This is a genomic window from Pseudomonas sp. PSPC2-3, from assembly GCF_049898265.1.
In the GTDB taxonomy this organism is placed as follows: domain Bacteria; phylum Pseudomonadota; class Gammaproteobacteria; order Pseudomonadales; family Pseudomonadaceae; genus Aquipseudomonas; species Aquipseudomonas veronii.
Genome location: NZ_JAFCXJ010000001.1, coordinates 227672 through 268107, shown reverse-complemented (window position 1 = coordinate 268107; position 40436 = coordinate 227672). Strand labels below are relative to the sequence as shown.

45 protein-coding genes (1 of these 45 cut by a window edge) are annotated in these 40436 nt (G+C 62.5%); 16 read left to right on the top strand and 29 right to left on the bottom strand.

The annotated features are described in order from the left end of the window. Nucleotides 1–230: 230 nt before the first annotated feature. The gene (locus tag ACP7E3_RS01240; protein ID WP_057004027.1) at nucleotides 231–1409 is read left to right on the top strand and encodes a GDSL-type esterase/lipase family protein; all 1179 of its coding nucleotides are present in this window, start codon (nucleotides 231–233) and stop codon (nucleotides 1407–1409) included. Nucleotides 1410–1465: 56 nt separating this feature from the next. On the opposite strand, the gene ilvD is transcribed toward ACP7E3_RS01240, so the two are convergent. After that, nucleotides 1466–3307, bottom strand: coding sequence for a dihydroxy-acid dehydratase (gene ilvD, locus ACP7E3_RS01235; protein ID WP_057003962.1), 1842 nt, complete (start codon nucleotides 3305–3307; stop codon nucleotides 1466–1468). A gap of 451 nt (nucleotides 3308–3758) precedes the next feature. On the opposite strand from ilvD, the gene ACP7E3_RS01230 reads away from it, so the two are divergent. Continuing rightward, nucleotides 3759–4217, top strand: a complete 459-nt coding sequence (locus ACP7E3_RS01230; RefSeq protein WP_046381744.1) for an REP-associated tyrosine transposase — start codon at nucleotides 3759–3761, stop codon at nucleotides 4215–4217. A gap of 131 nt (nucleotides 4218–4348) precedes the next feature. On the opposite strand, the gene ACP7E3_RS01225 is transcribed toward ACP7E3_RS01230, so the two are convergent. Beyond that, nucleotides 4349–5545 carry a class I SAM-dependent rRNA methyltransferase gene (locus ACP7E3_RS01225; protein WP_426122121.1) on the bottom strand — a complete coding sequence of 399 codons (1197 nt, stop codon included), beginning with the start codon at nucleotides 5543–5545 and terminating at the stop codon, nucleotides 4349–4351. Between the two features lie 240 nt (nucleotides 5546–5785). Between ACP7E3_RS01225 and ACP7E3_RS01220 the strand changes: the two genes are divergently transcribed. Together ACP7E3_RS01220 and mutM are read left to right on the top strand one after the other, a co-directional pair. Further along, nucleotides 5786–6598 carry an HDOD domain-containing protein gene (locus ACP7E3_RS01220; protein WP_169850532.1) on the top strand — a complete coding sequence of 271 codons (813 nt, stop codon included), beginning with the start codon at nucleotides 5786–5788 and terminating at the stop codon, nucleotides 6596–6598. 21 nt (nucleotides 6599–6619) lie between these two features. Next, a complete protein-coding gene (gene mutM, locus ACP7E3_RS01215; protein WP_017845033.1) occupies nucleotides 6620–7432 on the top strand; it encodes a bifunctional DNA-formamidopyrimidine glycosylase/DNA-(apurinic or apyrimidinic site) lyase in 813 nt (270 codons plus the stop codon). Between the two features lie 122 nt (nucleotides 7433–7554). Here the strand turns inward: mutM and ACP7E3_RS01210 are convergent, their stop codons facing one another. The 5 genes from ACP7E3_RS01210 to ACP7E3_RS01190 all read right to left on the bottom strand — a co-directional run bounded on the left by ACP7E3_RS01210 (nucleotide 7555) and on the right by ACP7E3_RS01190 (nucleotide 12126). Further along, on the bottom strand, nucleotides 7555–7806 hold the full coding sequence (locus tag ACP7E3_RS01210) for a YfhL family 4Fe-4S dicluster ferredoxin (protein ID WP_003195146.1): 252 nt from the start codon (nucleotides 7804–7806) through the stop codon (nucleotides 7555–7557). A gap of 103 nt (nucleotides 7807–7909) precedes the next feature. Beyond that, the gene (gene coaD / locus ACP7E3_RS01205) at nucleotides 7910–8389 is read right to left on the bottom strand and encodes a pantetheine-phosphate adenylyltransferase (protein ID WP_003176711.1); all 480 of its coding nucleotides are present in this window, start codon (nucleotides 8387–8389) and stop codon (nucleotides 7910–7912) included. Nucleotides 8390–8492: 103 nt separating this feature from the next. After that, nucleotides 8493–10088, bottom strand: coding sequence for a GMC family oxidoreductase (locus tag ACP7E3_RS01200; RefSeq protein WP_046381747.1), 1596 nt, complete (start codon nucleotides 10086–10088; stop codon nucleotides 8493–8495). Nucleotides 10089–10124: 36 nt separating this feature from the next. Further along, complete coding sequence (locus tag ACP7E3_RS01195; RefSeq protein ID WP_017845031.1) at nucleotides 10125–10670, bottom strand: hypothetical protein; 546 nt, start codon at nucleotides 10668–10670, stop codon at nucleotides 10125–10127. Between the two features lie 28 nt (nucleotides 10671–10698). Next, entirely contained in the window at nucleotides 10699–12126 is a 1428-nt protein-coding gene (locus tag ACP7E3_RS01190) for a coniferyl aldehyde dehydrogenase (protein WP_057003959.1), read from the bottom strand. Between the two features lie 146 nt (nucleotides 12127–12272). Here ACP7E3_RS01190 and ACP7E3_RS01185 point away from each other — a divergent pair, with 146 nt between their 5' ends. Next, complete coding sequence (locus ACP7E3_RS01185) at nucleotides 12273–12944, top strand: TetR/AcrR family transcriptional regulator (RefSeq protein ID WP_017845029.1); 672 nt, start codon at nucleotides 12273–12275, stop codon at nucleotides 12942–12944. Between the two features lie 33 nt (nucleotides 12945–12977). Then, nucleotides 12978–13832, top strand: coding sequence for a sulfurtransferase (locus tag ACP7E3_RS01180; protein ID WP_017845028.1), 855 nt, complete (start codon nucleotides 12978–12980; stop codon nucleotides 13830–13832). Between the two features lie 27 nt (nucleotides 13833–13859). Here the strand turns inward: ACP7E3_RS01180 and ACP7E3_RS01175 are convergent, their stop codons facing one another. The 4 genes from ACP7E3_RS01175 to ACP7E3_RS01160 form a co-directional block, all read right to left on the bottom strand. Then, entirely contained in the window at nucleotides 13860–14855 is a 996-nt protein-coding gene (locus ACP7E3_RS01175) for a hydrolase (RefSeq protein WP_177031837.1), read from the bottom strand. Between the two features lie 62 nt (nucleotides 14856–14917). Next, nucleotides 14918–15535, bottom strand: a complete 618-nt coding sequence (gene rsmD, locus ACP7E3_RS01170; RefSeq protein ID WP_017845026.1) for a 16S rRNA (guanine(966)-N(2))-methyltransferase RsmD — start codon at nucleotides 15533–15535, stop codon at nucleotides 14918–14920. Next, entirely contained in the window at nucleotides 15535–17025 is a 1491-nt protein-coding gene (locus ACP7E3_RS01165) for a M16 family metallopeptidase (protein ID WP_046381751.1), read from the bottom strand. Before ACP7E3_RS01165 ends, rsmD begins: the two co-directional genes overlap by 1 nt. Continuing rightward, complete coding sequence (locus ACP7E3_RS01160) at nucleotides 17018–18373, bottom strand: M16 family metallopeptidase (RefSeq protein WP_169863664.1); 1356 nt, start codon at nucleotides 18371–18373, stop codon at nucleotides 17018–17020. The genes ACP7E3_RS01165 and ACP7E3_RS01160 overlap by 8 nt, the downstream gene beginning before the upstream one ends. A gap of 341 nt (nucleotides 18374–18714) precedes the next feature. Here ACP7E3_RS01160 and ftsY point away from each other — a divergent pair, with 341 nt between their 5' ends. From ftsY to rpoH, 4 genes are all read left to right on the top strand, one after another. After that, nucleotides 18715–20019: a signal recognition particle-docking protein FtsY gene (ftsY, locus tag ACP7E3_RS01155; RefSeq protein WP_017845022.1), complete on the top strand. Its 1305-nt coding sequence runs from the start codon at nucleotides 18715–18717 to the stop codon at nucleotides 20017–20019. Next, nucleotides 20016–20687 (top strand): cell division ATP-binding protein FtsE, encoded by a 672-nt coding sequence (ftsE, locus tag ACP7E3_RS01150; RefSeq protein WP_017476533.1) that lies wholly within the window; start codon nucleotides 20016–20018, stop codon nucleotides 20685–20687. The genes ftsY and ftsE overlap by 4 nt, the downstream gene beginning before the upstream one ends. Further along, the gene (gene ftsX / locus ACP7E3_RS01145) at nucleotides 20684–21706 is read left to right on the top strand and encodes a permease-like cell division protein FtsX (RefSeq protein ID WP_017845021.1); all 1023 of its coding nucleotides are present in this window, start codon (nucleotides 20684–20686) and stop codon (nucleotides 21704–21706) included. Before ftsE ends, ftsX begins: the two co-directional genes overlap by 4 nt. 129 nt (nucleotides 21707–21835) lie before the next feature. Further along, nucleotides 21836–22690: an RNA polymerase sigma factor RpoH gene (rpoH, locus tag ACP7E3_RS01140; RefSeq protein WP_017845020.1), complete on the top strand. Its 855-nt coding sequence runs from the start codon at nucleotides 21836–21838 to the stop codon at nucleotides 22688–22690. A gap of 48 nt (nucleotides 22691–22738) precedes the next feature. Here the strand turns inward: rpoH and mtgA are convergent, their stop codons facing one another. After that, nucleotides 22739–23461 carry a monofunctional biosynthetic peptidoglycan transglycosylase gene (mtgA, locus tag ACP7E3_RS01135; protein WP_046487827.1) on the bottom strand — a complete coding sequence of 241 codons (723 nt, stop codon included), beginning with the start codon at nucleotides 23459–23461 and terminating at the stop codon, nucleotides 22739–22741. Between the two features lie 74 nt (nucleotides 23462–23535). Between mtgA and ACP7E3_RS01130 the strand changes: the two genes are divergently transcribed. The 4 genes from ACP7E3_RS01130 to trmB all read left to right on the top strand — a co-directional run bounded on the left by ACP7E3_RS01130 (nucleotide 23536) and on the right by trmB (nucleotide 25797). Then, entirely contained in the window at nucleotides 23536–23916 is a 381-nt protein-coding gene (locus tag ACP7E3_RS01130) for a DUF423 domain-containing protein (RefSeq protein ID WP_017845018.1), read from the top strand. Nucleotides 23917–24001: 85 nt separating this feature from the next. Further along, nucleotides 24002–24202: a sulfur carrier protein ThiS gene (gene thiS, locus ACP7E3_RS01125; RefSeq protein ID WP_046381754.1), complete on the top strand. Its 201-nt coding sequence runs from the start codon at nucleotides 24002–24004 to the stop codon at nucleotides 24200–24202. Nucleotides 24203–24267: 65 nt separating this feature from the next. Beyond that, the gene (locus tag ACP7E3_RS01120) at nucleotides 24268–25062 is read left to right on the top strand and encodes a thiazole synthase (protein WP_017845016.1); all 795 of its coding nucleotides are present in this window, start codon (nucleotides 24268–24270) and stop codon (nucleotides 25060–25062) included. A 9-nt stretch (nucleotides 25063–25071) separates the two neighbouring features. Then, nucleotides 25072–25797 (top strand): tRNA (guanosine(46)-N7)-methyltransferase TrmB, encoded by a 726-nt coding sequence (gene trmB, locus ACP7E3_RS01115; protein ID WP_017845015.1) that lies wholly within the window; start codon nucleotides 25072–25074, stop codon nucleotides 25795–25797. Between the two features lie 143 nt (nucleotides 25798–25940). On the opposite strand, the gene ACP7E3_RS01110 is transcribed toward trmB, so the two are convergent. From ACP7E3_RS01110 to ACP7E3_RS01070, 9 genes are all read right to left on the bottom strand, one after another. Further along, on the bottom strand, nucleotides 25941–26264 hold the full coding sequence (locus ACP7E3_RS01110; protein ID WP_003176691.1) for a DUF3392 domain-containing protein: 324 nt from the start codon (nucleotides 26262–26264) through the stop codon (nucleotides 25941–25943). 19 nt (nucleotides 26265–26283) lie between these two features. Next, nucleotides 26284–27486: a radical SAM family heme chaperone HemW gene (hemW, locus tag ACP7E3_RS01105; RefSeq protein WP_046381755.1), complete on the bottom strand. Its 1203-nt coding sequence runs from the start codon at nucleotides 27484–27486 to the stop codon at nucleotides 26284–26286. Beyond that, entirely contained in the window at nucleotides 27483–28079 is a 597-nt protein-coding gene (rdgB, locus tag ACP7E3_RS01100; RefSeq protein ID WP_026139793.1) for an RdgB/HAM1 family non-canonical purine NTP pyrophosphatase, read from the bottom strand. The genes hemW and rdgB overlap by 4 nt, the downstream gene beginning before the upstream one ends. Then, nucleotides 28076–28510, bottom strand: coding sequence for a DUF4426 domain-containing protein (locus ACP7E3_RS01095; RefSeq protein WP_046381756.1), 435 nt, complete (start codon nucleotides 28508–28510; stop codon nucleotides 28076–28078). Before ACP7E3_RS01095 ends, rdgB begins: the two co-directional genes overlap by 4 nt. Nucleotides 28511–28531: 21 nt before the next feature. Continuing rightward, complete coding sequence (metW, locus tag ACP7E3_RS01090) at nucleotides 28532–29152, bottom strand: methionine biosynthesis protein MetW (RefSeq protein ID WP_017845011.1); 621 nt, start codon at nucleotides 29150–29152, stop codon at nucleotides 28532–28534. A 7-nt stretch (nucleotides 29153–29159) separates the two neighbouring features. Further along, entirely contained in the window at nucleotides 29160–30299 is a 1140-nt protein-coding gene (gene metX, locus ACP7E3_RS01085) for a homoserine O-succinyltransferase MetX (RefSeq protein WP_046381757.1), read from the bottom strand. A 104-nt stretch (nucleotides 30300–30403) separates the two neighbouring features. After that, the gene (locus ACP7E3_RS01080) at nucleotides 30404–30991 is read right to left on the bottom strand and encodes a YggT family protein (RefSeq protein ID WP_046381758.1); all 588 of its coding nucleotides are present in this window, start codon (nucleotides 30989–30991) and stop codon (nucleotides 30404–30406) included. Nucleotides 30992–31030: 39 nt separating this feature from the next. Further along, on the bottom strand, nucleotides 31031–31849 hold the full coding sequence (gene proC / locus ACP7E3_RS01075) for a pyrroline-5-carboxylate reductase (protein ID WP_017845008.1): 819 nt from the start codon (nucleotides 31847–31849) through the stop codon (nucleotides 31031–31033). A 33-nt stretch (nucleotides 31850–31882) separates the two neighbouring features. Then, nucleotides 31883–32569 carry a YggS family pyridoxal phosphate-dependent enzyme gene (locus ACP7E3_RS01070; RefSeq protein WP_017845007.1) on the bottom strand — a complete coding sequence of 229 codons (687 nt, stop codon included), beginning with the start codon at nucleotides 32567–32569 and terminating at the stop codon, nucleotides 31883–31885. A gap of 57 nt (nucleotides 32570–32626) precedes the next feature. Between ACP7E3_RS01070 and ACP7E3_RS01065 the strand changes: the two genes are divergently transcribed. Next, a complete protein-coding gene (locus ACP7E3_RS01065; RefSeq protein WP_046381759.1) occupies nucleotides 32627–33661 on the top strand; it encodes a type IV pilus twitching motility protein PilT in 1035 nt (344 codons plus the stop codon). A 53-nt stretch (nucleotides 33662–33714) separates the two neighbouring features. On the opposite strand, the gene ACP7E3_RS01060 is transcribed toward ACP7E3_RS01065, so the two are convergent. Then, nucleotides 33715–34350, bottom strand: a complete 636-nt coding sequence (locus ACP7E3_RS01060) for a C40 family peptidase (protein WP_046381760.1) — start codon at nucleotides 34348–34350, stop codon at nucleotides 33715–33717. A 250-nt stretch (nucleotides 34351–34600) separates the two neighbouring features. Between ACP7E3_RS01060 and ACP7E3_RS01055 the strand changes: the two genes are divergently transcribed. Further along, nucleotides 34601–35029: a TM2 domain-containing protein gene (locus ACP7E3_RS01055; RefSeq protein ID WP_017845004.1), complete on the top strand. Its 429-nt coding sequence runs from the start codon at nucleotides 34601–34603 to the stop codon at nucleotides 35027–35029. Nucleotides 35030–35162: 133 nt separating this feature from the next. Here the strand turns inward: ACP7E3_RS01055 and ACP7E3_RS01050 are convergent, their stop codons facing one another. From ACP7E3_RS01050 to gshB, 7 genes are all read right to left on the bottom strand, one after another. Then, the gene (locus tag ACP7E3_RS01050) at nucleotides 35163–36434 is read right to left on the bottom strand and encodes a dihydroorotase (RefSeq protein WP_046381762.1); all 1272 of its coding nucleotides are present in this window, start codon (nucleotides 36432–36434) and stop codon (nucleotides 35163–35165) included. Further along, entirely contained in the window at nucleotides 36431–37435 is a 1005-nt protein-coding gene (locus ACP7E3_RS01045; protein WP_017845002.1) for an aspartate carbamoyltransferase catalytic subunit, read from the bottom strand. Before ACP7E3_RS01045 ends, ACP7E3_RS01050 begins: the two co-directional genes overlap by 4 nt. Nucleotides 37436–37459: 24 nt before the next feature. Beyond that, a complete protein-coding gene (gene pyrR, locus ACP7E3_RS01040; RefSeq protein WP_017845001.1) occupies nucleotides 37460–37966 on the bottom strand; it encodes a bifunctional pyr operon transcriptional regulator/uracil phosphoribosyltransferase PyrR in 507 nt (168 codons plus the stop codon). A gap of 84 nt (nucleotides 37967–38050) precedes the next feature. Next, nucleotides 38051–38488: a Holliday junction resolvase RuvX gene (gene ruvX / locus ACP7E3_RS01035; protein WP_005792259.1), complete on the bottom strand. Its 438-nt coding sequence runs from the start codon at nucleotides 38486–38488 to the stop codon at nucleotides 38051–38053. Continuing rightward, nucleotides 38488–39057 carry a YqgE/AlgH family protein gene (locus tag ACP7E3_RS01030; RefSeq protein ID WP_017845000.1) on the bottom strand — a complete coding sequence of 190 codons (570 nt, stop codon included), beginning with the start codon at nucleotides 39055–39057 and terminating at the stop codon, nucleotides 38488–38490. Before ACP7E3_RS01030 ends, ruvX begins: the two co-directional genes overlap by 1 nt. A 197-nt stretch (nucleotides 39058–39254) precedes the next feature. Further along, on the bottom strand, nucleotides 39255–40160 hold the full coding sequence (locus ACP7E3_RS01025; RefSeq protein WP_017844999.1) for an energy transducer TonB: 906 nt from the start codon (nucleotides 40158–40160) through the stop codon (nucleotides 39255–39257). A gap of 77 nt (nucleotides 40161–40237) precedes the next feature. After that, nucleotides 40238–40436, bottom strand: partial view of a glutathione synthase gene (gene gshB / locus ACP7E3_RS01020; protein WP_426122120.1) — the 3' portion only. Its footprint extends 755 nt past the window's final position; only the last 199 of its 954 coding nucleotides appear in the window; the start codon falls outside the window, past its right edge; it ends in the stop codon at nucleotides 40238–40240.

Here is a 40436-nt window from a genome sequence, read left to right as displayed (position 1 = left end):
ACATTACCCGTGGGTTTTCGGGGTTTTTTGGGGGGGGGGGCGTTCCCCTTTTTTGTTTTTTTCCCCCCCCCCCCTTTTGGGGCCCACCCCCCCCTCCCACCTGTTGATCCCCCGTGTGTTGGAGGTTTTCTCCAGGCAAAAAAATGCCCCGCACGGCGCGGATTTTTATCGGGCCTGTGCCGCTGAGCGACGGCTATAGTCAACTATCGGGATGGTCAGGGGACTGCAACATGTGGCTATGGCTATGTCGCTCGATGGTGTTGCTGGCGGTGTCAGGCGGATGCAGTGCGCTGTTCTCGATTCGGGCCTTGGCGGCAGAACCGCAAGCAGTGCCTGTTTCTGGTTTAGTGACGTTGGCCGACAAGCTCAAGGTTTCGCACGGTAGTTCCGTCAATATCGTGCAGTTGGGCGACTCCCATACGGCGGCTGATTGGTTTTCCGGTGAAATGCGCCGTTTGTTCCAACTGCAATATGGTGAGGGCGGAATAGGTTTCGTCGCGGCTACACCGGTCCCAGGCACCCGTTACGATCAAGTGGTACTGGCGGCTGATAGTGACCAATGGCGCCTGATTTCAAGCCGTTATCAGCACAGCGATGAATTCCCGCTCGGTGGTTATCTGGCGTTGCCCGTGGCGCCCAACGCCCACGTCAGGATTGGTGTGCGAGAACCCCATGAAATGCGCTACCGGGTTTCTGCGCTGTACCGAGCTGATGTTGACAGCGGTTTGGTGGCGGATGACGGCATTCGTCACATGGCGGTGCCATTGTTGTCGACTTCCGGGCAATGGCGGTTCAGTCGGGCGCTCGAAAATCTGGCCCTGCCATTGGACCTGGCGATCATCAGTGAACGGGGGGTTGCGCTCGGCGGCTGGAATATCGAGTCACAGCAACAGACTGGAGTGACTTACTCGGCACTGGGTATCAACGGTGCAACCCTGAATTCGGTCGATTCGTGGCAGGCCGGATGGGAGCATACGTTGAACGCGCTGCATCCCGACCTGCTGGTGCTGGCGTATGGCGGTAACGAAGCGTTCGATGACGATCTGGATCCGAGGCGTTATCACGATGAGTTGCTTGAAAAGCTCGCGTTCTTGCGCCGCACATTACCCGCCACCGTGCTTTTGTTGGTCGGGCCGGCAGACTCGATAAAGCAGCGGTCCGGCATGGCGTGCGAAGAGCGTCAGCCGAAAAATCTGTCTCGGGTCATCCAGATCCAACGGCAGGCCGCCTTACGCGCGGGGGCTCTGTTCTGGGACTGGCAAGCGTATATGGGAGGCCCCTGTTCGATTGAGGCTTGGCAGGCCGACCACCTTGCTCAGAACGATCTGGTTCACCTGAACGAGCAAGGCTATCGAAAGAGTGCGGCCGGGCTTTATCGTTATTTGCAAACCCGCTTGGCTGGGCAGTAAACCTTTAACAAAAAGCCCCGCACTGGGCGGGGCTTTTTTATGCGCAGGATTAGGCCTTACAGCCCGTCCAGCATTGCCTTGTTACGCACGGCACCCTTGTCGGCACTGGTCGCCAGCAACGCATAAGCCTTCAACGCAGTAGTCACCTTGCGTGGACGCTTCTCCACCGGCTTCCAGCCCTTCTTGTCCTGCTCGACCCGGCGCGCGGCCAGTTCTTCGTCGCTGATCAACAGGTTGATCGAGCGGTTCGGAATGTCGATCAGTACCTTGTCGCCGTCCTGTACCAGGCCAATCGCGCCGCCGGCAGCGGCTTCAGGCGAAGCATGGCCGATGGACAGGCCCGAGGTGCCGCCGGAGAAACGGCCGTCGGTCAACAGCGCGCAGGCTTTGCCCAGGCCTTTGGATTTCAGGTACGAAGTTGGGTAGAGCATCTCCTGCATACCCGGGCCGCCTTTCGGGCCTTCGTAGCGGATGATCACGATGTCGCCTTCTTTGACTTCGTCGGCGAGGATGCCGCGTACCGAGCTGTCCTGGCTTTCGTAGATCTTGGCGCGACCTTCGAACACGTGGATCGACTCATCCACACCGGCGGTTTTCACCACGCAGCCGTCGAGGGCGATGTTGCCGTACAGCACGGCCAGGCCGCCTTCTTTCGAATAGGCGTGCTCGACACTGCGGATGCAGCCGTTTTCACGGTCGGCGTCGAGGGTGTCCCAACGGGTCGACTGGCTGAACGCGGTCTGGGTCGGGATGCCCGCCGGGCCGGCCTTGAAGAAGGTGTGTACGGCTTCGTCGTCAGTCTGGGTGATGTCCCACTTGGCGATGCCTTCGGCGAGGGACTTGCTGTGTACGGTCGGCAGGTCGGTGTGCAGCAGGCCGCCGCGCGCCAGGGAACCTAAGATCGAGAAGATCCCGCCGGCGCGGTGCACGTCTTCCATGTGGTACTTCTGGATGTTCGGCGCGACTTTGCACAGTTGCGGCACGTGGCGGGACAGGCGGTCGATGTCGCGCAGGTCGAAATCGATCTCGGCTTCCTGGGCCGCGGCCAGCAAGTGCAGGATGGTGTTGGTGGAACCGCCCATGGCGATGTCCAGGGTCATGGCGTTTTCGAACGCCTTGAAGTTGGCGATGTTGCGCGGCAACACCGACTCATCGTTCTCGCCGTAGTAGCGCTTGCACAGCTCGACGATGGTGCGGCCGGCCTGCAGGAACAGTTGCTCGCGGTCGCTGTGGGTGGCCAGCGTGGAACCGTTGCCCGGCAAGGCCAGGCCCAGGGCTTCCACCAGGCAGTTCATCGAGTTGGCGGTGAACATGCCGGAGCACGAACCGCAGGTCGGGCAGGCGCTGCGCTCGTATTCCGCGACCTTCTCGTCAGAAGCGCTGGAATCGGCGGCGATGACCATGGCATCGACCAGGTCGAGGCCGTGGGAGGCGAGTTTGGTCTTGCCGGCTTCCATCGGGCCGCCGGAGACGAAGATCACCGGGACGTTCAGGCGCAGGGCGGCCATCAGCATGCCGGGGGTGATCTTGTCGCAGTTCGAGATGCACACGATGGCGTCGGCGCAGTGGGCGTTGACCATGTACTCCACGGAGTCGGCGATGATCTCGCGGCTCGGCAGGGAATACAGCATGCCGTCATGGCCCATGGCGATGCCGTCGTCCACGGCGATGGTGTTGAATTCCTTGGCGACACCGCCGGCGCGTTCGATCTCGCGGGCGACCAGTTGGCCCAGGTCCTTGAGGTGGACGTGGCCGGGGACGAACTGGGTGAACGAGTTGGCAATCGCGATGATCGGCTTCTTGAAGTCGTCATCTTTCATCCCCGTGGCACGCCACAGTGCGCGGGCGCCGGCCATGTTGCGGCCATGGGTGGATGTTTTCGAGCGGTAATCTGGCATTTGAGCCCTCCGGGCGGCTAATCAAAACTAATCAGGTGCTAAGGGGAGTGAGCTTCTATGGACGTCTGGAACACCCGAAAAATGGCACTGGTGTCCGGACGTTGCCGCAAACGTTACGGGATCGCCGTGCGTTTTGGCCTCGAGCTCATAAACCCGCCGGGGGATGACTGGCGATGAATAGGCCGATTCTACACCGCTGGCGGCTGGAGGGAATGGCGAAAAGCGCCGTGGCGACGCACGCCCGGATCAACCAATCTGATGTAGGAGCGAGCTTGCTCGCGAAAAACGAACAGGCGACACGGGCCTCCTGAGAGTACGGCGTTATCGTTGACGCTTTTCGCGAGCAAGCTCGCTCCTACAGGGGAGGGACATATTCAGAACCACTGTTTAGAGGCCGGTTGACGTCGCTGCGCCTACCGTTTCTCTTTCACTCACAGAAGAGGACGAAGGAATGTCCACCCAGCAACGTGCACATCGGCTGCGCATCGGGCGCTGTTCGGAGTCGGGCCGTATTTACCTGATCACTGCGGTTACCCATCAACGACAATCGGTCTTTCAGGACTGGCGCATCGGCCGCCTGCTTGTCAGTGAGTTCAGGCAGGCTCAGGACGAGGGTGAGGCGACTTCGCTGGCCTGGGTGGTCATGCCTGACCATTTCCATTGGCTGGTCGAGTTGCATAACGGCGACTTGCCAAGGCTGATGCGAATCACCAAGTCGCGAAGTGCCCGTGCCATCAACCAGGCCAGGTGTTCGTTCGGGACCCTATGGCAAAAAGGTTACTTCGACCGCGCACTGCGTCGGGAGGAAGATTTAAAAGCAATGGCCCGCTATATCGTGGCCAATCCCTTGCGTGCAGGGCTGGTCAAGCATATCGGCCAGTACCCGCTATGGGACGCCATCTGGTTGTGACCTCTTCCCCCTTGTAGGAGCGAGCTTGCTCGCGAAGCACGTCAACGATAACGCAGCGCTATCAGGTAGCCCGCGTCGTCTATGCGTTTTTCGCGAGCAAGCTCGCTCCTACAGGGGGACGGTTTTGGTCTTTAGCTATTTGGCAGCAACCGGCAGGTGATGCTCTTGATGTAGCGCGTCTCAACAATCGCCGGATGCACCGGGTGATCCGGGCCCTGGCCGCCGCGTTCGAGCATCTGGATGTTGCGGTCCAGGTGGCGGGCGCTGGTCAGCAGGATGTTCTGCAGGTCGTCTTCCGGCAGGTGCATCGAGCACGAGGCGCTGACCAGGATGCCGTCCTTGCTGAGCAGGCGCATGGCTTGCTCGTTGAGGCGGCGGTAGGCGCCTTCGCCGTTCTTCATGTCTTTTTTGCGTTTGATGAAGGCCGGTGGGTCGGCGACGATCACGTCGAAGCGTTCTTCGCTGGCTTTCAGCTCTTTGAGGGCTTCGAAGACGTCGCCTTCGATGCAGGTCATTTTCTCGGCGACGCCGTTCAGCGCGGCGTTGCGCTCGACGCCGTCGAGGGCGAAGGCCGAGGCGTCGACGCAGAACACTTCAGTGGCGCCGAAGGTCGCGGCTTGCACGCCCCAGCCGCCGATGTAGCTGTACAGGTCGAGGACGCGCTTGCCTTTGGCATACGGGGCCAGGCGTGCGCGGTTCATGCGGTGGTCGTAGAACCAGCCGGTTTTCTGGCCCTGGATCACCGGGGCTTCGAATTTCACGCCGTTTTCTTCCAGCGCGACCCACTCCGGCACCAGGCCGAACACGGTTTCGACGTAACGGTTGAGGCCTTCGGCGTCGCGCGCGGCGGAGTCGTTCTTGAACAGGATGCCGCTCGGCTTGAGCACTTGGGTCAGGGCGGCGATCACGTCTTCTTTATGCGCTTCCATGGTCGCCGAGGCGATCTGTACCACCAGGATGTCGCCGAAACGGTCGACCACCAGGCCCGGCAGCAGGTCGGAATCGCCGTAGACCAGGCGGTAGAACGGCTTGTCGAACAGGCGGTCGCGCAGGGACAGGGCGACGTTCAGGCGGTGTACCAGCAGCGACTTGTCCAAAGGCAACTTGATGTCACGCGACAGCAGGCGCGCGCAGATCAGGTTGTTCGGGCTCATGGCCACGATGCCCAGGGTCTTGCCGCCGGCCGCTTCGAGGATGGCCTGGTCGCCCGCCTGGAAGCCGTGAAGTGGGGTGGCGGCCACGTCGATTTCGTTGCTGTAGACCCACAGGTGGCCGTTGCGCAAACGACGATCGGCGTTGGCTTTGAGACGCAGGCTTGGCAGGGACATGACGTCGCTCCGGAAAAAAGAGCGGGAGTATACCGTGTTGCATTACATTTCGTGGCTTGGCCTGATGGGTTGCAGGGGGGGCGCGTGCTGTGGCGTCCATTTGATAGGAGTGCCATTTGGTTTTTTGAGGTGTCGGTCAGCTTCCCATCGGGGTTAGAATCCCCCTCTCGCCCAGAGTGTGTACTTATGTCCCAAGAGCTTTCCGCCGAACAGATCCAGCAGGCCCTGCAAGGCATCAGTGTGCCGCCTCAGCCGCAAATCATGGTGGATTTGCAGATGGAACAGTACATGCCCGACCCGGACCTGGAAGTGATCGCGCGGTTGATTTCCCAGGACCCGGGCCTGTCCGGCGCGCTGCTGAAGATCGTCAACTCGTCGTATTACGGCCTGAGCAACAAGATCGCCTCGATCCAGCGCGCCGTTAACCTGCTGGGTAGCCGTTCGATCATCAACCTGATCAACGCCCTGTCGATCAAGGGCGAGATGAGCGACGACACCATCGTCACCCTCAACCGTTTCTGGGACACCGCCCAGGACGTGGCCATGACCTGCCTCACCCTGGCCAAGCGCACTGGCGCCCAGGCGGTGGACGAAGCCTATGCCCTGGGGCTGTTCCACGATTGCGGCGTGCCGCTGATGCTCAAGCGCTTCCCCAATTACATGGTGGTGCTCGAAGAGTCCTACGCCAATGCCGGTGCCGACTGCCGAGTGGTCGACACCGAAAACAATGCGTTCAACACCAACCATGCGGTGGTCGGCTATTACACCGCCAAGTCCTGGCGCCTGCCGGAGCATGTGACCGACGCCATTGCCAACCATCACAACGCCCTGGCGATCTTCAGCGATGAGTCGCCGCGCAATCCGCAGCTCAAGAACCTGCTGGCGATCCTGAAAATGGCCGAGCACATCTGCGCGTCGTACCGGGTGTTGGGCAACCAGCCGGTCGACTATGAGTGGGACGCGATTGGCCATCTGGTGCTGGACTACGTGGGCCTGTCGGACTACGACTTCGAAAGCATGAAGTTGTCGATCCGCGAACTGGGCGCGCACTGACCCTTACCTCACGAGGCACACATGCCCGAGTTACCAGAAGTCGAAACCACTCGGCGCGGGATTGCGCCGCACCTGGAAGGCCAGCGGGTCAGCCGCGTCGTGGTGCGCGAGCGACGCCTGCGCTGGCCGATCCCGGAAGACCTCGATGTACGCCTGTCCGGGCAGCGCATCGTGCTGGTGGAGCGGCGGGCCAAGTACCTGTTGATCAACGCCGAAGTGGGCACCCTGATCAGCCACCTGGGCATGTCGGGCAACCTGCGCCTGGTGGAAGTCGGCCTGCCGGCGGCCAAGCATGAGCATGTGGACATCGAGCTGGAGTCGGGCCTGGCCCTGCGCTACACCGACCCTCGGCGTTTTGGCGCGATGCTCTGGAGCCAGGACCCGCATAACCACGAACTGCTGATTCGCCTGGGGCCGGAGCCGTTGACCGACCTGTTCGATGGCGAACGCCTGTTCAAACTGTCCCGTGGGCGTTCGATGGCGGTCAAACCGTTCATCATGGACAACGCGGTGGTGGTGGGCGTGGGCAATATCTACGCGACCGAAGCGCTGTTCGCGGCGGGGATCGATCCGCGCCGCGAGGCCGGTGGCATTTCACGCGGGCGCTATTTGAAGCTGGCGATCGAGATCAAGCGCATTCTGGCGGCCGCCATCGAGCGCGGCGGCACCACCTTGCGCGACTTTATCGGCGGCGATGGGCAGCCGGGGTATTTCCAGCAGGAACTGTTCGTCTACGGCCGGGGCGGCGAGGCGTGCAAGGTCTGCGGGAGCGAGTTGCGCAATGTGGTGCTGGGGCAGCGGGCGAGTGTGTTTTGCCCTAAGTGCCAGAGCTGACTGTTGTGTGAAGGCTGATATCGCCATCGGGGGCAAGCCCCCTCCCACATTTTGATGTGTGAATACATTCAAGTGTGGGAGGGGGCTTGCCCCCGATGAGGCCTTCACAGACGCCACCAGGCTCAAGCCTTACCGGTAATCTTCCGGTACTTCTCCATCAACTGTTCTTCAGTCTCCGGATGGGCTTCATCCAGTGGAATGCAATCCACCGGGCACACCTGCTGGCACTGCGGTTCGTCGTAGTGGCCGACGCACTGGGTGCAGAGGTTGGGGTCGATCACGTAGATCTCTTCGCCTTGGGAAATCGCGGCGTTCGGGCACTCGGGTTCGCAGACGTCGCAGTTGATGCAATCGTCGGTGATGATCAAGGACATGGAAACTCCTGCCAGGGCAGTCAGCCAAGGCATCTGGAAAACTAATGCGCGCAATTGTGCCGCATTGGCGCCCGCAGTGCGAGCGGGCGCCGAGTGAGCGGTCTTACTTCTTGAAGCGCAGGGTCAGCGCATCAGCCACGGCCGGATGCACGAACTTGGTGATATCCCCGCCCAGGGCCGCGATTTCACGGACCAACGTCGAGGAAATGAACGAATAACGTTCCGACGGCGTGAGGAACAGGCTTTCCACGTCCGGCGCCAGTTGGCGGTTCATGTTGGCCAACTGGAATTCGTATTCGAAGTCCGATACCGCGCGCAGGCCGCGCAGGAACACATTGGCGTTCTGCTCTTTGGCGAAATGTGCCAGCAGCGTCGAGAAACCCACCACTTCGACGTTGGGCAGGTGCTTGGTGACCTCGCGCGCCAGCTCCACGCGCTGTTCCAGGGGAAACAGCGGGTTTTTCTTGGGGCTGGCAGCGACCGCGATGATCACATGGTCGAACAAGCGCGAGGCGCGTTCGACCAGATCGCCATGGCCTTTGGTAATCGGGTCGAAGGTACCTGGGTACAACACTCGGTTCATCGCGTCGTCCTGGCGGAGTCCGTTGGGGAACCGGATGGTATCGCAGCCGTCCCGGTCGGCCAAGTCGACTTATGCAGATAGACCCGCGAAATACCCTGTTTTTTCATGCCGTTTTCAGACGTTCGGCCAATGCGCTCGCCAGTTGCGCGGTCAATCCGTACACCGACAACTGCGGGTTGGCGCCAATGCTGGTGGGGAACAGCGAACCATCGTGGATCGACAGGTTGCGCAGTTGGTGATGGCGACCGAGGCTGTCGGCCACCGCATTTTTCGGCTCTTCGCCCATGGCGCAGCCGCCCATCACGTGGGCGCTGCCCAGGCAGGTGCGGTGCAATTCCAGGTTGAGGCCGTCGATCAGGCTGCGTGCTTCGGCCAGGGTCTTCACGTAGCGCGCATCGTGATGCAGCGGCTTGACCGACTTGGCGCCCGCCGCGAACTGGATCTCGGCCATGCTGTGGAACGCGCGGCGCAGGCCGTCCCAGGCGTAAGGCGACACCTGGTAATCGAGCACCGGTGTGCCGTCGCCGCGCAGTTCCACGCTGCCGCCGGGGCTGTCGGGGTGGAAGCCGTCGCGCAGCAAGGCGAGCATTGCGTGGGTATGTGGCAATTGGCTCATGTCCAGGGCGTTCTGGGTGCCGTAGCCGCCGAGCAGCGTACTGGCCAGCGCCGGGTGCAGCGGCGGCGCTTCGAGCTTGTACGACATTCTGCCGGTGGTGCCGTCCAGCCATTGGAAGTGATCGGAATAGATCGACTGCGGCGCGCCATAGAACGGGTTGATCACCTCGTCGAACAGCGCCGCGGAGAAGTTCACCAAATGCAAAAAGGTGCGCTTGCCCAGCCGCGAATGCGGGTCGGGGGCGGCCGAGCGCATCAGCAGCGCCGGGCTGTTGATGCCGCCGCCGGCCAGCACGTAATGCCTGGCCTTGACCGTGATCTTGCGTCCAGTCGGCGCCACGCAGCGTTCGTCCATGGCCACGCATTCCAGGCTATTGATGCGGTCGCCGCTGTAGACCAGGCGTTCGGCGCGGGCCAGGTACAGCAGCTCGCCGCCTTTCTCCAGGGTGGAGGGGATGGTGGTCACCAGCATCGACTGCTTGGCGTTGACCGGGCAACCCATGCCGCAATAACCCAGGTTGAAGCAGCCGCGCACGTTGCGCGGGATCACATGCCAGCTGTAGCCCAACTGTTCGCAGCCTTTGCGGATCACGTCGTTGTTGGCGTTGGGCGGCATGGCCCAGGGAGCGATGCCCAGGCGCTGTTCCATTTTTTCGAACCATGGCGCCATGTCCGCGCTGCTGTGGCCCTTGACCGCATATTCGCTGGCCCAGTGGCTGAGGGTGGCGTCCGGGGTGCGGAAGCTGGAGGTCCAGTTGATCAGCGTGGTGCCGCCCACGGCCCGGCCTTGCAGGATGGTGATGGCGCCGTCCTTGCTCATGCGGCCGATGCCTTCTTGATACAGGCTGGCGTAGGCCTCGTCTTCGAGCAGCTTGAAATCGCTGCTGGTCTTGAGCGGGCCTTCTTCGATCAGCAGCACTTTGTAGCCGGCGGCGCTGAGGATTTCGGCAGTGGTGCCGCCGCCGGCACCGCTGCCGATGATCGCTACGTCGGCTTCCAGCGTCAGGTCGCGGTCGAGGGCGGCGCCATTGTGGGTTTTCCAGCCGCGGGCCAGGCCGTCGCGGAACAGATCGGGTACAGGCATCGGGGTCGTCTCTTGTTTTTATTGGGGGGATGCGAATCAGATCTTCGGCGGCCCGGGGTAGCCGCAATGTGCCCACGACGCCGGCCGGAAGTACCAGGCCATGATCACCAGCTTGAGCAACGAACCCTGGCCCATGCGCAGCAGGTTCAGGTAGCTGTTTTCCCAGCGGTGCAGGAAGTTGCGGATCTGTTCGCCACTGGCGTTTTCCCAACTGCCCCAGATCCCGGTCAGTGGGCCGCGGGTGATGCCCATGCCCAGCACGTCGAACAGTTGCTGGGTCAGCTTGAACATCTCCGGCGACAGGTGCTGCAGGCTGTAGTCGAGTTTTTTCAGGGTGTCTTCAATCCCGCTGGCAACTTCCTGGGCGCTGGCCACGCCTTCCAGCAGCACCGGGATCACCGCGCGCAGAAACGGCAAGTCGCTGCTGCGCAACAGGGCAAAGCCGCTGGCCGGAGTGCTGCTGGAGCAACCGCTGAGGCTGGCACCCAGCCCTGCGGTAGCCAGGAAGGCGCTGGCGCACAGGCCGATTTTCAGGACGCCGCGCCGCGACAGCGCGGGTGAATCAGTCAGGCTTGGGTTCATTGTTATGGTTATCCCGAGGGTGGCGGTATCAGCGGATAAACAGCTTCTGGATCAGCTTCTGGATCGATTTGCCGTAGGGCGGGTAGATCAACTTCGCGGCGTTCAGGCGCTGCTTGACCAGCACGCCCTTGGCCTTGCTGAACGTGAGGAACCCTTCATGACCGTGGTAGTGGCCCATGCCTGATGGGCCGATGCCGCCGAAAGGCATGTCGTCCTGGGCCACATGCAGCAGCGTGTCGTTCAGGCATACGCCGCCGGAGTGGGTTTCGTGGAGTACGCGGTTCTGTTCGCGCTTGTTGTAGCCGAAGTAGTACAGGGCCAGTGGGCGAGGCCGCTGATTGATGTAGGCAAAGGCTTGGTCGATGCCGCGATAAGGCACGATCGGCAGCACCGGGCCGAAGATTTCGTCCTGCATCACTGTCATTTCATCGCTGACATTCAACAGCAGGCTGTGGGCCATGCGGCGTGCCTGGCCCTGGTCGTACAGAGGGATCAGGGTGGCGCCCTTGTCGGTGGCGTCCTTCACGTAGGCGTTGAGCCGGGCCAGTTGCCGTTCGTTGATGATGGCGGTGTAGTCCGGGTTGTTGGCCAGCGTCGGGTAAAAACCGCGAAGCGCCTTGCTGTAGGCCTCGACGAAACCCTCGACGCGATCTTCCGGCACCAGCACGTAGTCCGGCGCCACGCAGGTTTGCCCGGCGTTCAGGGCCTTGCCGAAGGCGATGCGTTCGGCGGCGTCCTTGAGGGGCACATCGGCGGAAACGATCGCCGGCGATTTGCCGCCCAGTTCCAGCGTGACCGGGGTCAGATGCTCGGCCGCCGCGCGCATCACATGTTTACCGATGCTGGTGGCGCCGGTGAACAGCAGATGATCGAAGCGCAGCCTGGAAAATGCCATGCCGACGTCGGCCTCGCCCAGCACCACGCACACCAGGTCTTCGGGGAAGACCTTCGCCAGCAGGGTCTTGAGCAGTTCGCCGGTGGCCGGGGTCGATTCGCTGAGTTTGAGCATCACCCGGTTGCCCGCGGCCAACGCGCCCACCAATGGCCCGATGGCCAGGTACAGCGGGTAGTTCCAGGGCACGATCACCCCGACCACGCCCAGCGGTTGGTAGATGACTTTGGCCGAGGCGGGCTGGAAGGCAATGCCTACAGCGCGGCGGGAAGGTTTCATCCAGCCACTGAGGTGTTTGCTCGCATAGTGAATGCCATGCAGGCTGGGCATCAGTTCGGCGAACAGGGTTTCGTCGGCGCTGCGATGGCTGAAGTCCTGGCTGATCGCATCGATCAGCGCCTGGCGTTCGTCGCTGAGCACTTCGCGCAAGGCCTTGAGCCATTGCTGGCGTTGCGCGGCCGGCGGCATCGGGTTGGCGGCATAGGCGCGGCGTTGGGCGTCGAACAGGCCCTGGAGTTGATCCAGTGTCTGGGAATCTTGCGGGTAGGCAACGTTGGCAGACATGGTGCAGTTCCGGATTGTTATTGGTCTGCCTGGATTTTTAGAGTTATTGCTCTAAATTGTCAAATGGCATTGCAGCCATAACTGGATTTATCCCGGCAAGGTTAGGCCGTAAGATGGTCGATCACGTGTACAGAAGCTGATCCCCTATGGCACCACGAGTAAAGACCAGCGAGCGCATTGTGCAAACCAGCCTGGAGCTTTTTAACCAGCAGGGCGAGCGCAGTGTCAGCACCAACCATATCGCCGCCCATATGGAAATTTCGCCGGGCAACCTGTACTACCACTTCCCCAACAAGCAGGCGATCATCGCCGTGCTGTTTCGCGAATACGAAGCCTTGGTCGACAGTTTCCTGCGCCCGCCCCAGGGTCGCACCATGGTGGTGGAGGACAAGCGCTTCTACCTGCAGGCGGTCCTGGCCGGCATGTGGCGCTACCGTTTCCTGCACCGTGACCTCGAACACCTGCTGGAGAGCGACCCGGAACTGGCCACCGGCTACCGGCGCTTTTCCCAGCGTTGCCTGATTCAGGGTGGCGCCATTTACCGGGGGTTTGTCGATGCCGGCATTCTCAATATGGACCCAGTGCAAACCGAGGCGCTGACCCTCAACGCCTGGATCATCCTTACCTCCTGGGTGCGGTTTTTGTGTACCACCAATGAAAAATCCACACATCTGAGCGCCGAAGCGATCAAGCGCGGGGTGTATCAGGTGCTGGTGCTGGAAGCGGGGTTTGTCACGCCGCAGGCCAAAGCGGCGGTGGATGCACTGTTCAAAGAGTTTTACGTGCCGTTGAACCAGGCACTGGAAGAAGTGAAGTAGGATCTTTCCCGAATTTGTTCACAGGAGTCTGTCATGCCACTTGCCCAACTGATCAGCCCCCAGCAACTGGCCGAGCGCCAACAGCGCGGCGCTCTGGTGATACTTGACTGCCGCTTTGCCCTGGAAGACCCGGACTACGGAATGTGCAGCTACGCCGAAGGGCATATCGAAGGCGCGCAATATGCCGACCTGGAGCGCCATCTCAGTGGGCCGGTGACCAAGGGCGTGACCGGGCGTCACCCGTTGCCGCAGGCGCAGACGCTCGCCGAGCAACTGCGTGCCTGGGGCATCAATGCCGATACCGATGTGGTGCTCTACGACGACGGCCCTGGTGTTTATGCCGCCCGCACCTGGTGGTCGCTGGCGTGGCTGGGCAAGCGTGATGGCGTGTTTATCCTGGACGGTGGCTTGAAGGCCTGGCACGCGGCCGGCTTCCCGTTAAGCCTGGATGCGCCGGTGATCGAGCGCGGCACCTTTGTCGGCACGCCGGACAATCGCCTGTTGCTGGATGCCAAGCAGCTGCAAAAACGCCTGGGCCAACCGGGCCTGACCCTGATCGACGCCCGCGCCCAGCCGCGCTTTCGCGGCGATGTCGAGCCTATCGACCCGATTGCCGGGCACATTCCCGGCGCGCAATGTGCGGCGTTCACCGAAAACCTGGGCAGCGATGGGCGTTTCCTGCCGGCCGAGCAGCTCAAGCAGCGCTTCGCCGCCCAGTTGCAAGGCCGTTCGCCGGATGAGTTGGTGGCGTATTGCGGTTCGGGCGTGACGGCGTGCCATAACCTGTTCGCCCTGAGCCTGGCGGGTTACCCGTTGGGCAAGTTGTATGCGGGCTCGTGGAGCGAGTGGATTACTGATCCAACGCGGGAAATCGCGACGGGCGACTGAGTTGTCCTGCGTGTAAACCCACCTTGTTTAACGGGGTTGTGTCAGCAGCCATTGCGGAATCCGCCGCTCCAGGTAGTAACCGGGGCGCTTCAGCGAACCGTCGACAAACCCCACATGCCCACCCTTGGCCAGCAATTCGAACTCGGTGCAATCCGACAACTCGCTGGCTTCGGGCAGGCTATGGGCGAAGACAAACGGGTCATCGGCCGCCTGGATGATCAGGGTCGGCGTGCGGATATCGCCCAGGTAGTAACGGCTCGACGCGCGGCGGTAATAGTCTTCGGCACTGAGGAAGCCATGCAGCGGCGCGGTGACCCGGCCGTCGAAGTCCCAGAACGTGTGCATCTTCTCCAGAGACCCGAGTGCCTCCAGGGCCTTGAGCCCTTCAGCACGACCATCCTGTAAAAAGCGGCTTTGCTTGACGCGGATATACGCCACCATCTCGCGCATGAAGTGCTTTTGGTACACCCGCGAAAAGCCCAGGCCGATGCGATCGGCGCACTGATCCAGACGAAACGGCACCGACACCGCCGTCGCGCCTTGCAGCCCCGAATTCGCGCCGGTTTCGCCCAAATGCTTGAGCAGCACGTTGCCCCCCAGGGAATAACCCACCGCATACAACGGCGCCAACGGCCGCTTGGCGCGCAGATGGGCAATCGCCGCCGCCAGGTCTTCGCTGGCGCCCGAGTGGTAGCTGCGCGCCAACAGGTTCGGCTCGCCCGAGCATCCGCGCCAGTTCAAGGCCGCACTGGCCCAGCCCTGGGCAGCGAGGGCTTTTTGCAGGCCGGCCACGTAAGGCGAGTTGGACGAGCCGGTCAACCCATGCAGTACCAGCACCAACGGCGCTTGCGCGTCATGGGGGCCATGCCAGTCGAGGTCGAGAAAGTCGCCGTCGTCCAGCCACAGGCGTTCGCGTGGGCGTTCGAGGTGCGTGGTCGGGCGCCACAGCGGCCCCCACAACGTTTGCAGATGAGGGTTGCCGAGGCCGAAGGCGGGTTTGAACAGGTCTGAAGAGGGGGTCATGACACTCTCTGTGGCACGCGGACTCACTGTGGCGAGCGAGCTTGCTCGCCACAAAAGCCCGTTCAGGCCGAGGGCTGTACCGAACGTTGCCACAATGCGTAATACACCCGCCCGGATTTTTGTTCCCGGTGCAGGCGCCAGCTGCCGGGCAGGCCCAGGCTGGATGGCGCGCTTTCGCTTTCAGTGTAGATCCACGAGTCCGGCGCCAGCCATTGGCGCTCTTCCAGCAACGCGCACACGGTCGGCAGCAGGTTCTGGTTGAACGGCGGGTCGAGGAACACCACGTCGTATTCGCTGGCGGCCTGGGTTTCCAGGTAGCGCAACGCGTCGGCGGTCTGCACCTGGCCGTTGGTGCAACGCAGGGTGCCCAGGTGTTCCTTGAGGCTGGACACCGCCACATTGCTGGCATCCAGCGCCTGTGCCTGGGCCGCGCCACGGGACAGCGCCTCGAGGAACAGCGCGCCGCTGCCGGCAAACGGGTCGAGTACCTTGGCCCCGGCGATGTAGGGTGCCAGCCAGTTGAACAGGGTTTCACGCACGCGATCCGGCGTTGGGCGCAGGCCCACGACGTCGGGGAAGCTGAGCTTGCGGCTGCCCCATTCACCGCCAATGATGCGCAGTTGGCCCACACCGTTATGCACGTTGTGGACAGGTTTTTTCGGGCGAGATGAACTGGCCATTAATGCTCCGGAACCCCGAGCGGCTGCTCGGCAGGTTTATCAGTGGGGGGCGGTAGTGGCTTTTGCGCAGTCGTCGGGCCGGCGGTCACGATGACCATCTTGTCGGCGCTCAGGTGTTTGTTCAAAGCCGCTTTGACCTGTTCTACGGTCAGGGCCTGGGATTGTTTCATGAAATCTTCCAGATAGCTCAGCGGCAGGTTGTAGAAACCCATGGCGCCCAGCTGCCCGACGATATCGGCGTTGCTCGCGGTGGACAGCGGGAAGCTGCCGCTCAGCTCGCGCTTGGCGTCATCCAGCTCCTTTTGCGTCGGGCCGGTCTTGAGGTAGTCGGCCAGCACGTCTTCCACCAGGCGCAGGGTGCCGCCGCTCATTTCCGCGCGGGTCTGCAGGTTGATCATGAACGGGCCGCGCACTTGCATCGGCGAGAAACCGGAGTAGACGCCGTAGGTCAGGCCGCGCTTCTCGCGCACTTCACTCATCAAGCGGGTGCCGAAGCCCCCGCCGCCGAGGATCTGGTTGCCCAGGGACAGGGCGGCGTAGTCCGGGTCGGCGCGATCGATGCCCAGTTGCGCGAACAGCAGGTGCGTCTGCTTGGACGGGAACTCGATATGGCTCAAACCGGCCTTGGGCTCGGTCGGCTGGGCGATCTTCGCCAGGGCCGGGCCTTTGGGCAGCGAGGCCGAGACCTTGGCAGTCATGGCTTCGGCCTCGGCGCGGGTCAGGTCGCCCACTACGGCAATCACAGCGTTACCCGCGGCATACGCCTTGGCGTGGAATGCCTGCAACTGCGCCTGGGTGATTGTCGGAACGCTCTCGGCCGTGCCTTCGCTCGGGTGAGCATACGGGTGGTCGCCGTACAGGCGCTTGAACAGCTCCAGGCTCGCCAGTTTGCCGGGGTTCTGCTTCTGATACTCAAAGCCGGCGAGGATCTGGTTCTTGATGCGCGCCAGGGAGTCGGCGGGGAAGGTCGGTTTGCCGATCACCTGGTCAAACAGCGCCAGGGCGGCGTCGCGCTTGTCGCTGTCGCTCAGGCCGCGCAGGGACACCAGCGCCATGTCGCGGTAAGCGCCATTGCCGAAGTCCGCGCCGAGGCCTTCAAAGCCGCTGGCGATCTGGCTCACATTCTTGCCCGGCACGCCTTCGTTGAGCATGGCGTTGGTCATCAGCGCCACGCCGGGGACGTTGCCGTCCTGGCTGCTGCCGGCGGCGAACAGGATACGCATGTCGAACATCGGCAGTTCGTGGGCTTCGACGAACAGCACCTTGGCGCCTTCGGCGGTGTTCCAGGTCTGCACGTCGAGCTTGCGGTTGGTCGGCGCCTTGCCGTCCAGCTCCGCCAGGGATTGCAGTGTGTGGGTCGACTGGGCTTTTTCCAGCGCCGGGCTGGCGACGGATTCGCTTGGGCGCAGGAAATACACCGCGCTCGCCGCGATCAGGGTGACGGCGATCAGGCCGGGCAGGATCAGGCGGCTGCTTTTGCGATCACTCATGAGCGGTCTCCTCAGGCAGGACATGGGCGACGCTGAGACGTTCGCGGGTGAAATAGGTACGTGCGGCCTTCTGGATATCGTCCGGGGTCACGCTTTGCAGGTCGGCCAGTTCGGTGTCCATCAGTTTCCAGGACAGGCCGACGGTTTCCAGGGAGCCGATGGCGGTCGCCTGGCTGGTGATCGAGTCGCGCTGGTAGACCAGGCCGGCAATGACCTGGGCGCGGATGCGCTCCAGTTCCTCGGCGGTCGGCGGCTTGGCTTTGAGTTCTTCCAGCAGGCGCCACAGGCCGGCTTCGGCTTGTGCGATGGTCTTTTTCTTCTGCTGGTTCGGTGTGGCGCTCAGGGTGAACAGGCTGTCACCGCGGGTGTAGGCGTCGTAGTTGGTGGAGGCGGAGGAGACCAGCTCTTCACCGCGTTCGAGCCGTTCCGAAATGCGCGCGCTGTAGCCGCCGTCGAGCAGGGCCGAGATCAGGCGCAGGGCTTGTACCGAACGTTTGTCTGGCGCGGTGGCCAGGCCGGGCACGTTGAAGCCCAGGATCACGCTCGGCAGTTGGGTCTGCACATGCATCGTCAGCAGGCGCTCACCGGGCTCGGCCAGTTCCAGCGGGATCTTCGCCGGAGGCACGTCACGCTTGGGGATCGGGCCGAAGTAGCGCTGGGCCAGGTTCTTCACCTCGTCCGGGGTCACGTCGCCGACCACCACCAGGGTGGCGTTGTTCGGCACGTACCAGGACTGGTACCAGTGGCGCAGTTCTTCGACCTTCATGCGGTCGAGGTCGGCCATCCAGCCGATGGTCGGCGTGTGGTAGCCGCTGGCCGGGAAGGCCATGGCCTTGAAGCGCTCGAAGGCCTTGGACATCGGGTTGTCGTCGGTGCGCAGGCGGCGTTCTTCCTTGATGACCTCGATTTCGCGGCTGAACTCGTCGGCCGGCAGGCGCAGGCTGGCCATGCGGTCGGCTTCCAGCTCAAAGGCGACGCCCAGGCGATCACGCGCCAGCACTTGGTAGTAGGCGGTGTAGTCGTCGCTGGTGAAGGCGTTCTCTTCGGCGCCCAGGTCGCGCAGGATCAGCGAGGCTTCGCCGGGGCCGACCTTGGCGCTGCCCTTGAACATCATGTGTTCCAGGGCGTGGGACAAACCGGTCTGGCCCGGGGTTTCGTAGCTCGAACCGACTTTGTACCAGACCTGGGAAACCACCACCGGCGCGCGATGGTCTTCGCGCACGACCACTTTGAGGCCGTTATCCAGGGTGAATTCATGGGTGGGTTGTGGGTCGGCAGCCAAGGCTGAGAGGGGCAGACAAACTGTGCTGAGCAGCAGGCCTGCGGCGCGGCGGGCTAGAGCATTCATTCGTTTTTAAACCTGTTGGGCTGCCCGCTTGGTCTTAGCGTCGGCGGGCGAGGAGGTGCTAGGATACTGATCCGATTTGGGGACGGCCACTGCGGTCGTCATACCGTTCTGGATTCAGTTGTAGGAATTTTGAAGTTTGCTACGGTTTTCCCCGACAATCTTCAGCTTTTCGCCGATGTTGTCGCTTCAATTCCATATTGAATCGATTTGTTGAGGCCTTTATTTACGCCTTACAAAATGTTGCGCATGAACGAGCGAGCGTTAAAGCAGTCTGTTCTGCATCGAATTTTTATTTACCGAGGCGCCCTTGGCGCGTCGCTACCTTGAGATAGCCGTCCTCCATGTTTGGTTCCAACGACGACAAGAAGAGTCCAGCTGCGGCTGGCGAGAAAAAAGGCCTGTTCGGATGGCTGCGCAAAAAGCCGCAGGAAACCGTCGTCGAACAGCCGCAGGTTCAATCTGAGCCGATCCCTGAGCCCTTGGTAGGTGCCGAACCGACCGCGCCGGTGGCGCAAGCCGAGCCTGAGCACAAACCGTGGCTGGCACTGCCAGTGGCCGAAGAGCCCGTGGCACTGGTCGAAGATGTGCAGGCCGAGCATGTGACGCCGCCGATTCCGCAGGTTGAGCCGGTGGCGGTCGAGCCGACTCCCGCGCCTGTTGTGGCCGCGGCGCCCGCTGTGATCGCGCCGTCGCCCGTGGTTGCCGCCGAACCGAGCAAAACCGGGTTCTTCGCCCGCCTCAAGCAAGGCCTGAGCAAAACCAGCGCGACCATCGGCGAAGGCATGGCCAGCCTGTTCCTGGGTCGGAAGACCATCGATGACGAACTGCTGGAAGACATCGAAACCCGTCTGCTGACCGCCGACGTGGGTGTCGAAGCCACCGCCGTGATCATCCAGAGCCTGACCCAGAAGGTCGCGCGCAAGCAGTTGACCGACGCCGATGCGCTGTACAAATCCCTGCAGGCCGAGCTGGCCGCGATGCTCAAGCCGGTCGAAGCGCCGTTGGTGATTACTCCGAAGAAGCCGTTCGTGATCCTGGTAGTCGGCGTCAATGGCGCCGGCAAGACCACCACCATCGGCAAACTGGCCAAGAAGCTGCAGTTGGAAGGCAAGAAAGTCATGCTCGCCGCCGGCGACACCTTCCGCGCCGCGGCCGTCGAGCAACTGCAGGTCTGGGGCGAGCGCAACAAGATCCCAGTCATCGCCCAGCACACCGGCGCCGATTCCGCTTCGGTGATCTTCGATGCCGTGCAAGCCGCCAAGGCCCGCAACATTGATGTGCTGATCGCCGATACCGCCGGTCGCCTGCACACCAAAGACAACCTGATGGAAGAGCTGAAGAAAGTGCGCCGCGTGATCGGCAAGCTCGACGGCGAGGCTCCGCACGAGGTGCTGCTGGTGCTTGACGCCGGTACTGGCCAGAACGCCATCAGCCAGGCCAAACAATTCCACCAGACGGTGCAACTGACCGGCCTGGCATTGACTAAGCTCGACGGCACGGCCAAGGGCGGCGTGATCTTCGCCCTGGCCAAGCAGTTCGGGTTGCCGATTCGGTATATCGGCGTCGGTGAAGGTATCGACGACCTGCGCACCTTTGAAGCCGAACCCTTTGTCCAGGCACTGTTTGCCGAGCGGGAGCGTTCATGATTCGATTCGAACAGGTCGGTAAACGCTATGCCAATGGGCATGTCGGCTTGCATGAGCTGAGTTTTCGAGTGCGTCGCGGCGAATTCTTGTTTGTCACCGGCCATTCGGGTGCCGGCAAAAGTACCCTGTTGCGCCTGCTGCTGGCCATGGAACGCCCGACCACCGGCAAGCTGTTGCTGGCCGGCCAGGATCTGGCCACCATCAGCAATGCGCAGATCCCGTTCCTGCGCCGCCAGATCGGCGTGGTGTTCCAGAACCACCAGTTGCTGTTCGATCGCACGGTGTTCAATAACATTGCGTTGCCGTTGCAGATCCTTGGGCTGTCCAAGGCGGAAATCATCAAGCGCGTGGACTCGGCGCTGGAGCGCGTGGCGTTGTCGGACAAGACCGACCTCTACCCCGGCGACCTGTCCACCGGCCAGCAACAGCGCGTCGGCATCGCCCGCGCCATCGTCCACCGCCCGGCCTTGCTGCTGGCGGACGAACCCACCGGTAACCTCGACCCGCGCCTGGCGGCCGAGATCATGGGCGTGTTCGAAGACATCAACCGCCTGGGCACCAGCGTGCTGATCGCCAGTCACGACCTGGCACTGATCGCGCGCATGCGCCATCGCATGCTGACCCTGCAACGCGGTCGCCTGATCGGTGACGGGGAGGCTGGCGTATGAGTGCGACACGCAGCCCCAAGGTTTCCGAGCGCGTGGCGCCGAAACCGGCCGACCCGCAACCGAAAAAGAAAAAACACGACGAAGACGACGGCCCGGATTTCGCCACGCTGCTGCGTGCCTGGATCGAAAGCCATCGTGCCAGCCTGCTCGACAGCCTGCGTCGCCTGGGCAAGCAGCCGATCGGCAGCTTTTTCACCTGCCTGGTGATGGCCGTGGCCTTGAGTCTGCCCATGGGCTTGTCGCTGCTGCTTAATAATGTGGAGCGCCTGGGCGGTTCCTGGCAGCGCGCCGCGCAGATTTCGCTGTACCTGAACCTGGATGCCAGCGCCAAAGACGGCGAAGCCCTGCGCGAAGAGATCAAGAACCTGCCGGGGGTGGCGGATGCCGAGTACATCAGCCGCGATCAGGCCCTCGAGGAGTTCCAGCAACAGTCCGGCCTGGGCGAGGCGCTCAAGGAGCTGCCGCAGAACCCGCTGCCGGGCGTGGTGCTGGTGACGCCGAATGAAGTCGACAAACCGGCCCTGGAAGCCCTGCGACAAAAACTCGCAGAGATGCCCAAGGTGCAACAGGCGCAACTTGATCTAGTCTGGGTAGAGCGCCTGGCGGCGATCCTCAAGCTGGGCGACCGCTTTGTGTTCGGCCTGACGGTGTTGTTGGTGTCTGCATTACTTTTGGTGATAGGTAATACCATTCGTCTTCATATTGAAAACCGTCGCACCGAGATAGAAGTGATTAAACTGGTCGGCGGCACGGACAGCTATGTGCGTCGTCCTTTTCTGTACATGGGCGCGCTTTATGGCTTCGGTGCGGGGATTTTGTCCTGGGGCTTATTGGCGTTCGGCCTGGACTGGCTGAACGACGCGGTCATCGGGCTGGCCGGCTTGTACGGCAGTGATTTCGCCCTGGCCGGGGTGCCGGTCGCCGATGGTCTGTCGCTCTTGCTTGGCGCGGTCTTGTTGGGGTATATCGGTGCGTGGATTGCGGTCGCACGGCATTTACGTGAGCTGGCACCGAAGTAGTTAATGTCAGATTAATGTGGTTTCGTTTGTATTGACCGTATCAGTGGTTTAGGGAACTTGTCCTACGGTTCCCGGTCAATTTTCGCAGTGCTGAACTGCACGAGTTATGTGAGTCGGAGGTTTTTTCGTATGACCACTTCTTTGCAACCTGTTTATGCCTTGGTCCCGGGTGCGAACCTGGAGGCCTATGTGCACACGGTCAACAGCATTCCATTGCTGACGCCGGAGCAGGAGCGTGAACTGGCCGAGAGTCTCTACTATGAGCAGGATTTGGGGGCGGCTCGGCAGATGGTGCTCGCCCACCTGCGTTTTGTCGTACATATCGCCCGTAGCTATAGCGGCTACGGTCTGGCCCAGGCTGACCTGATCCAGGAAGGCAACGTCGGCCTGATGAAGGCAGTGAAGCGCTTCAACCCGGAAATGGGTGTGCGCCTGGTGTCGTTCGCCGTTCACTGGATCAAGGCGGAAATCCACGAGTTCATCCTGCGCAACTGGCGCATCGTGAAAGTCGCGACCACCAAGGCCCAGCGCAAGCTGTTCTTCAACCTGCGCAGCCAGAAAAAACGCCTGGCGTGGCTGAACAACGAAGAAGTCCACCGCGTGGCCGAAAGCCTCGGTGTGGAGCCGCGTGAAGTGCGCGAGATGGAAAGCCGCCTGACCGGCCATGACATGGCCTTCGACCCGGCCGCCGAGGCGGACGACGACAGCGCCTTCCAATCGCCGGCCAACTACCTGGAAGACCACCGGTACGACCCGGCGCGTCAACTGGAAGACGCCGACTGGAGCGACAACTCCAACCACAACCTGCACGAAGCGCTGGAAGTGCTGGACGACCGCAGCCGTGACATCCTCTACCAGCGCTGGCTGGCCGAAGAAAAAGCCACGCTGCACGACCTGGCGCAGAAGTACAACGTGTCGGCCGAGCGGATTCGTCAGCTTGAGAAAAGCGCGATGAACAAGCTGAAGCTGTCGATCGCCGCTTAAAACTGTGGGAGGGGGTAAGCCCCCTCCCACATTTATTTCTGTGTTGTGTCAGTCGGACCAAGGCGCCTTGCGCGAATTGTTCAACTCAACCAGATAGCCATCCCCACCCAATTGGCTCATCTGCTGGCGAATCCATGCCGCCCGCCGTGCCACATAGGCCGTTGGATGGCTGGCGCTCCATACCCGTGGATTGGGTAGCACCGCCGCCAGGTAGCTGGCCTGCTGCCGAGAAAGCGCCTTGGCACTCACCCCGAAGTGATGCTGCGCCGCCGCTTGCGCACCGAACACCCCTTCGTCCCATTCCACGCTGTTGAGGTACACCTCAAGGATCCGCTGCTTGGGCCACAGCACCTCGATCAGCCCGGTAAACCAGGCCTCCAGGCCCTTGCGCAGATAACTGCGGCCGGACCACAGGAACAGGTTCTTCGATACTTGCTGGCTCAGCGTACTGGCGCCGCGGATCGAGCCGCCGCGCTCGTTGTGCAGGAGCGCCGCCTGGATCGCGCCGAAATCGAAGCCCCAATGTTGTGGGAAACGCTGGTCTTCACCCGCCATCACCGCCACTTTGAGGTCGTTGGAGATCTCATCCCACGGCACCCAGGTGCGCTGCAGGTCAATCGGTTCGCCGTCAAACCAGGATTCGATCTTGCGCTCCACCATCAGCGCCGTGAACGGCGGCGGTACGACACGAAACAGCAGCACCAGCAACACGCTGCCGATGGCAAACCATTTCACGGCTTTGAGAAAACGACTGAAGAGGACACGCAGCATAGAGATGGCTTGGCCGAACCCGTTGAGCGGGCCATTATACAGACCCTGCCCAATGAGTCTGACTGGAGTTCCTCATGCTGCGTGGCTTTCTGATGCTGGCTGCTTTTTTCGGCTTCACTGGTGTCGCCCTCGGTGCGTTCGCCGCCCACGGCTTGAAAAACCGCCTGAGCGCCGAGTACCTGGCGATTTTCCATACCGGCGTGACTTACCAATTGGTCCACACCCTGGCGCTGTTCGGCGTGGCGTTGCTCGCGGCGCACCTGCCTGGCCGCCTGGTCACGTGGGCGGGCGTGTCGTTCGTCGTCGGCATTCTGCTGTTCTCCGGCAGCCTGTACGTGCTGACGATGACTGGCATCAGCAAGCTCGGCATCATCACGCCGTTCGGTGGTCTGGCGTTTCTGCTCGGTTGGTTCCTCCTGGGGCTGGCGGCGTGGCGCTTGCAGCAGGCGGCCTGAAGCGCGCTACTGATCAAAGGGCCTTGGGCCAGCTACGCCAATCGGGCTAGAATGCTTGCCCCTAAAAACGATGGCGGCCCATGGCATGCACATTCAGTTGAACGGCGAACCCTTTGAACTGCCCGACGGTGAAACCGTTGCGGCCCTGCTGACCCGTCTGGACCTGACCGGGCGTCGCGTCGCAGTGGAGCTCAACCAGGATATCGTCCCGCGTAGCCAACACGTCGAGACTGCGCTCACCGAAGGTGACCAGGTCGAAGTGGTCCACGCCATCGGCGGCGGCTAGTCGTCCGGCGCCCAGGCGCGCCACCCCGGATTCTGCAGAACCTCACCCCACCTCGAGGATTTCCCATGAGCATCGTTCGTAGCGACAAGCCCTTCGTCCTGGCCGGTCGTACCTACCAGTCCCGTCTGCTGGTAGGCACCGGCAAGTATCGCGATATGGAAGAAACCCGCCTGGCCATCGAAGCCTCGGGCGCCGAGATCGTGACCGTGGCCGTGCGCCGCACCAACATCGGCCAGAACCCGGGCGAACCGAACCTGCTGGATATCCTGCCGCCGGACCGCTACACCATCCTGCCGAACACCGCCGGCTGCTACGACGCCATCGAAGCCGTGCGGACCTGCCGCCTGGCCCGTGAGCTGCTCGACGGCCACAACCTGGTGAAGCTGGAAGTGCTGGCCGACCAGAAAACCCTGTTCCCCAACGTGATCGAAACCCTCAAGGCCGCCGAAACCCTGGTCAAGGAAGGCTTCGACGTGATGGTCTACACCAGCGATGACCCGATCATCGCCCGCCAACTGGCCGAAATCGGCTGCATCGCCGTGATGCCGCTGGCCGGCCTGATCGGCACTGGCCTTGGGATCTGCAACCCGTACAACCTGCAGATCATCCTCGAAGAAGCCAAGATCCCGGTGCTGGTGGATGCGGGCGTGGGCACTGCCTCCGACGCGACCATCGCCATGGAGCTGGGCTGCGAAGCGGTGCTGATGAATTCGGCCATCGCCAATGCCCAACAGCCGATCATGATGGCCGAAGCCATGAAACACGCCATCGTCGCGGGCCGCCTGGCCTACCTCGCCGGGCGCATGCCGAAAAAACTCTACGCCAGCGCCTCCTCGCCGCTGGATGGTCTGATCAAGTAAGAGCCATTGATGACTGAATCAAACGAAACGCCGAACACCGTGGAACAGGGCGACGAGTCCAAGCACCGCCGCATCAAGAGCTTTGTGATGCGCGCCGGTCGCATGACCGAAGGCCAGCAAAAGGGCCTGGAGCAAGGCACGCCGCTGTTCGTCCTGCCCCTGGCCGACGCGCCGGTGGACTATGACCAAGTGTTCGGCCGTTCGGCCCCGCGCTCCCTGGAAATCGGCTTCGGCATGGGCCACTCCCTGCTGGAAATGGCTGCAGCCGCGCCGGAACAGGATTTCATCGGTGTGGAAGTCCATCGCCCGGGTGTCGGCGCGCTGCTCAATGGCGTGCTGACCCAGGGTTTGACCAACCTGCGGGTCTACGACTGCGACGCGATTGAAGTGCTCAACCGCTGCATCGCCGACAACAGCCTCGATCGCCTGATGCTGTTTTTCCCCGATCCATGGCACAAAAGCCGTCACCACAAGCGCCGCATCGTCCAGGCGTCCTTCGCGGAGCTGGTGCGCAGCAAGCTGAAAGTCGGCGGTATCCTGCACATGGCCACCGACTGGGAACCCTATGCGGAATACATGCTGGAAGTGATGAACGTCGCCCCTGGCTACCGCAACCTGGCCGAAGACGGCAAATGCGTGCCACGCCCGGCCGAGCGCCCGATCACCAAGTTCGAACGCCGCGGCGAGCGGTTGGGGCATGGGGTGTGGGATCTGAAGTTCGAGAAAGTCGACTGATCAGCCAGTAACTTGGAATGCGGTCAAAAAATGTGGGAGGGGGCTTGCCCCCGATAGCGGTGGGTCAGTCATAGAGTGGTTGACTGACACTCTGCTATCGGGGGCAAGCCCCCTCCCACATTGTTTTGTATCTGGCTTTAAATTCAGCGGCGGTCGGCGACGACGCCGATCAATACCAGCACCACCACCAATACCGGCGCCAGGCTGTAGTTATTGAACTGGCTCAGCCCCCGCACAATCCACGGCGTGGCGTAGATCAGCGCCGCGCCGCTGCCGATCATGCACAGCAGGGCCATCAACGGTACGCGCAAGGCGCCGGCGATGCTGCCGAGGCGGGCTTCGACCCAGCCTTTGATATCGGCGCCGAACAGCACCAACAGGCAGCCGACGAGGGCCAGGGAGATTTCCGACAGGTTGCTGCGGCTCCAGCGGGATACGGTGGCGAGCAGGTCGAGTACCAAATCCATTCGATTTCCTTAAGAGCGATCAGCTCAAAAACTTCTGCAACAGGTCATTGAGAAAGAGTTGCCCGCGGTCAGTCGCCGCCAGGCGTGACGGTTCGACCTGCATTAAGCCACTTTGTTCTGCCTCGGTGCGGCCTTGCGCGAGGCTTGCCAGCGCCAGCCCGGTGCGTTCGGCGTAGAGCTTGGCGTCGACGCCTTCGGTGAGGCGCAGGGCGTTCATCAGGAACTCGAACGGCAGCTCTTCGTTGGTCAGCGCGTTCGTGCCGGCCAGGAAGCTTTTGGCCGGGTTGAGGTAGTCCTTCGGTGCGCGGGTCTTCCAGGTGCGGACGATGCGCCCGTCCGGGTGGCTGAGCTTGCCATGGGCGCCGGCACCGATGCCGATGAAGTCGCCGAAGCTCCAGTAGTTGAGGTTATGTCGCGCCGCTCGCCCCGGTTGCGCATAGGCCGAGACTTCATATTGCGCGTAACCGTGTTCGGCCAGCAGCGCCTGGCCGGCTTCCTGGATATCCCACAGGGTGTCGTCTTCCGGCAGCGTCGGCGGCTGGTTCCAGAATACGGTGTTGGGCTCCAGGGTCAGTTGGTACCACGACAAATGGGTCGGTTTGAGCGCGATGGCCTGGCGCAGGTCGCTCAGAGCGTCGTCCAAGGACTGATCGGGCAAGCCATGCATCAGGTCCAGGTTGAAGTTGTCGAACCCGGCCTGGCGCGCCATGCCGGCGGCGCGCACGGCTTCATCGCCGTTGTGGATACGGCCCAGGGCCGCGAGTTTTTCCTGCTGGAAGCTCTGGATGCCGATGGACAGGCGGTTGATCCCCAGCTTGCGGTACGCCACGAACTTCTCTTGCTCGAACGTTCCCGGGTTGGCTTCCAGGGTGATCTCGATGTCGTCGGCAAACGGGATGCGTGCTTCCACGCCCTTGAGCAGACGGCCCAGCGCGGCGGCACTGAACAGGCTCGGCGTGCCGCCACCGAAGAAGATCGAACTCAGTTCCCTGCCATAAACCGCGTGCAGATCCTGATCGAGGTCGGCCAGCAGCGCATCGACGTACTCTTCTTCCGGCAACACGGGGCTGGCGGTGTGGGAGTTGAAGTCGCAATAAGGGCATTTGCGCACGCACCACGGGATGTGGATGTACAGCGCCAGGGGCGGAAGATGGGGCAGGGCCGCCCGTGGTGTTTGCGCGCCGCCGTGGATCAGCGGCTGCGCGGAGGTGTTCTGGGTCATTTCAAGCCCAGGCGCTGGCGCAGCAAAGCCATGGCACGGGCGCGGTGGCTGATCTGGTTTTTGTCGGCCGGGCTCAGTTCGGCGCTGGAGACATCGCGCTCCGGCACCCAGAACAGCGGGTCGTAGCCAAACCCATGCGCGCCGCTGGCCGCATGCAGGATGCGCCCGTGCCACAGGCCTTCGCAGAGGATCGGCAACGGATCGTCGGCATGTCGCACCAGGGCCAGCACGCAGACGAACTGCGCGCCACGCTCGGCATCCGGCACGTCCTTGAGCACATCGAGCAGCTTGGCGTTGTTCGCCGCGTCGCCTTTGCCGTCGGCATAGCGCGCCGAATAGATACCGGGGGCGCCGCCGAGGAAGTCCACCGCCAGGCCCGAGTCGTCCGCCAGCGCCGGCAGGCCGGACAGGCGCGCGGCATTGCGCGCCTTGAGGATGGCGTTCTCGACGAACGACAGGCCCGTTTCTTCGGGCTCGACCTGGCTGAACTCGCCGATCGAGCGCAGTTGCACGGACTCGCCGAGCATGGCCTGGAGTTCTTTGAGTTTGCCGGCGTTATGGCTGGCCAGCACGAGTTGAGTCAGGTTCATCAGTCCGCCGGAAACAGTTCCTGGTTGAATTGGAAACCATGGGCCTTGCCGCCGGTTTCAACGTTGATGGTGAAAACCCGCACTTCCTGTTGCGGTACGTTGTAGGGCGCGAGGTAATAGATCGCACCTTTTTCGGTAATCTGCTTGAACGTCAGGATTTCGCTCCTGCCGCTCAGGTCTTTGATCGTGCCGGTCACTTGCGCGGCCACGGGCGTCACGCCCTTGATCACGGTCACGTTGATCAAGCCCTTGTTCTTGCTGCGTACCACGCCGACAGCCTGGGCCGTATCGGGTTGCAGGAAGCTGGAGGTGAAGGTGTTGTAGTGTACGGTGATATCGCCAAATTCCTTCTGGCGCTTACTGTCGATGGCATCGGCGGCCATGGCGCTGACGCCCAGGCACGCGGTGAGTAGAAATACAGCCAGGCGTCTCATATTCGTCTTCCTCGAAAATAGTTAGACGGCGATCTTGTGGTCTGTCAGGCCCGGGCTGCTGACCCGGTAAATCCCGATTTCACCCAACAGGTTGGGCCATAGTTTACTCGCCCAGCCGTGGCGGTGCTGTTGATCAACGGCAAGGCGGTTGATCACCTTGGCTTCCCGCTCGCCACACAGGGCTTCGAAGTCTTCGAAGGTGCAAAAGTGGATGTTCGGCGTGTTGTACCACGTGTACGGCAGGAAATCCGACACCGGCATGCGGCCCTTGGTGGCCAGGTACCAGCGGCAGCGCCAGTGACCGAAGTTGGGGAAGGTGATGATGCACTGGCGGCCGACGCGCAGCATTTCGTCGAGGATGCGGTCCGGGTAATGCACCGCCTGCAGGGCCTGGGTCATCACCACGACGTCGAAGCTGTTGCTGGCAAAGTTGCCCAGGCCCTTGTCCAGGTCCTGCTCGATCACGTTGATGCCCTTGGCCACGCACTCGGCGATGTTGTCCGGGTCGTTTTCCAGGCCATAGCCGGTGACTTGCTTGTTGTCGCGCAGCCAGCTCAGCAGTTCGCCATTGCCGCAGCCAAGGTCGAGCACGCGGCTGCCGGCGGGTATCCAGTCTTGGATGATTTCCAGGTCGGCTCTCATGGCGTTCTCACAGAGTTATGCGGTTCATGTAGTTACTGAACGCCTGCAGATAACGAGGAATCGGGATCAGGAAGGCGTCGTGGCCTTGCGGAGCATCGATTTCCAGGTAGCAGACGTCTTTCTTCGCCGCCATCAAGGCATCCACCAGTTCCCGCGAGCGGGCCGGCGAGAAGCGCCAGTCGGTGGTGAACGACATCACGCAGAACTTGGCCGACGCGCCCTCGAAGGTTTTCGCCAGGTCGTCGTCGAAGTTGGCGGCCGGGTCGAAGTAGTCCAGGGCCTTGGTCATCAGCAGGTAGGTGTTGGCGTCAAACCGCCCGGAGAACTCTTCGCCCTGATAGCGCAGGTAGCTTTCCACCTGGAACTCGACGCTGTGGAAATCGTAGTTGAGTTTCTCGCTCTTGAGGCCGCGGCCGAATTTCTCGCCCATGGAATCGTCGGACAGGTAGGTGATATGCCCAACCATCCGCGCCAGCATCAAGCCGCGCTTGGGGATCACGCCGGCTTCCTGGAACGAGCCGCCGTGGAAGTCCGGGTCGGTCAGGATCGCCTGGCGCGCCACTTCGTTGAAGGCGATGTTCTGCGCCGACAACTTGGGGGCCGAGGCGATGGCCAGGCAATGGCGCACACGATCGGGGTAAGTGATGGTCCATTGCAGGGCCTGCATGCCGCCGAGGCTGCCGCCGATCACGGCGGCCCATTGCTGGATGCCCAGCCGGTCGGCCAGGCGCGCCTGGCTGTGGACCCAGTCTTCCACGGTCAGCACCGGGAAGTCGGCGCCGAAGGGCTTGCCGGTTTCCGGGTTGAGGCTGCTGGGGCCGGTCGAGCCGTTGCAGCCGCCGAGGTTGTTCAGGCTGACCACAAAGAACTTGTTGGTGTCGATGGGCTTGCCGGGGCCGATGCAGCTGTCCCACCAGCCGGGCTTGCGCTCGTCGACGCTGTGGAAGCCCGCGGCGTGATGATGGCCGGACAAGGCGTGGCAGATCAGCACGGCGTTGCTCGCCGTGGCGTTCAACTGGCCGTAGGTTTCATAGATCAGGTCGTAGGCTGGCAGCGAACGTCCGCAGGCCAGGGCCAGCGGTTCGCTGAAGTGCGCCATTTGGGGCACGACCAGTCCAACAGAATCGGGGGGAAAGGCAGCTGGCATCGACCCTGCTCTCGTTTAAATGAGGCGTAAGTCTAAAGACCGCTGCCCCTAGCGGCAAGCAAAGGCCGGAGGTTATCCGGCCCTGACACGCAAGCGGGGCTGAATCAGATCAACCCGAACAGCTCTTTGGGCATGAACGCATAGAACGCCAGGCGCGGGATCACCCAGCTTTGCAGGAGCTGGATCGCGATAAATGCGAAGATCGGCGAGATGTCCAGACCGCCCAGGTTGGGGATCAACCGGCGGAACGGCGCCAGCACCGGTTCGGTGATCTGCGCGACCAGCTCGGCTCCAGGGCTGCGGCTGCCGGGTGCGACCCACGAGAGGATCACGCTGATGATCATCGACCAGAAGAGGATCTTCAAAAACAGCGAGAAAACGCCGATCAGCGCCCATGGCAGCAGCAGGAGGGTCAAGGCCTGGTAGCCGTTGAGCATCAGGATCACCGCGAATAGCAGGACCTGCAGCAGCAGCGCCAGCACCAGCGAGGACATGTCCAGCCCGAACAGGCTCGGGATCACCCGGCGCAGGGGCTTGAGCAGCGGCTGGGTGGCCTTCACCACGAACTGGCACAGCGGGTTGTAGAAGTTCGCCCGCACCAGTTGCAGGATAAAGCGCATCAGCACGATCAGCAGGTACAGGCTGCCCAGGGTCTGGATGATGAAAATGGCAGCGTCATTGATTCCGAGCATGTTCGATTCCTATCTAGTCCAGTTGCAGGTTGGGGACGACTATTTGCCCAGTTGCTCGGCCATCTCGGCCGAACGATGTGCCGCGGCACCCAGTGCTTTTTCCACCAGGGCTTCGAAGCCCCCGGCCTGGAACGATTCAATGGCGGCTTGCGTGGTGCCGCCGGGGGAGGTCACGCGGCGGCGCAGTTCGGCGGCATCCACGTCGCTGGTCACGGCCATCTGCGCGGCTCCCAGGGCGGTTTGCGCGGCCAGTTGCTCGGCGATGTCCCGGCTCAGGCCCAGTTTCACGCCGGCGGCGGTCATGGCTTCGATCAGCAGGAAGAAGTAGGCCGGGCCGCTGCCGGAGACGGCGGTCACCGCGTCCAGTTGCTCTTCCTGTTCCAGCCACAGGGCGATGCCCACGGCGGACAGCAGTTCCTGGGCCTGGTCGCGCTGTTCGGCGCTCACCTGGGCGGTGGCATACAAACCGCTCACGCCTTTGCGCAGCAGCGCCGGGGTGTTGGGCATGCAGCGCACGATGGGCTGGGCGCCGAGCCAGCGGTTCATGCTGGCGCAGGTGATGCCGGCGGCGATGGACACCACCAACTGGTGCGGCTGCAGGCTCGGGCGCAGGCTTTCGCACACGGCTTTCATGGCTTGCGGCTTGACCGCCAGCACGATCACGTCGACGCCCTGGATGGCCTCGGCGTTGTCGGCGAAGGTGTCGATACCGTGTTCGGCGCTGACGCGGGCGCGGGTTTCGGCGCCCGGATCGCTGGCGCGGATCTGTTGGGCTTGCAGGCCCTTGGCCCGCAGGCCGCCGATCAGGCTGGCCGCCATGTTGCCGGCGCCGATAAAGGCAATACGCGTGTTGCTCATGACAGGTCCTTATTCAGTGGGAAGTCGGCCATTTCACGGCTGACCGTAGTCGCGGGCGCCAAACAGAGCGGTACCGATCCGCACCCAGGTGGCGCCTTGGGCGATGGCCGACTCGAGGTCGTGGCTCATGCCCATGGAAAGTGTGTCGAGCGGCAGGTTCAAACTGGCCTGCAGGTCGCGGACGGCGGCGAACGCTGCATCCTGTGCGGCGCGGTCTTCGGTCGGTTCAGGGATCGCCATCAAACCGCGCAACTTCAAGCGCGGCAGGGCGCTGATCGCGTTGGCCAGCGCCGGCAGGTCGGCGGGCGTGCAGCCGGACTTGCTGGCTTCGCCACTGACGTTGACCTGGATGCAGATGTTCAGCGGCGCCAGGTCGGCCGGGCGTTGTTCGGACAGGCGTTGTGCGATTTTCAGGCGGTCCACGGAATGCACCCAAGCGAAGTTCTCGGCGATCGCGCGAGTCTTGTTCGATTGAATGGGGCCGATGAAGTGCCAACTCAAGGGCAGGTCGGTTAATTCGGCCTGTTTGCCCAAGGCTTCCTGCAGGTAGTTTTCGCCGAAATCGCACATCCCGGCGGCATAGGCTTCGCGCACGGCTTGCGCGGGCTTGGTCTTGCTCACGGCCAGCAGGTGGATGCTGTTTGCGTCACGTTGCACGGCGTCGGCTGCGGCGCGGATGCGCTGGCGAACCTGGCCAATGTTGTCTGCTATCGTCGACATTCAAGATGCGCCCGTGGATATGGAGTCCGCGGCATTCTACTGGAAATGGAAAGCCCTATGGATATCACTGAATTACTCACGCACAGCGTGCGCCGGGGCGCCTCCGACCTGCACCTGTCGGCCGGCCTCGCACCGATGCTGCGGATGGATGGTGAGGTCTGGTCCCTGGATGGGCCAGTGCTGTCACCCACGCATGTGGCGGATTTGCTCAGCCCTTTGCTCAACCAGTACCAACAAAAGGATTTCGAAACATCTCTTGAAACGGATTTCGCCTTCGAACTGCCCGGTGTCGGGCGATTTCGGGTGAATGTGTTCCAGCAGGCGCGTGGCATGGGCGCGGTGTTTCGCAACATCCCCGCCCAGGTCCAGAGCCTGGAAAACCTCGGGTTGGGCGCGGTGTTCCAACGTATCGCCCAACTGCCGCGCGGCCTGGTGCTGGTGACCGGGCCCACCGGCTCGGGCAAGTCGACCACCCTGGCGGCGCTGATCGATCACCTCAACCAGCACCGGCGCCAGCACATCCTCACCTTGGAAGACCCCATCGAGTTCATCCACCAGCCCTGCCGGGCCCTGATCAACCAGCGCCAGGTGCACCGCGACACCCACAGTTTTTCGGCGGCCTTGCGTTCGGCACTGCGGCAAGACCCGGATGTGATCCTGGTGGGTGAACTGCGTGACCTGGAAACCATCCGCCTGGCGCTGACGGCGGCTGAGACCGGGCATCTGGTCTTCGGCACCCTGCACACCGCGTCGGCGGCCAAGACCGTGGATCGCCTGGTGGACGTGTTTCCTGCGGGAGAAAAGCCGATGGTCCGCTCAATGCTTTCGGAGTCGCTGCAGGCGGTGGTGTCCCAGGTGTTGGTCAAGAAGATCGGCGGCGGGCGCGTGGCGGCCCATGAAATCATGCTGTGTACGCCCGCCATTCGCAATTTGATCCGCGAGGACAAGGTGGCGCAGATCGTATCGGCGATTCAGACCGGTGGCGCATCGGGGATGCAGACGTTGGATATGCGCTTGAAGGCCTTGGTCACGCAGGGCGTGATCAGCCGGGAGGCGGCGCGGGAGAAGGCGAGGGTGCCGACAGACATATGAGACTTGTGGGCAATGAAATCAAATGTGGGAGGGGCAAGCCCCTCCCACATAGATCAGCGTTGGACGATCCGCAGGTTGTTCTGTTCTTTCGGCAGAACCCGCTTGGCGATCACGTAGTTCTTGTCCCAGAACGGCTTCTTCAGGGTATCGATGCTGACCGACTTGCCACGGCGCGGTGCGTGGATAAAGCGGTCGTTGCCCAGGTAGATGGCAACGTGGTTAACCCGGCGGCTCTTCAGTTTGAAGAACAGCAGGTCGCCCGGCTTCAAGTCCTTGCGGTCAACCTTCTGCCCGTGGCCGGCGGCCATGGCGTTGGAGGTGCGTGGCAAATCCACCGCGGCAACGTCGTTGAATGCATATTTTACCAGGCCGCTGCAGTCGAACCCTTTACTTGGGCTGCTGCCGCCCCAACGATAAGGTGTACCGAGCACATTCACGGCGCGGCTGAGGACGGTGCTGCTTTGCTTGGTGTTACCCGCCATCAGGCCGGGTGTTGCCTTACCGTGGGCCTTGCTCAGTTGAGTCGGGCGGCTGACGGTAGGCTTTACGGATTTGGCCGTGCTGGGTGTGCTGTGGACTTTCGGGGTGAAGCCGTTGACGTTAGGAAGTCGTTGCTCACGATTGGTGGCGTGGGCGGCCAGTGGCATTAATAGGCAAATGGTTAGCCATGTCTTGAAAAATGGTCGCATTAGGCGTGGCTCTTATGGGTTTGCGCGCAACTTTATAACAGCTTTTTGTGTCGTTCTCAGGCCGTTTGTCGACTGAACCTTGGGGTCAAACTCAGGAAATACGCGACGAATCGCCGCAATTGTCCTACACAAGTCAGGTGGCATCAGGCTTTCAGGGGAGCGAAGATACCATCGGCCATACGTCGGGTGCATGTAAAAAAGTCACAAAGAAAGTGAAAAAATTTATCTATCGCAGCAAAAGAGGTACGCCATGAACACCTATCGACAGGATGTTTCGCAGCAAGACACCCACAGCAAGGTGATCGGTTACCTGCTCTGGATTTTTGGTTTTACCGGGGCGCATCGCTTCTATTACGGCAAACCCGTCACCGGGACGATCTGGTTTTTCACGTTGGGCTTGCTGGGTATTGGCTGGCTGATCGACTTGTTCCTGATTCCGGCGATGGACCGTGAAGCCGACCTGCGTTTTACCGCCGGCCCGATCGAATACAACGTGGCCTGGATTCTGTTGGCGTTTCTCGGGGTGTTCGGTGTACACCGGATGTACCAGGGCAAATGGATCACCGGCCTGCTGTACCTGCTGACCGGCGGCCTGTTCCTGGTGGGGGTGTTGTATGACTTCTGGACGTTGAATACGCAGATATCGATCCGTAACGCCGAGCTAAGAGGCGGGCGCTGATCTCTCAAGCTCTATAGAGAACCCAATGTGGGAGGGGGCTTGCCCCCGATGGCGGTGGACCAGTCAGCTTATCTGTAGCTGACCCACTGCTATCGGGGGCAAGCCCCCTCCCACATTTTTTACCGAGCCCGCTTTAGGCCTGGTAGCTGATGCGTCCGTCCACCAGGGTGTAGCGCACGCTCGCCGGCAGGCTATGGCCGATGAACGGGCAGTTTTCGCCCTTGGACAGCCAGTGCTCGCCGGCAATCGTCGAGCTGGCCGGATCGAACAGCACCAGGTCCGCCGCCGCCCCCACCGCCAACTTACCCGCCGGCAGGCGCAAGGCTTCGGCAGGGCCTGCACTCAGGCGCGCCAGCAGCGTCGGCAGGTCGAGCAAGCCATCCTCCACCAGCGTCATCGCCAACGGCAGCAACAGCTCGACGCTGCTGATACCCGGCTCGGTCGCGCCGAACGGTGCCAGCTTGGCATCGCGCTCGTGGGGCTGGTGATGGCTGGAAATCGCCGACACCACACCGGACTTCACCGCCGCACGCAAACCCTCGCGGTCGGCACGGGTGCGCAGCGGCGGTTGTACGTGATACAGGCTGGAGAAGTCGGTCAGCGCCTCGTCCGTCAGGATCAACTGATACAGCGCCACGTCCGCCGTCACCGGCAAGCCGCGGGCCTGGGCCTGGGCGATCAGGGCCACGCCGCGGGCGCTGGTCAGTTGGCTGAAGTGCGCGCGCACGCCGCTTTGTTCCACCAGCAGCAGATCGCGGGCCAGGGCCACGGTTTCCGCGGTCTCCGGGATGCCCGGCAGGCCGAGGAAGCTGGCCACGGCGCCTTCATGGGCCAGGCCGCCTTCGGCCAGGTCGCGGTCCTGGGAGTGGAAGATCACCGTCAGGTCGAAGGTGGCCGCGTATTCCAGGGCACGGCACAGCGTGCGGGTGCTGCGGAAACTCTCCAGGCCGTTGCCGAAGGCCACGCAACCGGCATCGCGCAGCGCGATCAGTTCGGCCAGTTGCTCGCCTTCCAGGCCTTTGCTCAGGGCGCCGATGGGGAACACTTTGCAATTGCCGGCTTCGCGGGCGCGGTCGAGGATCAGCTCGGCCACGGCCGAGGTGTCCAGCACCGGTTTGGTGTGCGGCGGGCAGCACAGGCTGGTGACGCCACCGGCGGCGGCGGCGCGGGTTTCGCTGGTGATGTTGCCTTTGCGGCTGTAACCCGGCTCGCGCAGGGCGACGTTCAGGTCGACCAGGCCAGGCGCGGCCACCAGGCCCTTGGCGTCGAGGGTCTCACTGGCGCTGAAGCCAGCGGGCGCAGCGCCGATGGCGATGATCTTGCCGGCTTCCAGATGAAGATCGGTGACTTGATCCAGGCCACTGGCCGGATCAATGACGCGGGCGCCGAGAATGCTGAGCTTCACTGGGCCTTCTCCTGCTCGAATTGACGTTGCGCGGTTTGCCCGCTCATGGCCATGGACAGCACCGCCATGCGTATGGCGATGCCGTAGGTCACCTGGTTGAGAATCACCGACTGGTTGCCGTCGGCCACCGCCGATTCGATCTCCACCCCTCGGTTGATCGGCCCCGGGTGCATCACGATGGCATCCGGCTTGGCTCCGGCCAGACGCGTGGTGGTCAGGCCGAACAGGCGGTAGAACTCGCCTTCGCTCGGCAACAGGCCACCGGACATGCGTTCGCGTTGCAGGCGCAGCATGATCACCACGTCCACATCCTTGAGGCCTTCGGTCATGTCGGTGTAGACCTTCACGCCGTACTGCTCGATGCCGATCGGCAGCAGGGTTTTCGGCGCGATCACGCGGATATCCGGGCAACCCAGGGTTTTCAGGGCCAGCATGTTCGAGCGCGCTACCCGCGAGTGCAGGATGTCGCCGACGATGGCCACCGAGAGGTTTTCAAAGCTGCCTTTGTGCCGACGGATGGTGAGCATGTCGAGCATGCCCTGGGTCGGGTGGGCGTGACGGCCGTCGCCGCCGTTGATGATCGCCACCTGCGGGCAGACGTGCTCGGCGATGAAGTGTGCGGCGCCGGAGTCGCCGTGGCGCACCACGAACATGTCGGCGGCCATCGCTTCGAGGTTGCGCAGGGTGTCGAGCAGGGTCTCGCCCTTGCTCGCCGACGAGGTCGACACGTTCAGTGTGATCACGTCGGCCGACAGGCGCTGGGCCGCCAGTTCGAAGGTAGTGCGGGTGCGCGTGGAGTTCTCGAAGAACACATTGCAGATGGTCTTGCCGCGCAGCAGCGGGACCTTCTTCACCGCGCGGCCACCGACTTCGAGGAACGAGTCGGCGGTGTCGAGGATTTCGGTGAGCAGTTCGCGGGGCAAACCGTCGAGGGACAAGAAGTGTTGCAGCTGGCCCTGAGCATTGAGCTGCAGCGGGCGCTTGGCATCTAGAGGCGTCATCGCGGGGACTCTTTACAAGGCGGGTTAAAGGGCAAGGTCTTGCAGTTCGAGTACGAGCGGCGTGGGACCGGACAATTTTACCCGCTGCTGGGCTGAAAGCGACAGGGTCGCGCCGACCACATCCGGGCTGATCGGCAGCTCGCCGGCGTCCAGGTCCAGCAGGCAGACCAGCGTCACGCTGGCGGGGCGGCCGTAGTCGAACAGCTCGTTCAGCGCGGCGCGGACGGTGCGGCCGCTCATCAGCACGTCGTCGATCAGCACCAGGTGCTGGCCTTCGATCTCGAACGGCAGGGCCGACGGGCGCACTTGCGGGTGCAGGCCGTTCTGGCTGAAGTCGTCGCGGTAGAAGGACACATCCAGCGTACCCAGCGGCGAATCGTTGCCCAGCTCTTGCAGCAGCGCCTGGGCCACCCACACGCCACCCGTGCGAATGCCGATGAAGCGCGGCTCGCTGATGCCACGGTGTTTCAGGTGGGCCTTGAGGCGAATCGCCATCTGGCTGATCAGTTCGGCGGGGTTTGGCAGGCTCATGGTCGCTCCTTCAAGGCCTTGCGCGGCAGGGTTTGCCAGCAAGGACCGGGCTCAAACGTAAAAAGACGCGGCAAGCCGCGTCAGTCAGGATTCAAATAACGCGGTGTTTTCATCCAGCCAACCCTGCAACAGCAAGGCCGCGGCGATGGCGTCCACTGGGTTGTCGCGGTAGCTGCCTTTCTGCCCGCCACGGTCGCGGCGCTCACCCTTGGCTTCGAAGGTCGTCAGGCGCTCGTCGTGGGTATAAAAAGGCAGGTTGTAGCGGCCGTTGAGGCGGCGCGCGAACTTTTCGGCGCGCAGGCACATGTCGCTGGGGGTGCCGTCCATGTTCAAGGGCAGGCCGACCACCACCGCGTCGGGCTTCCACTCCTTGATCAGGGCTTCGACCTGGTTCCAGTCCGGTATGCCGTTCTGGGCTTTCAAGGTACACAGCTCGCGGGCCTGGCCAGTGATGACCTGGCCGACAGCGACGCCGATCTGTTTGGTGCCGTAGTCAAAACCGAGGATCAGACGCAAGGCCATCAGGCGTGCCCCGCCTGGCTGGTCAGCAGGCTGAGGTTGACCCGCAGCTTGGCCGCGGCCGCGTCCAGGCGCAGCTCGGCGGCAGTGTTGAACAGAATGTCGGCATCGTAGGGGCAGGTCAGCCAGGCGTTACTGGCCAGCTCGGCCTCCAGTTGCCCGGCTTCCCAGCCAGCGTAGCCGAGGGTGATCACGCTCTGTTCGGGGCCGACGCCGTCGGCGATGGCGAACAACACGTCCTGGGATGTGGACAGCGACACGCCGTCGAGGTCCACCGTGGCCTGGAATTTCGGCCCGGTCGGGTGCAGCACGAAGCCGCGATCGGTCTGCACCGGCCCGCCGATATAGATCGGCACGCCCTGGCAGCGGGCTGGCGGGTCGATCTCCGGGCGCAGTTGCTCGAGAATATCGGCCAGGTTCAGCTCCTGCGGGCGGTTCACCACCAACCCCATGGCACCATTGGCCGTGTGCTCGACAATGTAGGTCAAGGTCTGCGCAAAGTTCGGGTCGGCCATATGGGGCATGGCGATCAGGAATTGGTGCTTGAGGTAGGTCGGGCTGACATTTTTCATGTCCGCTAGTGTGGCGTTGGAGGGGCGAACTGACAAGCTGGGAGTGATCCGAATACAGCGCCGTCGCCTTTTCTGTAGGAGCGAGCTTGCTCGCGAAAAACGCCAACGATAACGAAGTGCTCCAGGTAGAACCGCGTCGCTCTCAAGTTTTTCGCGAGCAAGCTCGCTCCTACAGTGATTGGTGTTGATTGGGGTTATCAGTTGCTGGACAGGCGATCGCCCTTGGCAAACCGCCAGGTGCGGATGATTTCCAGGCGGTCCACGTCATTCAGGTCGCCGCTGAACGGCGCAAAGGGCGCGGCCAGGCGCACGATGCGCTGGGCGGCCTGGTCCAGCAGCGGCTGGCCGGACGATTCGAGTACCTGCACTTCATATAACGTGCCGTCGCGGTTGATCGACACCAGCAAGCGCAAATTGCCGTAGATCTGCTGGCGGCGGGCCTCGTCCGGGTAGTTGAGGTTGCCGATGCGCTCGACCTTCTTGCGCCACTCGTCCTTATACCAGGCGCCTTTGTCGCGCATGGTGGACGCCGCGTTCAGGCGGTAGATGCGCGGGCGCTTGGCGTACAGCTGTTGCTCATTGGCCAGTTCGGCTTCGAGGCTGGATATCTGGTCGGAGAGCTGCGAGCTGTCGAAGGTCGGCGCCGGCTTGACGGGCTCGGGTCGCGGTTCGGTCTTGGTTTTCTCGCGCTGGGTCGCGGCTTTTTGCGGTTTCGGCGCGACGGTGGTCACCACAGGCTTGGGCGCGGCCTGGGGGACTTCGGGCTTGGGCGTCGGTGGCGGGGAGACTTTATTTACCTTGTTGTCCTGGAACGGCGCCACTTCGGTGGTCTTGGGCACGGCTTTCTTGTCCAGCGTGCCGCTGCCTTGCTGATTGTCCTGGGCGAGAAAATCGGCCTTCTCGGGCTTCTTTTCGCTCTTGAACGTGGCGAGGGTGATTTCCAGGGTCTTGGTGATTTGCTTGGGTTCGACCATGGTGAAACCCACGCCGAGGATCAGCGCCAGGTGGATCAATGCCGCGAGAAACAGGGTAAATCCGAGCCGATCAGCCGGGCGCACGCCGCTGGGGGAGGGTTCGAAGGGCAGATCGGACGGGAGTGTCATGACAAGAAAACCAACATCGCGTGTTTCACAGGTGGCGCATGATAACGCAATGTTGGCGGGTGTCCGGCTGTTCTATGTCACTTGGCTTGTAGCTTGCGCTCAATCGCGGCCATCAGCATTTCGCCGATGTTCGTGCCAAATGCATTGTCGATCTCGCGAATACAGGTCGGGCTGGTGACGTTGATTTCGGTGAGGTGTTCACCAATTACGTCGAGGCCTACGAACAGCAAACCTTTTTCCCGCAGGGTCGGGCCGACCTGGGAAGCAATCCAGCGG

Coding starts and splice junctions, on each gene's coding strand:
- ftsX (WP_017845021.1), top strand. CDS start 20,684: ATGAGTGCGACACGCAGCCCCAAGGTTTCCGAGCGCGTGGCGCCGAAA.
- ACP7E3_RS01180 (WP_017845028.1), top strand. CDS start 12,978: ATGCCACTTGCCCAACTGATCAGCCCCCAGCAACTGGCCGAGCGCCAA.
- ACP7E3_RS01070 (WP_017845007.1), bottom strand. CDS start 32,569: ATGTCGACGATAGCAGACAACATTGGCCAGGTTCGCCAGCGCATCCGC.
- ACP7E3_RS01120 (WP_017845016.1), top strand. CDS start 24,268: ATGAGCATCGTTCGTAGCGACAAGCCCTTCGTCCTGGCCGGTCGTACC.
- trmB (WP_017845015.1), top strand. CDS start 25,072: ATGACTGAATCAAACGAAACGCCGAACACCGTGGAACAGGGCGACGAG.
- mutM (WP_017845033.1), top strand. CDS start 6,620: ATGCCCGAGTTACCAGAAGTCGAAACCACTCGGCGCGGGATTGCGCCG.
- ACP7E3_RS01240 (WP_057004027.1), top strand. CDS start 231: ATGTGGCTATGGCTATGTCGCTCGATGGTGTTGCTGGCGGTGTCAGGC.
- metW (WP_017845011.1), bottom strand. CDS start 29,152: ATGAGAGCCGACCTGGAAATCATCCAAGACTGGATACCCGCCGGCAGC.
- ACP7E3_RS01045 (WP_017845002.1), bottom strand. CDS start 37,435: ATGACGCCTCTAGATGCCAAGCGCCCGCTGCAGCTCAATGCTCAGGGC.
- ACP7E3_RS01190 (WP_057003959.1), bottom strand. CDS start 12,126: ATGTCTGCCAACGTTGCCTACCCGCAAGATTCCCAGACACTGGATCAA.
- ACP7E3_RS01095 (WP_046381756.1), bottom strand. CDS start 28,510: ATGAGACGCCTGGCTGTATTTCTACTCACCGCGTGCCTGGGCGTCAGC.
- thiS (WP_046381754.1), top strand. CDS start 24,002: ATGCACATTCAGTTGAACGGCGAACCCTTTGAACTGCCCGACGGTGAA.
- ACP7E3_RS01160 (WP_169863664.1), bottom strand. CDS start 18,373: ATGAATGCTCTAGCCCGCCGCGCCGCAGGCCTGCTGCTCAGCACAGTT.
- ACP7E3_RS01210 (WP_003195146.1), bottom strand. CDS start 7,806: ATGTCCTTGATCATCACCGACGATTGCATCAACTGCGACGTCTGCGAA.
- ACP7E3_RS01080 (WP_046381758.1), bottom strand. CDS start 30,991: ATGCTCGGAATCAATGACGCTGCCATTTTCATCATCCAGACCCTGGGC.
- ACP7E3_RS01200 (WP_046381747.1), bottom strand. CDS start 10,088: ATGCCTGTACCCGATCTGTTCCGCGACGGCCTGGCCCGCGGCTGGAAA.
- ACP7E3_RS01055 (WP_017845004.1), top strand. CDS start 34,601: ATGAACACCTATCGACAGGATGTTTCGCAGCAAGACACCCACAGCAAG.
- ACP7E3_RS01185 (WP_017845029.1), top strand. CDS start 12,273: ATGGCACCACGAGTAAAGACCAGCGAGCGCATTGTGCAAACCAGCCTG.
- rpoH (WP_017845020.1), top strand. CDS start 21,836: ATGACCACTTCTTTGCAACCTGTTTATGCCTTGGTCCCGGGTGCGAAC.
- rsmD (WP_017845026.1), bottom strand. CDS start 15,535: ATGGCCAGTTCATCTCGCCCGAAAAAACCTGTCCACAACGTGCATAAC.
- ACP7E3_RS01060 (WP_046381760.1), bottom strand. CDS start 34,350: ATGCGACCATTTTTCAAGACATGGCTAACCATTTGCCTATTAATGCCA.
- ftsY (WP_017845022.1), top strand. CDS start 18,715: ATGTTTGGTTCCAACGACGACAAGAAGAGTCCAGCTGCGGCTGGCGAG.
- hemW (WP_046381755.1), bottom strand. CDS start 27,486: ATGACCCAGAACACCTCCGCGCAGCCGCTGATCCACGGCGGCGCGCAA.
- ACP7E3_RS01175 (WP_177031837.1), bottom strand. CDS start 14,855: ATGACCCCCTCTTCAGACCTGTTCAAACCCGCCTTCGGCCTCGGCAAC.
- proC (WP_017845008.1), bottom strand. CDS start 31,849: ATGAGCAACACGCGTATTGCCTTTATCGGCGCCGGCAACATGGCGGCC.
- ACP7E3_RS01030 (WP_017845000.1), bottom strand. CDS start 39,057: ATGAAAAATGTCAGCCCGACCTACCTCAAGCACCAATTCCTGATCGCC.
- ftsE (WP_017476533.1), top strand. CDS start 20,016: ATGATTCGATTCGAACAGGTCGGTAAACGCTATGCCAATGGGCATGTC.
- pyrR (WP_017845001.1), bottom strand. CDS start 37,966: ATGAGCCTGCCAAACCCCGCCGAACTGATCAGCCAGATGGCGATTCGC.
- ACP7E3_RS01130 (WP_017845018.1), top strand. CDS start 23,536: ATGCTGCGTGGCTTTCTGATGCTGGCTGCTTTTTTCGGCTTCACTGGT.
- ruvX (WP_005792259.1), bottom strand. CDS start 38,488: ATGGCCTTGCGTCTGATCCTCGGTTTTGACTACGGCACCAAACAGATC.
- coaD (WP_003176711.1), bottom strand. CDS start 8,389: ATGAACCGAGTGTTGTACCCAGGTACCTTCGACCCGATTACCAAAGGC.
- mtgA (WP_046487827.1), bottom strand. CDS start 23,461: ATGCTGCGTGTCCTCTTCAGTCGTTTTCTCAAAGCCGTGAAATGGTTT.
- ACP7E3_RS01065 (WP_046381759.1), top strand. CDS start 32,627: ATGGATATCACTGAATTACTCACGCACAGCGTGCGCCGGGGCGCCTCC.
- ACP7E3_RS01195 (WP_017845031.1), bottom strand. CDS start 10,670: ATGAACCCAAGCCTGACTGATTCACCCGCGCTGTCGCGGCGCGGCGTC.
- ACP7E3_RS01225 (WP_426122121.1), bottom strand. CDS start 5,545: ATGTCCCTGCCAAGCCTGCGTCTCAAAGCCAACGCCGATCGTCGTTTG.
- ACP7E3_RS01165 (WP_046381751.1), bottom strand. CDS start 17,025: ATGAGTGATCGCAAAAGCAGCCGCCTGATCCTGCCCGGCCTGATCGCC.
- ACP7E3_RS01110 (WP_003176691.1), bottom strand. CDS start 26,264: ATGGATTTGGTACTCGACCTGCTCGCCACCGTATCCCGCTGGAGCCGC.
- ilvD (WP_057003962.1), bottom strand. CDS start 3,307: ATGCCAGATTACCGCTCGAAAACATCCACCCATGGCCGCAACATGGCC.
- ACP7E3_RS01230 (WP_046381744.1), top strand. CDS start 3,759: ATGTCCACCCAGCAACGTGCACATCGGCTGCGCATCGGGCGCTGTTCG.
- ACP7E3_RS01025 (WP_017844999.1), bottom strand. CDS start 40,160: ATGACACTCCCGTCCGATCTGCCCTTCGAACCCTCCCCCAGCGGCGTG.
- metX (WP_046381757.1), bottom strand. CDS start 30,299: ATGCCAGCTGCCTTTCCCCCCGATTCTGTTGGACTGGTCGTGCCCCAA.